Annotated in this window: 49 protein-coding genes (2 of these 49 only partly in view); 19 read left to right on the plus strand and 30 right to left on the minus strand. The window is 56.0% G+C overall.

The genetic code is table 11. The annotated features are described in order from the left end of the window. Positions 1–1,249, plus strand: the 3' portion of a protein-coding gene (locus ACFO1S_RS08815) for a response regulator (RefSeq protein ID WP_204602727.1). 359 nt of this gene lie to the left of the window's left edge; only the last 1,249 of its 1,608 coding nucleotides appear in the window; its start codon lies beyond the left edge, outside the window; it ends in the stop codon at positions 1,247–1,249. Between the two features lie 14 nt (positions 1,250–1,263). Here ACFO1S_RS08815 and ACFO1S_RS08820 read toward each other — a convergent pair whose 3' ends face one another. Next, entirely contained in the window at positions 1,264–2,187 is a 924-nt protein-coding gene (locus ACFO1S_RS08820; protein WP_204602726.1) for a helix-turn-helix domain-containing protein, read from the minus strand. Positions 2,188–2,308: 121 nt separating this feature from the next. Here ACFO1S_RS08820 and ACFO1S_RS08825 point away from each other — a divergent pair, with 121 nt between their 5' ends. After that, positions 2,309–3,655: a glycoside hydrolase family 30 protein gene (locus tag ACFO1S_RS08825; RefSeq protein ID WP_204602725.1), complete on the plus strand. Its 1,347-nt coding sequence runs from the start codon at positions 2,309–2,311 to the stop codon at positions 3,653–3,655. 35 nt (positions 3,656–3,690) lie between these two features. Next, entirely contained in the window at positions 3,691–5,694 is a 2,004-nt protein-coding gene (locus tag ACFO1S_RS08830) for a beta-galactosidase (protein WP_204602724.1), read from the plus strand. Positions 5,695–5,784: 90 nt separating this feature from the next. Here ACFO1S_RS08830 and cyoD read toward each other — a convergent pair whose 3' ends face one another. The 6 genes from cyoD to ACFO1S_RS08860 form a co-directional block, all read right to left on the minus strand. Further along, on the minus strand, positions 5,785–6,132 hold the full coding sequence (cyoD, locus tag ACFO1S_RS08835) for a cytochrome o ubiquinol oxidase subunit IV (RefSeq protein ID WP_204602723.1): 348 nt from the start codon (positions 6,130–6,132) through the stop codon (positions 5,785–5,787). 1 nt (position 6,133) lies between these two features. After that, positions 6,134–6,763, minus strand: a complete 630-nt coding sequence (gene cyoC, locus ACFO1S_RS08840; protein ID WP_204602722.1) for a cytochrome o ubiquinol oxidase subunit III — start codon at positions 6,761–6,763, stop codon at positions 6,134–6,136. Continuing rightward, positions 6,763–8,733 (minus strand): cbb3-type cytochrome c oxidase subunit I, encoded by a 1,971-nt coding sequence (locus tag ACFO1S_RS08845; RefSeq protein ID WP_204602721.1) that lies wholly within the window; start codon positions 8,731–8,733, stop codon positions 6,763–6,765. The genes cyoC and ACFO1S_RS08845 overlap by 1 nt, the downstream gene beginning before the upstream one ends. A 34-nt stretch (positions 8,734–8,767) precedes the next feature. Continuing rightward, positions 8,768–9,664, minus strand: a complete 897-nt coding sequence (cyoA, locus tag ACFO1S_RS08850) for a ubiquinol oxidase subunit II (RefSeq protein ID WP_204602720.1) — start codon at positions 9,662–9,664, stop codon at positions 8,768–8,770. A gap of 329 nt (positions 9,665–9,993) precedes the next feature. Beyond that, positions 9,994–10,230, minus strand: a complete 237-nt coding sequence (locus tag ACFO1S_RS08855) for a hypothetical protein (protein ID WP_204602719.1) — start codon at positions 10,228–10,230, stop codon at positions 9,994–9,996. A 117-nt stretch (positions 10,231–10,347) separates the two neighbouring features. Further along, entirely contained in the window at positions 10,348–11,790 is a 1,443-nt protein-coding gene (locus ACFO1S_RS08860; protein WP_204602718.1) for an ABC transporter substrate-binding protein, read from the minus strand. A gap of 339 nt (positions 11,791–12,129) precedes the next feature. On the opposite strand from ACFO1S_RS08860, the gene ACFO1S_RS08865 reads away from it, so the two are divergent. The 3 genes from ACFO1S_RS08865 to ACFO1S_RS08875 all read left to right on the plus strand — a co-directional run bounded on the left by ACFO1S_RS08865 (position 12,130) and on the right by ACFO1S_RS08875 (position 14,231). Then, positions 12,130–12,693, plus strand: coding sequence for a DUF1700 domain-containing protein (locus tag ACFO1S_RS08865; protein ID WP_204602717.1), 564 nt, complete (start codon positions 12,130–12,132; stop codon positions 12,691–12,693). After that, the gene (locus ACFO1S_RS08870; RefSeq protein WP_204602716.1) at positions 12,690–13,559 is read left to right on the plus strand and encodes a DUF4097 family beta strand repeat-containing protein; all 870 of its coding nucleotides are present in this window, start codon (positions 12,690–12,692) and stop codon (positions 13,557–13,559) included. Before ACFO1S_RS08865 ends, ACFO1S_RS08870 begins: the two co-directional genes overlap by 4 nt. A 90-nt stretch (positions 13,560–13,649) precedes the next feature. Then, positions 13,650–14,231, plus strand: coding sequence for a hypothetical protein (locus tag ACFO1S_RS08875; protein ID WP_204602715.1), 582 nt, complete (start codon positions 13,650–13,652; stop codon positions 14,229–14,231). 24 nt (positions 14,232–14,255) lie between these two features. Here ACFO1S_RS08875 and ACFO1S_RS08880 read toward each other — a convergent pair whose 3' ends face one another. Further along, entirely contained in the window at positions 14,256–15,131 is an 876-nt protein-coding gene (locus tag ACFO1S_RS08880; protein WP_204602714.1) for an SDR family oxidoreductase, read from the minus strand. Between the two features lie 126 nt (positions 15,132–15,257). On the opposite strand from ACFO1S_RS08880, the gene ACFO1S_RS08885 reads away from it, so the two are divergent. After that, entirely contained in the window at positions 15,258–15,776 is a 519-nt protein-coding gene (locus ACFO1S_RS08885) for a helix-turn-helix transcriptional regulator (protein WP_204602713.1), read from the plus strand. A 123-nt stretch (positions 15,777–15,899) separates the two neighbouring features. Here the strand turns inward: ACFO1S_RS08885 and ACFO1S_RS08890 are convergent, their stop codons facing one another. Then, positions 15,900–18,932: an EAL domain-containing protein gene (locus tag ACFO1S_RS08890; RefSeq protein ID WP_204602712.1), complete on the minus strand. Its 3,033-nt coding sequence runs from the start codon at positions 18,930–18,932 to the stop codon at positions 15,900–15,902. A 223-nt stretch (positions 18,933–19,155) separates the two neighbouring features. On the opposite strand from ACFO1S_RS08890, the gene ACFO1S_RS08895 reads away from it, so the two are divergent. From ACFO1S_RS08895 to ACFO1S_RS08905, 3 genes are read left to right on the plus strand one after another with little or no spacing between them, the layout of a single operon-like run. Further along, a complete protein-coding gene (locus ACFO1S_RS08895) occupies positions 19,156–20,496 on the plus strand; it encodes a hypothetical protein (protein ID WP_378126621.1) in 1,341 nt (446 codons plus the stop codon). After that, on the plus strand, positions 20,426–21,160 hold the full coding sequence (locus tag ACFO1S_RS08900; protein WP_378126623.1) for a glycosyltransferase: 735 nt from the start codon (positions 20,426–20,428) through the stop codon (positions 21,158–21,160). Before ACFO1S_RS08895 ends, ACFO1S_RS08900 begins: the two co-directional genes overlap by 71 nt. Positions 21,161–21,164: 4 nt before the next feature. Further along, positions 21,165–22,295: a glycosyltransferase family 4 protein gene (locus ACFO1S_RS08905; RefSeq protein WP_204602710.1), complete on the plus strand. Its 1,131-nt coding sequence runs from the start codon at positions 21,165–21,167 to the stop codon at positions 22,293–22,295. Positions 22,296–22,323: 28 nt separating this feature from the next. On the opposite strand, the gene ACFO1S_RS08910 is transcribed toward ACFO1S_RS08905, so the two are convergent. From ACFO1S_RS08910 to ACFO1S_RS08935, 6 genes are all read right to left on the minus strand, one after another. Then, the gene (locus ACFO1S_RS08910) at positions 22,324–23,445 is read right to left on the minus strand and encodes a glycosyltransferase (protein WP_204602709.1); all 1,122 of its coding nucleotides are present in this window, start codon (positions 23,443–23,445) and stop codon (positions 22,324–22,326) included. 44 nt (positions 23,446–23,489) lie between these two features. After that, the gene (locus ACFO1S_RS08915) at positions 23,490–25,244 is read right to left on the minus strand and encodes a tetratricopeptide repeat-containing glycosyltransferase family 2 protein (protein WP_204602708.1); all 1,755 of its coding nucleotides are present in this window, start codon (positions 25,242–25,244) and stop codon (positions 23,490–23,492) included. Continuing rightward, positions 25,237–27,264, minus strand: coding sequence for a glycosyltransferase (locus tag ACFO1S_RS08920; RefSeq protein WP_204602707.1), 2,028 nt, complete (start codon positions 27,262–27,264; stop codon positions 25,237–25,239). The genes ACFO1S_RS08915 and ACFO1S_RS08920 overlap by 8 nt, the downstream gene beginning before the upstream one ends. Before the next feature lie 98 nt (positions 27,265–27,362). Beyond that, entirely contained in the window at positions 27,363–27,839 is a 477-nt protein-coding gene (locus ACFO1S_RS08925) for a CcdC protein domain-containing protein (protein WP_204602706.1), read from the minus strand. Positions 27,840–27,995: 156 nt separating this feature from the next. Further along, positions 27,996–28,976 (minus strand): DUF6385 domain-containing protein, encoded by a 981-nt coding sequence (locus ACFO1S_RS08930; RefSeq protein ID WP_204602705.1) that lies wholly within the window; start codon positions 28,974–28,976, stop codon positions 27,996–27,998. 16 nt (positions 28,977–28,992) lie between these two features. Then, a complete protein-coding gene (locus ACFO1S_RS08935; RefSeq protein ID WP_378126666.1) occupies positions 28,993–29,247 on the minus strand; it encodes a DUF6385 domain-containing protein in 255 nt (84 codons plus the stop codon). A gap of 362 nt (positions 29,248–29,609) precedes the next feature. Between ACFO1S_RS08935 and ACFO1S_RS08940 the strand changes: the two genes are divergently transcribed. Next, positions 29,610–30,143: a hypothetical protein gene (locus ACFO1S_RS08940; RefSeq protein ID WP_204602703.1), complete on the plus strand. Its 534-nt coding sequence runs from the start codon at positions 29,610–29,612 to the stop codon at positions 30,141–30,143. 17 nt (positions 30,144–30,160) lie between these two features. Then, a complete protein-coding gene (locus tag ACFO1S_RS08945; protein WP_204602702.1) occupies positions 30,161–30,742 on the plus strand; it encodes a hypothetical protein in 582 nt (193 codons plus the stop codon). A gap of 11 nt (positions 30,743–30,753) precedes the next feature. Here the strand turns inward: ACFO1S_RS08945 and ACFO1S_RS08950 are convergent, their stop codons facing one another. The 7 genes from ACFO1S_RS08950 to ACFO1S_RS08980 form a co-directional block, all read right to left on the minus strand. Continuing rightward, positions 30,754–32,379 carry a glycerol-3-phosphate dehydrogenase/oxidase gene (locus tag ACFO1S_RS08950; protein ID WP_378126627.1) on the minus strand — a complete coding sequence of 542 codons (1,626 nt, stop codon included), beginning with the start codon at positions 32,377–32,379 and terminating at the stop codon, positions 30,754–30,756. A gap of 174 nt (positions 32,380–32,553) precedes the next feature. Then, positions 32,554–34,044 carry a glycerol kinase GlpK gene (gene glpK, locus ACFO1S_RS08955; protein WP_204602700.1) on the minus strand — a complete coding sequence of 497 codons (1,491 nt, stop codon included), beginning with the start codon at positions 34,042–34,044 and terminating at the stop codon, positions 32,554–32,556. Positions 34,045–34,067: 23 nt separating this feature from the next. Continuing rightward, positions 34,068–34,625, minus strand: a complete 558-nt coding sequence (locus ACFO1S_RS08960; RefSeq protein WP_378126629.1) for a glycerol-3-phosphate responsive antiterminator — start codon at positions 34,623–34,625, stop codon at positions 34,068–34,070. A 247-nt stretch (positions 34,626–34,872) separates the two neighbouring features. Next, on the minus strand, positions 34,873–35,217 hold the full coding sequence (locus ACFO1S_RS08965; protein ID WP_204602699.1) for a hypothetical protein: 345 nt from the start codon (positions 35,215–35,217) through the stop codon (positions 34,873–34,875). A 98-nt stretch (positions 35,218–35,315) separates the two neighbouring features. Further along, positions 35,316–40,415: an S-layer homology domain-containing protein gene (locus ACFO1S_RS08970; RefSeq protein WP_204602698.1), complete on the minus strand. Its 5,100-nt coding sequence runs from the start codon at positions 40,413–40,415 to the stop codon at positions 35,316–35,318. Positions 40,416–40,616: 201 nt separating this feature from the next. Further along, complete coding sequence (locus ACFO1S_RS08975; protein WP_204602697.1) at positions 40,617–42,917, minus strand: alpha/beta hydrolase; 2,301 nt, start codon at positions 42,915–42,917, stop codon at positions 40,617–40,619. 163 nt (positions 42,918–43,080) lie between these two features. Continuing rightward, positions 43,081–44,241: a DUF3900 domain-containing protein gene (locus tag ACFO1S_RS08980; RefSeq protein WP_204602696.1), complete on the minus strand. Its 1,161-nt coding sequence runs from the start codon at positions 44,239–44,241 to the stop codon at positions 43,081–43,083. A 166-nt stretch (positions 44,242–44,407) separates the two neighbouring features. On the opposite strand from ACFO1S_RS08980, the gene ACFO1S_RS08985 reads away from it, so the two are divergent. Next, complete coding sequence (locus ACFO1S_RS08985; RefSeq protein ID WP_204602695.1) at positions 44,408–44,551, plus strand: DUF4023 family protein; 144 nt, start codon at positions 44,408–44,410, stop codon at positions 44,549–44,551. A 131-nt stretch (positions 44,552–44,682) separates the two neighbouring features. Here the strand turns inward: ACFO1S_RS08985 and ACFO1S_RS08990 are convergent, their stop codons facing one another. Both ACFO1S_RS08990 and ACFO1S_RS08995 read right to left on the minus strand, forming a co-directional pair. Then, positions 44,683–45,522 (minus strand): DUF4362 domain-containing protein, encoded by an 840-nt coding sequence (locus ACFO1S_RS08990; RefSeq protein WP_204602694.1) that lies wholly within the window; start codon positions 45,520–45,522, stop codon positions 44,683–44,685. A 113-nt stretch (positions 45,523–45,635) separates the two neighbouring features. Then, positions 45,636–45,986 (minus strand): DUF3243 domain-containing protein, encoded by a 351-nt coding sequence (locus tag ACFO1S_RS08995; RefSeq protein WP_204602693.1) that lies wholly within the window; start codon positions 45,984–45,986, stop codon positions 45,636–45,638. Positions 45,987–46,171: 185 nt separating this feature from the next. Here ACFO1S_RS08995 and ACFO1S_RS09000 point away from each other — a divergent pair, with 185 nt between their 5' ends. Genes ACFO1S_RS09000 through ACFO1S_RS09010 form a run of 3 tightly spaced genes read left to right on the plus strand, consistent with a single transcriptional unit; the run spans position 46,172 to position 49,768 of the window. After that, positions 46,172–46,909: a hypothetical protein gene (locus tag ACFO1S_RS09000; protein WP_204602692.1), complete on the plus strand. Its 738-nt coding sequence runs from the start codon at positions 46,172–46,174 to the stop codon at positions 46,907–46,909. Between the two features lie 12 nt (positions 46,910–46,921). Next, positions 46,922–48,610, plus strand: a complete 1,689-nt coding sequence (locus ACFO1S_RS09005; RefSeq protein WP_204602691.1) for a vWA domain-containing protein — start codon at positions 46,922–46,924, stop codon at positions 48,608–48,610. Positions 48,611–48,628: 18 nt separating this feature from the next. Beyond that, positions 48,629–49,768: a toxic anion resistance protein gene (locus tag ACFO1S_RS09010; protein WP_204602690.1), complete on the plus strand. Its 1,140-nt coding sequence runs from the start codon at positions 48,629–48,631 to the stop codon at positions 49,766–49,768. Between the two features lie 76 nt (positions 49,769–49,844). Here ACFO1S_RS09010 and ACFO1S_RS09015 read toward each other — a convergent pair whose 3' ends face one another. The 5 genes from ACFO1S_RS09015 to ACFO1S_RS09035 form a co-directional block, all read right to left on the minus strand. Continuing rightward, entirely contained in the window at positions 49,845–50,210 is a 366-nt protein-coding gene (locus ACFO1S_RS09015) for a response regulator (protein WP_204602689.1), read from the minus strand. An 18-nt stretch (positions 50,211–50,228) separates the two neighbouring features. Then, complete coding sequence (locus ACFO1S_RS09020) at positions 50,229–50,726, minus strand: chemotaxis protein CheX (protein ID WP_204602688.1); 498 nt, start codon at positions 50,724–50,726, stop codon at positions 50,229–50,231. After that, entirely contained in the window at positions 50,713–53,298 is a 2,586-nt protein-coding gene (locus ACFO1S_RS09025) for an ATP-binding protein (protein WP_378126632.1), read from the minus strand. The genes ACFO1S_RS09020 and ACFO1S_RS09025 overlap by 14 nt, the downstream gene beginning before the upstream one ends. 82 nt (positions 53,299–53,380) lie before the next feature. Further along, complete coding sequence (gene def, locus ACFO1S_RS09030) at positions 53,381–53,896, minus strand: peptide deformylase (protein ID WP_204602686.1); 516 nt, start codon at positions 53,894–53,896, stop codon at positions 53,381–53,383. A gap of 6 nt (positions 53,897–53,902) precedes the next feature. Continuing rightward, complete coding sequence (locus tag ACFO1S_RS09035) at positions 53,903–54,145, minus strand: helix-turn-helix domain-containing protein (RefSeq protein ID WP_204602685.1); 243 nt, start codon at positions 54,143–54,145, stop codon at positions 53,903–53,905. Between the two features lie 222 nt (positions 54,146–54,367). On the opposite strand from ACFO1S_RS09035, the gene ACFO1S_RS09040 reads away from it, so the two are divergent. Next, a complete protein-coding gene (locus tag ACFO1S_RS09040; protein ID WP_204602684.1) occupies positions 54,368–54,583 on the plus strand; it encodes a hypothetical protein in 216 nt (71 codons plus the stop codon). Positions 54,584–54,663: 80 nt separating this feature from the next. On the opposite strand, the gene ACFO1S_RS09045 is transcribed toward ACFO1S_RS09040, so the two are convergent. Beyond that, complete coding sequence (locus ACFO1S_RS09045) at positions 54,664–55,863, minus strand: helix-turn-helix domain-containing protein (RefSeq protein WP_204602683.1); 1,200 nt, start codon at positions 55,861–55,863, stop codon at positions 54,664–54,666. A 252-nt stretch (positions 55,864–56,115) separates the two neighbouring features. On the opposite strand from ACFO1S_RS09045, the gene ACFO1S_RS09050 reads away from it, so the two are divergent. Together ACFO1S_RS09050 and ssuD are read left to right on the plus strand one after the other, a co-directional pair. Beyond that, positions 56,116–57,141, plus strand: coding sequence for a sulfonate ABC transporter substrate-binding protein (locus ACFO1S_RS09050; RefSeq protein ID WP_204602682.1), 1,026 nt, complete (start codon positions 56,116–56,118; stop codon positions 57,139–57,141). Positions 57,142–57,154: 13 nt separating this feature from the next. Further along, positions 57,155–57,671, plus strand: partial view of an FMNH2-dependent alkanesulfonate monooxygenase gene (gene ssuD / locus ACFO1S_RS09055; RefSeq protein ID WP_204602681.1) — the 5' portion only. 665 nt of this gene lie beyond the right edge of the window; the window shows 517 of its 1,182 coding nt (coding positions 1–517); the start codon lies at positions 57,155–57,157; the stop codon falls past the right edge of the window.

Consider the following 57,671-nt stretch of genomic DNA (forward strand, 5'->3'; position numbering starts at 1 on the left):
CGAAGAGATCGAGAAGGAGCGAAGGAAATCCCGGAAGCTGGAGCAGCTGAAGGAAGGATTTCATCAGAGCTTTCCTTTGCTTAAGGAGAATACGCTTAATCGGCTTGTCCTGTCCGAGAATCCTCCCTACGCCCGACTGCTCGCCAATCTGAAAATGAATGACATGACGCTGCCTCACCGTTTTTTTGGCATCATGGTCATTCGAATGGATAATTTTCATTCCTTCCAGAAGCGGATAAGCAGCGAGGATATCGAGCTCTATAAATACGGCCTGAAAAACATTTCCGAGGAGATTATGAGCCCTCTCGGCCAGTGCGCGGCATTCGAGCGCAATGACGAGCTGATCCTGCTTCTGAATACAGAGGAATGGCTCTCCCGCGAATCCCTTGCAAGCTGCGCGGAGAGCATTCAGCAAAATGCCGGAAGCTACCTCAAATTCACGGTCAGCGTCGGTATCGGAAGCATGGGAACGGAAGTCAGCCATCTGCGCCTCTCCTACCAGGAGGCCGTCCGCGCCCTGAATGCCGCCTTCTATATCGGCGAAGAGAAGATCGTGGACTACATGGAGGCCGTGGAAGGGGAATCGGAGCACACCTCCTACCCGTTAGGGGTGGAAAAGACGGTCCTTCAAGCCGTCATCCATGGGGAAGAGCCTGCGATTCGGGAGCGATTAAGCGCCTTTCTGCAAGCCCTACATCCTGAAAACGCATCGAAGGATCATGTGCTAAATTCGATCTTCTCCCTGTTCTTCGCTCTGTATCGGCTTTGCATCGAGAAAAACGTCAACGTGCAGGAGGTATTCGGCCAGAACCTGACGAGCATTACGCACATGCTGGAGAGATCGAGCATGGATAGCATCATGAGCGCCTTGACCGATACGGCCCTCGCCGTCGGGCAACAGCTGAATTCGCGGAAAAACGGGAACAAGCTCTTCGAGGCCGTGCTTTCTTACATTCAGCAGAATTCCCATAAGGATATTAGCCGGGAAACGGTCGCTCGCGAGGTGTATATTACGCCGGGCTACGTCAGCTTGCTTTTTAAGCAGCAGATGCAGACGAGCTTTCTCGATTACCTCCATCGCATTCGTATCGATCGGGCCTGCCAGCTGTTCAAGGACAGAGGCTTGCGGATTGCGGATGTCGCGCATGATGTCGGCTACCAGGACGAGAAGTATTTCTTCCAGGTATTCAAGAAGTACACCGGAATGACCCCGAACCAATATCGGAATCAGCCCCCCGACCTCTCCTAAGGCTGAAGCCTTGATCAGGAGCGATCCGAATGTCCGCTTTGACGCCGATACTGAAGCGGACTCATGCCGGTCCAACGCTTGAACTGCCTGCTGAAATGGGACAGATGCGCGTAGCCTAACCGGGCAGCCGCTTCTCCTAGCGAGATTCGGGGCTGCTGGATCAGCACCTTGGCTTCATGGAGCTTAAGCTCGGACAAATACTGCCTCGGCGACAAGCCGTACACCTTCCGAAAGATTTCTGAAGCATAGCCCTGTGTAATGCCGAGGGAAGCGGCAATCTCCTCGACGCGCACAGCCGTCCCTCCCTCTCCTTCCTCTGCCGCAAGCGTCTTCACGCCAGCCTTCAAAGCCTCCTCAATCGCTTTGGCATAGTGAAGCGATGAAGGCGGCCTGAGCGTTTCCTGCCGCTGTTCCTTCTCCTGCATCACCATCCTGACCAGATGCCTGAACAGCTCGAACAGCAGCATCTGGATGTGGAAGCGATCCTCGGTTGTAAAGACCGTTTTCGCGCGAAGCAAATCCAACCATTGATCGACGACGGGACGAAGCGCGGCATTGCCGTTGCTTCCCTTCGGATAAACGACCTGACCATGTTTGACCATTAACTGCCGGAAAATCGGCTCGTCTACATTAAAGTGAGCGCAGAAGTAGCTCATGCCTTCGCGCGAGGTGCAGCGAATGACATGGTGAAAGCCGGCGGGCACCAGCAGTATATCGCCGGCGTTAAGCGCGTATCGATTATGCTCGATTGTCGTCTCCTGGGAGCCCTCCAGGATCAGATTGATCTCGAAGCCGATATGCGCCTCTGCCGGCACGCTCCAGCCATATGGCACTTGCTGCTCGTGTGCGCCGTAAAACTTGACGTTCCAGTCCATCGCTGGAAGCCATCGCACCTTATGATGCCATTCGGCATAAGGAGTCGGCTTAAGCTCCTTCATCTCATCAACCACCCTCGATTTGGGTAAATCTTGCGTGATTTGGACAATCTACACGCATATGAGATCACTATATACTTAGAGCACATAGAAATCAATTACACTGCTGGAGGTTGAATGCCCGATGACAAAGGCGTTATTCCGCTGGATATCCAGTACGGAGGAGAAGGGCTGGATAGAGAGACAGCCGCAACATCGCGAAGGGGATGGCCCCGTCGAATTGACCGTAACCGGCGAGCTTCTGCAAAATGTGGAGGGCTTTGGCGGCTGCTTCAATGAGCTGGGTTGGGAAGCGCTTCGGCACTTGTCCCGCGAGGATCGCGCCAGCCTTCTCCATGCCCTGTTCCATCCGGAGGGCGAACTGAAGTTCAGTATTTGCCGGCTTCCGATTGGAGCGAGCGATTACGCATCCGACTGGTACAGCCTGAACGAGACGGACGGCGATCTTGCCATGGAGCACTTCTCGATCGAGCGGGACAAAAAGCAATTGATCCCCTATATCAAGGAGGCGCTGGCGCTGAATCCGAGCCTCAAGCTGTTCGCGTCGCCATGGAGTCCGCCTACGTGGATGAAATACCCGAAAGCCTATAATTACGGCACCTTGCGTTGGGAGAAGGATATTCTCGAAGCTTACGCGCTATATCTCGTCAAGTTCGTGCTGGCTTATCGGAACGAGGGCATCGCCATTCACCAACTGCATGTCCAGAACGAAGTCGTGGCGGATCAGAAATTCCCGTCCTGCCGATGGACCGGCCATCAATTAAGAGAATTCATCGCCGATTATCTCGGCCCCGCATTCGAGAAGCACGGGATTACCGCAGAAATCTGGCTGGGAACCCTGAATGCGCCCGAGCCTTGGGATGAATGGATGAAGAAAACCGCGCAAGACCACGATGCCTACGCGCACACCGTACTCAGCGACCCGAAGGCTTACAGATATGTGAAGGGCGTCGGCTATCAATGGGCGGGCAAGTACGGCATCCAACGAACGGTCATGAGCTATCCCGAGCTGCGTTATATGCAGACGGAGAACGAATGCGGCGATGGAGAGAACACCTGGTTTTACGCAAAATATGTGTTTAATCTGTTTCAGCATTATTTTACTAACGGCGTCAACGCTTATATCTATTGGAACATGGCGCTTGAGCCGAAGGGCAGAAGCACTTGGGGGTGGGAGCAGAACGCGATGGTAACCGTTCATCCCGAAGCCCGCACGATGGTCTTCAATCCGGAATTTTTCGTGATGAAGCATTTCTCGCATTTCGTCGTACCCGGCTCGCGTCGCCTTGGCGTGCGCGGGCACTGGACAGGCAACTCTGCGGCCTTCCTTACGCCTTTCGGAGACCGGGTTGTGGTCATCGCCAATCCGTTCGCCGAGGCTCGGACCGTTACCATCTCGTTCGGAGAAGAAGCCGCAGCCTTCGAACTGGCTCCCGAATCGTTTAACACCATCGTTTGCTCCCGACCTTGATTCTATTCCAACCCTCGAAGGGGGATTTCATCGACATGCAAAAACTATTGTACGGAGTTGCCTATTACGACGAATACATGCCCTATGAACGTCTCGAAGAAGACATACGCATGATGAAGGAAGCCGGCATCAACGTCGTTCGCATCGCGGAGTCCACCTGGAGCACGCATGAACCGCAAAACGGCGTATTCGACTTCACCTCCGTGGACCGGGTTCTCGATGCCATGCATCAAGCGGGAATCCAGGTGATCGTCGGCACGCCCACCTACGCTGTCCCTACCTGGATGGTGAAGGAGCATCCGGAGGTTCTGGCCGAAACCGCCAAAGGACCTGGACGTTACGGCGCTCGCCAGATCATGGACATCACCAATAAAACGTACCTCTTCTACGCCGAGCGGATTATCCGGAAGCTGATCGGACATGTGAAGGATCATCCCGCTATTATCGGATACCAAACCGATAATGAAACGAAGCATTACGATACCGCGGGAGCGAACGTTCAGTTTCAATTCGTCAAGTACATGCGCGATCGGTTCCAGACGCTGGACGAGGTGAACCGGAAGTTCGGCTTGGATTACTGGAGCAATCGGATCAACAGCTGGGAAGACTTCCCGTCCGTCGTAGGAACGATCAACGGCAGTCTGGGGGCGGAGTTTGCCAAATTCCAGCGCGGGCTCGTAACCCGATTCCTGGCCTGGCAAGCAGACCTTGTCCGCGAATACAAGAAACCCGAGCAATTCGTTACCCAGAACTTCGACTTCGAATGGCGGGGCTACTCTTACGGAATCCAACCTTCGGTAGATCATTTTCGTGCGGCGGAAGCCTTCGATATCGCAGGGGTCGACATCTATCACCCTTCGCAGGACAAGCTGACCGGCATTGAAATATCGTTCGGCGGGGATATCGCCCGTTCGCTGAAGGGCCGCAACTATTTGGTGCTGGAAACCCAGGCTCAGGCTTTCCCGGATTGGACGCCGTACCCGGGCCAACTGCGTCAGCTCGCCTTCAGTCATCTGGCTTCAGGCGCTAACATGGTTGCCTATTGGCACTGGCATTCCATTCACAATTCCTTCGAGACCTACTGGAAAGGCCTGCTCAGCCACGATTTCCTGCCCAACCCGATATACAATGAGGCGAAGACGATCGGAAAGAGCTTCGAAGAGCTTGGCGAGCATCTGATCGATCTTCACAAGCGCAATGACGTCGCCATTATGATCAGCAATGAAGCGCTCACCGCGATGGAATGGTTCAAGCTCCCCGGCGGCAAGAGCTACAACGATGTTGTTCGCTGGATATACGACGAGCTGTACAAGCTGAACGTCGCATGCGACTTTGTCCCGGATGGAAGGGAAAACCTGAACGACTATCGATTGATTATCGTTCCGGCTCTGTACGCGGCTTCGGACGAAACCCTTGAACGGTTGAATGAGTTTGTTCAGAGCGGCGGGCATGTCCTGTATACCTTCAAATCCGGCTTCGCGGACGAGCACGTCAAGGTTCGCACGACCGTGCAGCCCGGAATCCTGCATGAGGCTGCCGGAATCACATACAGCGTGTTCGTGGAGCCCTCCAACGTACAGCTTCGCGGCAGTCCGTCATTCGATGCAAGCGCCGACGATCCGCAAGTTCATACGTGGATGGAGCTGGTTTCGCCAACTACCGCGGAGGTGGTTGCGTATTACAACCATCCGCATTGGGGGCAATACGCGGCCATTACCAGCAACACCTATGGCAAGGGCAAGGCAACCTATGTCGCCTGTATGACATCGGCCAAGATTATCAATCGCGTATTGGAGAGGACGGTCCGGGAAGCCGGGCTCTGGGGAATCGATCAGCAGGCGGCCTTCCCGCTGATCGTGAAGTCGGGAATCAACAAGCAGGGCCGCTCCGTCCGTTATTATTTCAACTATTCCAACGAGCCGACGACGCTCCTCTACTCGCACGGACCTGCCCGGGAGCTGTTGCATGACGAGCCGGTCGATGCCGGACAGGAGCTTGCGCTCGAACCGTGGGGCGTCAGAATCGTGCTGGAAGCCTGATTCTCGCCGCATCCCGCCGATTCGGCAAAAAAGGAGCTGCCCTTTGCGGGACAGCTCCTTTGTCGGTTCAGGCAGCCCTTGCAGCTACCCTTAAGCCACTTTATTGTAGGTCATAATCCAGATCGATCCCGCCACGATGGTGAGGACGATAATCAATCCAAGAATAAGCACCATCAGGTTGTATCTTGGCTTGCCTTCTTCCTTAAGGTGCATGAAGTAGAACAACTGAACGACGAATTGCAGAACCGCAGAGCCGAGCAGCACGACCTTGGCGGCATTCCCTTCCAGCACATCGTTCAGAACGACGATCAAAGGAATCGCCGTCAGCACGAGAGACAGAACGAATCCGATGACATAAGATTTAAGCGATCCGTGCGATTCATGCGAGCCATGATCGTCATGCGCGCCGTGCGATCCGTGATTCGTATGCTGCGCCATCTTACATCACCCCCATCAGATAGACGATCGTGAAGACGAAGATCCACACCACATCAAGAAAGTGCCAGTACAGGCTGATGATGTTTACCTTGCGGCGCGTGACGGAGTTGATGCCGTGGCGGCCCAACTGAATCATAATCGCCAGCATCCATACAAGACCGATGGATACGTGAAGACCGTGCGTTCCGACCAAGGTAAAGAACGCGGACCAGGAAGCGCTTGTCGAGATTGTCGCCCCTTCGTGCACCAGCGTCACGAACTCCGACACTTCAAGCGCGATGAACGACGCTCCGAGCGCGACGGTAACGGCAAGCCAGAGAATCAATCCTTTGCGATCTCCCTTGTTCATAGCCAGCACGGCGAGGCCGCTCGTAAAGCTGCTCGTCAACAGGATGAACGTCTCCGCAATGATGCCCGGCATCTCGAACAGCTCGGCCCCGGTCGGACCGCCGGCGGTATTGCCGCTTAGCACCACATACGTCGCAAACAACGTACCGAACAAAATACAGTCGGTAATCAGGAAAATCCAGAAGCCCATCATACGCATGCCTTCAAGGTCGTGATGCCCCTCGTGAGCGTGCCCGCCGTCATGCGCCGGAGCAGAGGTACTATGCTTTGAAGTCTTAGCCATTAGACGCTCCTCCCCGCCGCAGCTTCCGTGCGCTTGATTTCATCAACCGGAATATAATAATCCGTATTGTAGTTAAAGGAATGGACAAGCATGCAGACGCCTACGCCGATGAATCCCGGAATCGCCATCCACAGCCAATCGAAGACAAGCCCGAATCCGACGAAGAAGAAAAATCCCGACATGATGACAGGGATGCCCGAGTTCTTGGGCATATGAATCGGCTCCAGCTTGGGCTTAGGCCTTGGCGCTTGGCCTTCCTGAAGACGAAGCTTCTGTTCCCACCAATCGTCCTTCTCCTCGACGCGAGGAAGCGTCGCAAAGTTGTAGGCTGGCGCAGGCGAAGGAATGGACCATTCCAGCGTCCGGCCGTCCCACGGATCTCCAGTCGTATCCTTCTCCATGAACTTGATGCTGTGCAGAATTTGCCACACCTGGAACAGGAAGCCGATTCCCATCAGGAAGCCGCCGATCGTCGAGGTCAAGTTCAGCTCGTACCAGCCTTTGTCCCAGCCGTAGCTGCTGACGCGCCGCGTCATCCCCATCAAGCCGAGGACGTATTGCGGCATGAAACATACATAGAAGCCGATATTCCACAGCCAGAATGCCCATTTGCCGATTTTCTCATTCAGCTTGAAGCCGAACACCTTCGGCCACCAGTAGTAGAGGCCCGCGAAATAACCGAACGCAACGCCGCCGATCAGCACTTGGTGGAAGTGGGCGATCAGGAAGTAGCTGTTATGGAACTGGAAGTCCGCAGGCGCCACGGAAAGCAGTACGCCCGTCATTCCGCCCACGACGAAGCAAGGAATAAAACCGATCATCCAGAGCATTGGAGTCGGGAATGACAATCGCCCTCGATACATGGTGAACAGCCAGTTGAACACCTTTACGCCCGTCGGGATGGCGATGATCATCGTCGTCACCGCAAAGAACGCATTTACGTTGGCTCCCGAGCCCATCGTGAAGAAGTGATGCGCCCAAGTAAAGAACGACGCCACGCTGATGCTCATGAGCGCGAATACCATCGATTTGTAGCCGAACAGCCGTTTTTTCGAGAAGGTCGCCACAACCTCGGAGAAGATCCCGAACGCAGGCAGAATAACAATGTAAACCTCCGGATGTCCCCACATCCAGATGAGGTTGATATACATCATTGGGTTGCCGCCGCCGTCAAGCGTGAAGAAGTGCGCCCCGAAATAACGGTCGATGAAGAGCAGCGCGAGCGTAACCGTCAGAATCGGGAACGCCAGAATGATGGTCAAGCAGCTCGACAGCACCGACCAAGAGAACATCGGCATCTTCATCAGCTTCATTCCTGGCGCCCGCATCTTCAGAATGGTTACGATAAAGTTGATACCCGTCATCAAGCTTCCGATCCCGGAAATCTGAATCCCCCAGATATAGAAGTCTTGTCCGACACCCGGACTATGAGACAGCTCCGACAATGGCGGATAGGCCAGCCATCCTGCGTCCGGAGAGCCCCCGATAACGAAGGACAGGTTGAACAGCATCGCTCCCGACAGGAACAGCCAGAAGCTGAGCGAGTTCAGGAACGGATACGCCACGTCTCTGGCCCCGATCTGAAGCGGAATAACTAGGTTGAACAAGCCGAACATAAGCGGCATGGCCATGAATAAAATCATGATGACCCCGTGGGTCGTGAAAATCTGGTTATAGTGCTCCGGAGTCAGGAAATCCATATCCGGGACCGCCAGTTGCGTCCGCATGAGCAGCGCATCGACACCGCCGCGGAACAGCATCAACAGCGACGCGATGACATACATAATTCCAATTCTTTTGTGGTCGACTGTCGTCAGCCATTCCTTCCACAGCCAGCCCCACTTTTTGAAATACGTGAGCGCGGTCACGACCGCGACGAGCGTCAGTACGATAGCTACGTCCGCCCCGTAGATAAGGGGATCGCCCGTAACGAAAAATTCGGAGGAGAACTCTTTAATCTTGTCCCACATCCCGGCACCTTCCTTCCTCTTGAGTCATGGCTCGTTAGTCTTCTTGATTGCTGGCGTTCTCGGTCTCCTTGGAGCCATGGTTATGTCCGCCGTATTTGGTCACGATTCTCTCGAACAAGCCTTCCGGAATCGAGGAGAAGGTTTGCACCTCGGATACGCCCGGCTCAGCCAGCTGTTCGTAGCCCTCCGTCGTTAACGCGGGAGAGGATTTCTTGACTTCCTCGACCCACTGATCGAATTCCTCTTGGCTGGTCGCCTTGGCGATAAATTGCATCTTGCCGAAATCGCGGCCGCTGAAGTTCGCGCCCATGCCCATGTAGGAGCCCGGCTCGTCCGCAATCAGATGAAGCTTCATCGCCATTCCGGACATCGTGTAAATCTGTCCTCCGAGCTGCGGAATCCAGAACGAGTTCATCGGCGCGTCCGAGGTCAGGCGAAACTCGACCGGAACATTTTCCGGGAATTCGATATAGTTCACCGTAGCGATATCCTGCTCCGGATATTGGAACAGCCACTTCCAATCCAGCGAGGTGACTTGGATGACAATCGGCTTGGCTTCATGCTTAAGAGGCTTGGACGGTTCCAGCATATACGTATACCTGATCGTAATGAAGCCGAGAATCGCGATAATCACGATCGGCACGCCCCACCAGATCGCCTCCAGCTTCGTGCTGTGCTCCCAGGTCGGATCGTACTTGGCATCCTTGCCCGGCTTGTGGCGATATTTCCATACCAAATAGAACGTAAGGATCAGAACGGGCACAATGACTACCAGACAGAGCACCGTTGAGATCACAATCAAATCCAACTGATGCTTGCCGATCTCGCCCTTCGGATTAAGCACGATCATCTTCTCGGTACAGCCGGTCATCAGAATCGTCATCGCGATGAGCGATAGGACGGCCGTTAGGCGCCGCAACCCCTTCATCATTACCATCTCCCCTATCTTCTGGCTGCTTGCCAGCGCCCGGAGCCTCCGCCCTCAAGCGCAATATTGCCGAGGTTCGCCGAACACGGCATCCCTCATCTGCTAACAACATATCAGAAATCGCCGCGAAGTTCTCCCCAGTTAACAAAGGAGACAACTAAACGTTGAAATTTTGACACGAGTTTGTTCACCATTTTGTCACTTTGTGATTTTTATTACATACTCCCTGTTTGGACGGACCCGCATTGCGCCGCGATTTCGTAGGAATAGCATGAGAAAAAAGGCTTGAACGGAACTCAAAGTTCCGCTCAAGCCTTTCTGTGCTTGAAGCTTTAGGCAAGCTCCTCCTTAGTTGGAGCAGGTGGAGCTTCTTGGTTTTTTTGCATCAGTGGCGCAATGACGCCGAACATCATAATTTGAACGCCGCCGATGAGAAATCCGATCCCGACCATCAAGCCCAGGTTACGATCATTGAATTGTGCCAGGTTCATGAGGCAGCAGACGACGCCCACCGCGATCACAATCGCAGATACCCACTTCAGCATGCGAGACATTTCTTTATTCTTCATGAGGAAGCCCTCCTTCTGTGTAAGCGCTATATGTGACTATTTTAGCACAAAGATGTGACGAATTAAAGTCACAATTCACAAGTTGGACAAAAATAGGCTTTCCTCACGAAGGAGAACTTATTCCGCAGCGGCGCCTGAGGCTTGCGGGGCCTGTTCCACGGCCGGTGTACCGTCGGCAGCCTTCTTCTTCTTCTCCGCTTCCGCTTCTTCCGTCAGCAGCTTCTGCCCCTTGGCCTGCAGGTTATCGAGCGCTTCCGCTACCCCAAGCTTGCCGTCCGAGACCTTTTGGAATTCCTCCTGCGTCAACGGGTCGAACTTCATATAGAATTGCTGCGGGATTTTATCGAAGCCCTTGTATTGGCTATTTTCCATCGGCTTCAAGCTATAGAAGGCCTCCATATGAATGCCGAAGCTGTTGTCGATGTATTTCGTACGGGTGGAGAAGCCCCCATTCTGCAGCTTGGAGGTCACTCGGGCGAACTCGTCGCCGTTGATGTAGCTAAGAAATTTCCAGGCCGCATCGGCGTTGGCCGTATTCGCGTCGATCGCGAAAATCTGGCCGATGGACATTCCCGTGCTTTCCTCGGGATTTTGCGGGTTCACGGGCACCGTTACGACGTCCCAATTCTGAATGCCCTTATCCTTCAGTCTGGTTTTCGCTTCCTTAATCTGCTCCATCAGATAATTGCCTTCCATCGTCATCGCGACCTTGCCCCCGATGAACGGATCTCTCAGCAAGTAATCCTCATAGGAGGAGGAAGACGTCATGCTTGCGTTCGGGTCCTCCGAGTAGAGAGAGCCCGATTTGATCGCTTTGTCCGCCATCTCGTAGACCGATTTCCAGGAGTCCGAATTAATCATCATCTGCATGGACGTCGGATTGATATAAGACAAGCCCTGGGAGGAGCCGATCGCCATTCCCAAGTAATAGAGATTGGTTTGGTAGCCTGCCTTCAAGCCATAGACGCGATCCGCGCCCGTACCGTCCGTCGGGAATCTGGCCGCGAGCTGCAGCAGCTTCTCCCAGGTCATGCGATCCTCCGGCAGGTCGATTCCGTACTTGTTGAACATATCCTTGTTATAGTAGATGGCCTGGCTATAGAAGCTCGGAACAAGTCCGAAGAGGTTGCCTCCGCTTCGTTGCTTAATATAATCGATAATTCCCGGCGCAATGCCCTCGAGATCAAAGTTATCCTTCTTAATGAAGGAATCCAGGTTGTAAAGCTTGCCTTCTCCGGCCATGCTCTCGTATTCCTGTTCGCCAATCATTAGCACATCCGGCTTCTGCTCCGCGATGAAATCCTTCATCGCCTTCTCCATATCCTTGCCTTCCTCGTATATGACGCTTGAAGTGGACACCACTTCAATCTCAACCTCCGGGTGAACGGCAGAGAACAGCATTCCATACTGCTGATAGAAGCTTCTTTCGTCATAATGCATAACCTTAAGAGTCGATTTGGTCTCGCTCTCCTTGTCGCCTTTGTTCCCGCTGCAGCCCGCAAGCGCTCCTGCAAACAACAGCACGCCCATCGTTAACGCCATTTTTTTGCCGAAAAGCATTTATACACGTCCTTTTTTTTGATTGTGCTTATAGTGATCGCCGACAGTACTCCGCTCTCCCCCTCTTTCAATCCTTTTTACATATTATACCTTACAAAGCAGCATTCCTAGTTAAAATTTTGGTAAACGGTCGGAAAGTCCTACGAAATAAAGAAGAGCCGCCGCGAAGGAGCAAGTGACCAAAATCCCCGCCCTGACTGCATTTCCGGCCCTCCTTCCAGATGATGCGAGCTGGTGAACCCCAACTTGAGTCTGGGTTTGCCATCTACCTTCGTCTGATGCCACATCAATCTCGCTGCGCTATAATAAGCTCAGGCATACGGAAAGGAAGATTATCCCATGAACAAACAGTACTTTATGGAGACGCTTCGCTACTCTCTCTCGGCGATGCCCGAGAAGGAGCGAAACGATCTGTTGCAGGATTACGAAGCTCATTTCACATATGGCAGAGAATGCGGGCGCACTGAAGAAGAAGTTGTACACATGCTGGGAAATCCCGTTCTTGTCGCTCAGGAAGCGATGGGGCGCTGGTTTCCGACTCCGGCTCCGGCTTACCCGGCTCAGCCGCCTTCGTCCAAGAGCATTCCCCGAACGATCGGCATGATGCTTGCGCTTTTCTTCAAAAGTTTGTTTGCGATTCCGGTGTTCGCGGCGTTATGGGCGTTTCTCGTTGCCGCAATCGGAGTTGCCACCGTCGGGGTATTGGCCCCGGGCGCGCTGGCGCTGGAGCATTTTCTGTACGACGGATATGCGACCTATAAGGTCTATCTGGCAATCGGCTATGTCGGGGTCGGCATGCTGATGTTCGCCGTATCTCTTCATTACGGGAAGTGGCTGATGCGCGTATCCAGAAGCTATATCGGCTGGAACGGCAAGAAGGAAAGAGGGAGAATTCGAGCATGAGAACATTTTGGTATTTCACCGCATTCTGCCTCATCATTATCGGAGGCGTAGGCGCATTGAATTATGACTGGCAATCGGAGAAAACCGATCTGCCTTCCTTCGAAAAGGAATGGTCCTTCTCGGCCGACGAATTGCGCAGCTTGCACATCAAAAGCGATTATAACGTTAAGCTGACCTTCGCCAAGAGCCCGGACGGCCGCAATAGCGTATTTCTGAAAGGCCAGGGAACGGAGAAGATGATCGAAGAGACGAACGCCACGGTCATCTCGAACGGCACTCTCCAGCTCGATCTTGTCCGCAAGCCCAAGAAGTTCATCAACTTCTTCGATTTCAATTTTACAAGCACCAAAGAAGAGATTGTCGTCTCCCTCGCAGACGGCGCCAAGCTCGACGCTTTGAGCATGAAGCTCGATTCCGGGAATCTCGATCTGGTCGATGCGGCGCTGCTGCCCATCAAGAAAGTCGAATTGTCCAGCGATTCCGGCAACGTTACGCTGAACAACTTCAAGAGCGACACGCTGTCCCTCAAGGTGGACTCCGGGAATATCAAGAGCGACCGTATCGAAACCGCGCTTACCGCTTCCGTGGACACAGGTAACATTACCCTGGAGAATGTCGTCGGCGCCGCCGACATATCGGTGGACTCCGGGAACGTCAAGCTCTACAAGCAGGATTTTTCTATTGTCGAGATTTCTAGCGATGTCGGAAACGTGTTTGTTCAGGTGCCTTCCGGATTTACGGGATTTTACGATTTGAAGACCGATACAGGCAGAGTCCAATCTCCTGAATCTCTGCGTCAGACATCTGACTATATTAAGGTCAGAACGGATACCGGCAATATCACCGTAGAGGAAGCCGCTCCCTGAGAGGTTACGTTCTCCCCCGTTCGCGGTTAGTAATAGAAGGAATGTACTCTATCATTGATAACTCTGAGGATTGCAGAGGAGGTTGTCCGATTGTTCTCTTTTCTGACCACCGTGATTTACGGAAGCGCGCTGCTCCTGACGCTTCTCTCGTGGATCGCAGGCCGCAAAGCATCCAGATTGCTCTACGGAGGATCGGCGGAAAGGCTGAACCGCAAAATTCGCAAGCAAATGGTATGGGTCGCTTATCTGACCGTTCCCGCTCTTGTCGTCGTAGCCGCCACGTTGACCATGGCCTCGTATATGGATTCCGCCTTCTGGAAGGAGCGCGTGCTGCTTCATTTGCCGCTGACCCTTATTCCGCTTCTGGCAATGTGGGCCTTGTCCATGCCCCGCCTGATGAAGCTGTGGAAGATGACACGCACGATGACGGGAGCGCCGCTGCCGCTTGATATCCGCCGGCAAGTGGCGCATCCGCTCGCCATCGTTCCCTTCCAGATGTCGGCGCTGGGCGCGGGAGCGACACTGTATTTTCTATTCGTCACATCCGTATCGCTCCAATTGACCCGCACTCTCATACCGATTCTGCTGCTGGCCGTCGTCACCGGGATTCTCTGGATCGCCTACGACCGCCGGAGCGACAAAGCCGGTCAGCCGGAGGCCGTTGCTTCCTAAAGCGGAAAGAGAAGGATCAAGACATCATATCCCCTCCCGCTCCGCATGCCTCCCCCAATGGGGACGCCTTCCGTCTACGTCTTCGATGCCGTATTCGTCGGACAGTCCCCAGGATGTGAACGCTTTGCCCGACTTGCTCATGAGATCGGAGTCGGCCGCCAATGCAACTACTCCTCGCCCGAGGAAAAACGGGGTTTCCGATTGCAGAAAATGGCGATCCTGAAGCCCCGCCTCGCGCCAATTCTCCTCCGTTACTCCGAAATAATCCAGCATTTCCTCCGATCTGAGAAAACCCGGCGTCACAGATACGGCCGCCACGCGATGCGGCCGGAGCTCCGCAGCAAGCGCCTCCGCCAGATGAACGACGGAAATCTTCGCCAGACTGTACGGCAAATTACCGCGATAGCGGTAATCGTAGCCGTCCGTCACCTCGATCACGAGCCCCTGCTTCCTGCCCACGAGAAGCGGAGCGCCGTAATAGCTCGTAATCATATGAGAATGGACCGCCCTTCTCTGCATGAGAAGCGCCTTGTCCAGCGAAGCTTCCCAGAACGGAGTGCCCCATTCGGTCAGCTTCTCGCCGCCCCACACATCGTTCACTAGAATGTCCAGTTGGCCGTCCTGCTCCTCTCTCACTTGCTCGAACAGCCGCCGAACCTCCTTTTCCTCGGTATGATCCACCCGGACACTAATGCCTCTTCCCCCTTGGTCATTGACCATTTGCGCGGTTTCCTCGATCGTCTCTTGCCTGCCGATATCCGACGGGGCTCCTTTGACGCTTCTTCCCGTGACGTACACCGTGGCTCCCGCCGCTCCGAGCATCATGGCGATCGCCCTGCCCGCTCCCCTTGTCGCCCCCGCTACAAGCGCAACCTTGCCTTCCAGCGTCCTCTTCTCCATTGCGGTTATCCTCCTTGAATGACCTATAGTTTGTTCCTGCTCTGCCAGCATAGCCTTCCATTATGACAGCTATTGTCATATATATCGGGTATACTGAAACCAGCATTCCGAAAAGGAGGCTCATGCATGAGAGCCGACCGTCTGTTAACCATTCTCGCGCTGCTTCAGGCTCACGGAAGATTGACGACTCGCGATATCGCCGGACGACTGGAAGTGTCCGAGCGCACCGTTCATCGCGATATGGAGGCGCTGACGACAGCGGGTATCCCCGTGTATGCGGAACGCGGGTCATCGGGAGGCTGGTCGTTATCCGAAGGCTATCGCCATCGCATCACGGGCATGACAAGCGGGGAGATCCGTTCCCTGCTTCTTGTTCACGATTCCAGCGTCGTCAAGGATTTGGGGCTGAACGAACAAGCCGACACCGCGTTCGACAAGCTGCTTTCGGCCCTGCCGGAAGCCGTCCGCAAGGATGCCGAATACGTCAGGAATCGCATCCACGTAGACGGTGCGGGCTGGCATTCGGCTCCAGCGCGCGAATCGCATCTGAAGCTCGTTCAGGAAGCGGTATGGGCCCAGCGCAAGCTGCGCATAAGCTATCGAGGCTGGGACGCAAGCGAGGATACCGAGCGTATAATAGAATAATATACCATTTCAACGGGGACTTTCCCGATCCTGCCGCACAAGGCAACTTCCCGTCAAAAAAAGCCGCAGGAGAACGTCCCGGCGTCCTCCTGCGGCTCCCCACGCTATTCCTCCTGCTCGCTCCTACCAATTCGCGATTTCCTTGAAATACGCAATAAATTGCTCCGAGGTCATCGGGCGACCGGTAAAAAAGCCCTGAATTCGATCGCATTGCAATTGCTGCAGTCTCTGCAGCTGCTCCTCCGTCTCGACGCCTTCCGCCGTAACGGAAAGCCCGAGACTGTGGGACATATCGATAACGGCCTTGGCAATGGCCAAATCGTCGGAATCCTCGATCATATTCAGAATGAAGGACGGATCTATTTTAACGATATGAACGGGCAGCTTCTTCAGCCACAAGAGCGAGGATTGACCGATGCCGAAGTCGTCTATCGCAATCTTCACCCCGATGCTGACAAGCTCCCCCAGCATTCGGATGCTGTGCTCCATGTCCTGCACCGCCGTATGCTCGGTAATTTCCAGGCACAGGTTAAACGGCTCGATTCCGGTCTCCTCCAGCACCTTGCGCACGATCTCGGGAAAATCGTCCTGCTGGAACTGCAGCGCGGAGATATTCACCGAAATGACCAACGACGGCATTCCCGCCCTTATCCAACGCTTGCATTCCCGGCAGGCCCTCTCCAGCACCCACTGCCCGATCGGAACAATCAGCCCGGTCTCCTCCGCCAGAGGAATGAAGTCTCCGGGCTGGATCGTCTTCCCGTCGGAGGAATTCCATCGGATTAGCGTCTCGGCGCCGTACACCTTGCCCGTAGCCAGCGCCACCTGAGGTTGAAAATTAAGCGTTAGCTCCCCCCGTTCCAGCGCGTATCTAAGCGCCGATTCCATATTAAAGCGCTCCACCCTCTTCGAGCTAAGAGCGGGAGTGTACACCTTCAATTGATTGCCGCCGCTGTCCTTCGAGTAATACATGGCCAGATCGGCGAACCGGATCAGCGCGTCGACATCCTCGCCATCGCAAGGATAGACGCAAGCGCCAATGCTTGCCGACAAATAAAACTCCTGCCCCTCCAGCACAAAGGGCTTCTTAAGCAGCTCAAGCATGCGATTGGCGACGTGATGGATTTCTTCCGCGCCTTCGATTCTGGACAGCAGCACAATAAATTCATCGCCGCCCAAGCGGGCTACGACATCCTGCTCCCCAACGCACTCCCGCAGCATCCCGGACGCGTGCTGAAGCAGCAAATCCCCCATGTGATGACCCATCGTATCGTTCACGATCTTGAAGCGATCCAGGTCGATCATCATGACAGCCAGCTTCAGCCTGTCATGCTCCCGGTCAGCCATCGCCGCAAGCACCTGCTCCTTGAACATCAGCCGGTTGGGAAGTCCCGTGAGCGCATCCCGGTACGCCATTTGCGTAATCCGCGCTTCATTGATCTTCTTCTCGGTAATATCGGCCAAGGAGCCGATAAGCCGGGTTGGCGTACCTGACGCATCCCGTACGATATCCCCTGCGAGATAGACCCATAGCCACTGGCCCTCGGCGCCCTGAATGCGGAACTCCAGCTGGATGGGCTGAATGCTCAGACCGGAGAGCGTGAATGCAAAGCCTACTCGTCTCCGATCCTCCGGATGAACCAGCTTCAGCAGCGAACGCGGTTGACTCGTCAGCTTCGAGGCCGACATATTCAGAATCTTGTGCGCGCGAATGTTCCATTCAATCTTGCCCGTGGTCAGATCCCAATCCCAGATTCCGTCGTTGGTCGTCCGCGATACAATCTCCAGCTTCTCGGCAATCGATCGAACCTGCTCGAACAGCAGCTCCCGATCCAGCGCGACGGCAAGAATCGTAAAGGTATGACGCGAAAGATCGTTCGCAACGAAATTGTTGAGCGGATCGAGCGGGCCGGCCAGCGCGATGTAACCCCAATTTTTCAGTTCGGAGGTTACAGGATGCAGAATGACGATATCCTCTCCGCCCGGACGCGCTCCGTAAGGCAAATAATCAAGCGGGGGAAAGCTTTGCAGATCGTACTTCCGGCCCTCCGGGGGCACCTGCTCGCCGCGTTTGCTGAACGTCTGCCGCACGGCCAAGTGACGCCGCCCTTCCTCATCCTCCTCCCACAGCGCCAGACATCCCCAGTGTGCGAGGTTCCAGAACAGCTTGGAGATATCGATCCTCTCATCCTTTGTTGCATTGATCAGACTCTTCGTCATCTGATAGTTATTCAGAGTAATGCTGTGAAGGGAGCTCCGCAGTTGAGACAGATTAAGCAGATAACGGTCGAAATCGTCCGATGTCGTGAATTGGCTTCTCTCGGAGCATGCGCAGGACGACCTGACGATCAGCTCCGCGGGGACGAAGATCGCCCGTTCGTTGTCAGAAGCACGCCCTTCCATGAGTTCGAACGCTCTGCGGACTGCCGCGTTCGCCATCTGCTCGAAGGGCTGGCGAACGGTGGTCAGGGACGGATAATTGATCGCCGCTTGATGGATGTCGTCAAATCCCGTCACCGCGTAATCGCGCGGAACCTGATAGCCTTTGCCGGCCAGGCAATCGATAGCGCCCAGAGCGTTCAAATCGGCCCCTGCCGCGATCGCGGTAAAAGGCGCGCTCCGATGAAAGAGCTCCTCCGTCGCGAGGCTGCCGCCTTCAAGCAGGTTATCCTTGGTCTTGACGACCCATCTCTCGTCGAAGGGAATTTCGCCCTCCTCCAGCGCATCCCGATAACCCTTGTAACGCTCTTGGAGATCGTACTGGTCCAGATTGCCGATAAAAGCGATCTCGCGATGACCGTGATCGATAAGGTGCTTCACCGCCGCTTTCATGCTCGAACGATTCTCCACAAGGACGGAATGCCCGTTCGGAAAGGGCGACTGAAAGCCCACACATACGAATGGCTTCCCGCTCTCGCTCAGCAGCTCCAGGAAAGAAGCGCTTGCAGAAGGAAGAATCACAATCCATGCATCGATCAGTTGAAGGGCAAGTGGTTCTACCAGCGCAGTGATGCCCAAGTAGTCGTCTGCAACCTGTATGGCGAATAGCTGAGATTGTCTCTTCCGAACGGCCTGGTGAATATGAGGAAGCAGCCTTCCGTAATATTCGCCGTCCAAGTGCGGCGCGATTACGCCGATCCGGTATTCTTGAACCATGGTGCTCCCTGCCTTCTTTCGTAAGTCGCGTGCAATACAATTCATTATACTGACAAGTTTCAACATCATCCCGCAAAATTCCTCTTATCCGATCGTTTATTCCCCAAATAATCTCCCGAAATGTTACCAATCGCCTCAGACACCCTTTGCCTTCCGCTGCCATAAAATGCTCCCATACGCTCCCGGTCCGCCGGAGAGCATGCACGGGGAGGCGCTGCAAGAGATGGCAATCGCGATTTTCCCCCACGTTCCTTGGTCGCGGTTCCCTTATGCGCGAGCTTTAGCCGCCTTGCGCAATCGGAGAGCCGTCTATTACGTCACGGAGGATACTCGCACGGAGGGTTACCCGGATTGGCTTGCCCCTCTCAATCCCGAAGAAGCCCGAGCGCGGCTGAAGCGTCCGGAGCTTGCTGTCGTTACGCATCCCTATTGGATCGGAGATGCCGCCGCCCTTCGCGCGGAGCGGCTTCTTGTTCTACTGCCGGAGGGCATTCCGGAGGAGGGCGAGGCGCGTTGGCGCGATCGGCTGCGCCAATGCGCCGCCCTCGCCGATCTGTTCGCCGCCGAGTCCGAGGCGCTTTATCTGGAACAATCGCTGAAGAAGGAGGCCGCGCTGCTGCTTAGAGATTCCCGTGAGCTGGCGGGAATCGGAGAAGACCGGTCAAACCAAGCGACAGACCCTCCTCCCGACTGGGAAACTTTCCTGGAGAGGGCCATAGCGAGCTTGCTTGCGGGCGAATCCGCTCCAATCAAGGCGGTAACGGAACAGCGGCAGTTGCTGGCGCACGGTTACGAAGACTTGCGGCAACGGATCGGGCCGCACGAAACCGTATCGTTCCTGCTGGCCGTCTATGACTATTTGCTCATGCGCCCCGAAGCTCCTTCCCTTCTGCTGGAAGCGTTCCTGCACGCCGTTCGCCTTGGACGCGCGGACAGTCTGCAGACGCATTACCGTTTTCTGTCCGCGATCTTGGCAAGGCAAGGAAGCTTTCCCGAAGCGCTGGATGCTTACGGCGTGTCGGCACTGGCTGAGGAAGACCGCTTGCGCTACGAGGAGCTGTGCCGACTGGCTGAGGCGGGACTCGCAACGCTTGCGCAGGCGCAATTGCTTAGATACAACGATGACTGGAACGGCGCTCTCGCCCTTCTGGCCGAGGACGCTTCGCCCGCAGCTGCGGCCATTCGGCTTCGCATTCTGCTCGACGCGGGCCGCTGGGAAGAGGCCCTGTCCATCCTTACCCCCGAGCGCCTGATTCAACCCGGCGACCGGAGGGATTATCTAGTGCTGCGGGGCCGGGTTGGCGTGCTGCGAGGAGATCGGCATGGAGGCATCGGCGATCTGCTTGCCGCAGTCGAGATGGATCGCGACGCTCTGGCTTATATCCAGGAAATCAGAGCTGGAGATGAAGCTTTGTCTCGTCTGCGATCGCGATTGCGCACGGAAAGCGAAGGACGCGGCAGCAGCCGTTCGACGACGGAAGGGGGAACAACTGGTGGAAGCAGCGCGGAGGGTGCGGAAGAAATCCGGGAACAAGCTGACTGCCATGATGCAGGTTCGCAATGAAAGCGGGCAATATCTGACCGAGGTGCTTGAGCGGCTTGTCTCCTTCGTGGACGAGATTGTCATCGTCGATGATGCCAGCGAGGATGATACCGCGGAAATCTGCCGGAGATGCCCTAAAGTCGTTCGGCTCGTCGAGCTCCCCCAGCCCTTGTTCCAGCAAGAATGGCGGCTGAGAACGCTGCTCTGGCAAGCGGCGATGACCACGGACCCGGATTGGCTGCTGGCGGTCGATGCCGATGAGCTGTATGAAGCAAGGGCCTGCTCGGAGATCCGATCGCTGATCGATCAGGATCAGTATGATTGGGTTGCCTTTCGTTTCTACGATCTCTGGAATGGCCGCACGCAATACCGCGATGACGAATGGTGGGGAATTCACCGTCGGCATACGATGGCGCTCGTTCGTTATTTGCCGGGCTTTCCTTGCCTATATCCGCAGCAGGATCATCATGTGCCGCGTCTCCCTATCACCTACACGGCCTTGCCGGGCAAGCTGAGCGATCTAAGGGTGCAGCATCTGGGCTGGTCCGGCGATTGGGAATCCAAGCTCCGCAAGTACCACAGGTACAAAGCGCTTGACCCCGAGGGCCGCTGGGGAAACCCCGCTCAATACGAATCCATCCTTGATCTGAATCCCGCGCTGACGGAATGGAAGGAGGAAATTTGAAGCTATGGGCACGGTAAGCCTGCTAACGCACAGCTTCCTGGACGGATACAATCAAAATTTCGGACGGGTGTTCGGCGGGGGGCTGGAAAGATATTTGGACGAGCTGTGCGGCGTCATTCGAGAGCTTGGAGAGGAGCCGGAGATTCATCAGCTCTCCTACTTCGAAGCCTTCGAGCGGGAATGGGAGGGAATCAAGGTCTACGGCCACCCTTATGACTTTGACCGCATTCCCGCAGCCTTCGAAGCCATGGCCGAGCGGGCGTCGGGCTCCTTGATCTATGCCAGCTGCATTTGGCACCCGATTCGTTATCGGCCGGGCAGCTTGGGCATTTGTCACGGCATCAACTGGGATATGCATCAGTTTCCCCGGGACATGAAGAACGAAGTGGCCGACGCCATACAGCTCGCCCTGGACAATCTGTCGGTTGTCGTTTCCGTCGATTCGCATTTTCTGACCTATTGCCGCTCCGTATGCCGATTCTCCGGCTCGGGACATATCAAAGTGATCCCCAATAGCGTAGACACCGCGTTCTTCGTCCCCCGCTCCAACGACGGGGGCGCCGGCAACGCGGCGCGGCGCAAGCTGCGCCTTCTGTATCCCCGGAGACTGAGCATGGAACGCGGGCTTGTCCCCATGATGCGTCTGACGGATCATCTGTTGGCGAAGTATCCCGATCTTCTCGAAGTCGAATTCGCCGGCGAGCTCGTCCGGGGCAGCCCTCCGGGGGATGCCTTCGAGCTCTGGCATGAAGCCCATCCGGAGCGCGCATCGATCCTGCAGCAGACCTACGATTTTGCATCGATACGGAATGCCTATGACGCAGCGGACATCGCGATCATTCCGACCGTATTCTCGGAGGGCACTTCGTTCTCCTGTCTGGAAGCGATGAGTTGCGGCCTACCCGTCGTCGCTACCAACGTCGGCGGCCTAAATGATCTCATCATCGACGGACATAACGGCCTGCTGGTCGAGCCTGCGACCGAGGCTCTGATTCCGGCGGTAGAGCGCCTCGTGTGCGACGCGGAATTGCGCCGGAGCCTGGGACAGCAAGCTCGCCGCTCTGCCCTCGCCTTCGACAAGTCCTTGTGGCGGCAACGATGGAAGCAGGTATTGAAGGACTATCTGGCTCGATAGGACGAAGACGGTCCCAGGCAAGACAAGATCACTTCAGGACCGCCAGACGCGCTTTCGCGGCAGCGAAGGCGGGATGGAGAAGAAGCGCGCTTCGGTAGGCTTCCCGCGCCTCCTCGATGCGCCCCGCCCGTTCCAGAACGAAGCCCTTCCAATACAAGGTTCGGTAGGTGCCCGCTCCCGAGCTGCTGGAATAGCGTTTGGAGCAATCTCCCGCCGCCAGCGCGTCGGAGAGATAAGCCAAAGCCGCTTCTTCCTCTCCCTCATCGGAAGCCAGCAGCGCGCGCAATTCCAGCAGATCGGGAAAATCGGGCCATTCCCGAAGCGCCTCGTCCGCCAGCCTTGTCGCTTCCGGGCGCCTTCCCGTCTCCCTAAGGGAAAATACCCGCTTCAGAAAGTAATCGGACAGATACCCCGCATCCGACGGGACCAGCCGGCGCATATGCTCGAACGCCGCCAGCGCCTTCCCGTACTCTCCCCGCTGAAAATGCTCCGTCCCCAGCGCATACAGCCAATAAGGCTCCTCCGGCTCCTTCCTCATGATCGCCTCCAGAAGAGAGCGATTGCGCTCGTGCTTACGCTTGGCGGCGATAATCCGATCCAAATAGCCGTAGTGGCGAATCAGCGCGAGATCGCCCGCATCCGCCATGCCTGTGGGGGACGCGCGAAGGATCGCGGAAGTCACCTCCTCGTGAATCGCTCCCGAGAAGCGGATGCGAGGATCATTGCGAAACAGCCGGCACACGGAGTCCGTGACGAATTCCTCTCCCTCCCCGACATAGCTCTGCACACGCAGCTGGTAACCGAAGACCCCTCGACTCTCCGCATCTCGAATCAAGCCTCGCAGCCCCGTCCAAGGCAGGGAGCCGGCCAAATCCTGCGCAAGCAGCTCCTCATCCGCGTCCAGAATGAGTATCCACGGCTGAGAGGCGAGGGAGACCGCAATATTCCGCGCCTCGGCAAAGCTCTCCCGCCAGGGAACGGAAACGACCATCGCTCCGTAAGAACGGGCAATCTCCCGAGTACGGTCGACCGAGCCGGTATCCACGACAACCTTCTCGCAGACGGCTCCCGTTACCGAAGAGAGAGACCGGTTCAGCATCTCCTCTTCATCTCTGACAACCATGCACAACGATATCCCGATTTCGGACAAGCGCTCCCCTCCTTTGCCGCACCGCTCCGAATGATCCCGCCCTTTCACAGGCCGTCCTCCGTCGGGAGCCTGAGCCTCGTTGCCGCCAGCGCCTCATCCCGCATCCCGCCCTCCGCTCCGACGACTGCCCCCAGATGGCGATCGGCAAGCGCAGACAAGCGCAGCGCCAATGCATCCGCCCCTTCCGGCCTGCTGTCCGGCTGCTCCAGAAGCTGAAGCCACAGCTCCGTTATGCGGTCGAACGCCTCTCTCTTTCCGCCGGCTGCGCTCCCGGCAAGCAGCCGGCCCAGTTGCGGCCAGATCATTGGAGCAGCCATACGATTTTCCGCATCCGTATCTCCTGCCAACGCTCTAGCGACCGGCTCCCGCCAGGGCCCGCTTCCGCCGCTTAGCCAGCGCAGTTGCTCGGCGAACGCCCCCAGTTGAAGCTTGGCTTTATCCTCCCTGACCTTGCCAAAGGACGCCGTCAGCTTATGCCGCGCAGACCTGGAATCCCCCCTCAGAAGCTCGACTTCCGCCAGCGCCATTCGGCGCATCGCCTCGGGCAGCCGCCGTCCCCGCTTGTGATGCAGCAGGTCTGCCGCCGCTCTGGCGCAGCCGCATTGCAGCAAAATCGCGACAATCTTGGCCCACGCTCCGTCGGAGGTTAGCCGGAAATCCTCGGCCAGCCGGCGTGGAATATCCCCTTCGCGGCCGGTTACGCGGAGGAGATGAAAGATCCGGTATAACGGCGGAGTCAAGCTGGCGCAGGAATTAACCGCTTCCTTGTACCACAGCAGCGCTTCTTCATAATCCCCTTGCTCCTCTGCAACCTCGCCGAGCAAGTAAGCCGTCTGATAGGTCCCGATGCCTTCCTCGGTATGGTACGAAGGCGGAGGGGCTCCCCGTTTCATCGCCTCCAGCAAGGAAGCAACGGCTTCTCCCGGCCTGCTCAGCGCTCTCTCGCATTGGGCTCGGACATGCCATAGATCGGTGTAATCCGGGAACAGGCTTAACGCTTGCCGAGCCAGCTCCAGCGCTTCCTCCCACTGTCCCAGGGCCTGCTTGCAGCGAATCTCGTATTTGGCCAGCAGATGGGCATAGCTGACGGCCAGCGGATCAATCGCCGAAGAAGCCTTGCGGAAGTGCAGGAACGCTTGCTCCGGCTGTCCGGAGCGCAAATACTCGACGCCAAGATTGTATCGGTAGAAGGGATCGTCGGGCTCCGCTGCGACAGCCTCCTGCAGCAGCGTCATGTTTCGATTCACTTTATCCTTCGCTTCGACATAAGCCTGCTGATAGCCGTAATGGTGAATGACGATCTCCGTCAGGTGAAAGGGCGCACCGGGACTACGCTTGACGATGGAAGCCGCGATCTGCTCGTGAATCCGGCCTTGAAAGCGATGCTCCGGCCGGTTGCGAAAAAGCCGGAGAATCGGATTCACCGTCGCCCCTTGCTCGCCATTGCCCACGTAATTGCGAACCTGGAGGAAGAAGCCTTCGTATTCCTCCAAAGCCGCCCATTGACGAAGCTCCGAGCGATGGGTAGATTCCAGCGCCTCATCCGCATCCAGGAACAGAATCCACTTTCCCTTCGCCGCTTCCAGCCCCTTGTTCCGGGCCGCCGCAAAGTCGCCGTTCCACGGCTCATGAAGCACCTCTGCCGCGAAGGCCCGGGCGATGGCCACCGTCTCGTCCGTGGAGCCCGTATCGACGATCACAATCTCGTCCGCTGCACCTTGCACGCTTTCCAGGCAACGGGATAGCGTATCCGCCTCGTCCTTGACGATCATGCACAGAGAGATCAACGGCTCAACCATTCGCATGGCCCCTTTCCGCCCCGGTCCATCGAATCTGCCAAGGCAGTCCCCTCATGAGGCGCAGGCTCTCGTTCAGCCGCTGCCGCTGTTTGGTCAGACGCGGATGCCCCGGGTGCCGCCGCAAGCCGTTCTCCGCCACGGCAAGGGCCATCCGCGCGTAACACTCGGCCGCTCCCAGGCGTGCATCCTGATAAGCGGAATCTTGCTCAAGCGCACGCTCGAACAAGGAAGCCGCCGTTGCATAATGCTCTCTCAAGAATAAAATCTGTCCGAGACTGGCTAACCCCTCCGCATTCAGGCGATCCTCCTGCAGCAAACGCAACAGGCGATCGGCCGCACGCAGGACGTAACCCCTGCGAAACAGCCGCAATGCCAGCGTCTCTGCCGATTCCCCCCTCGCAGCCGACAACGTCTCCCCCAGATCGGCCAATCCGGTCGCCAGCGCTTTTTCGCTTAACCGCTCCGCCGCTTCCAGGAAAGCCTTATCCTCCGGCGCGTCATCTCCGGTATTCCCTCTTTGTGCTGGCGCTCCCTTCAACTGGAGCCGCTCCCACAAGCGCTTCAAGCCCGCCGCCTCCTTATCGCCAAGGGCGGCAGCCAGCCAGTCCGGCAACGCGGTCCCCCGGTTCATGACAGCCAGTATGGCGTAATCAAGCGTTTCCGGCTGGACTCCCTCTGTCTCGTCCATGTCCTGATGAACGACTTGCTCCACTTCGGAAAATGCCCCCAAGGCCGTCAGACAGCGGCATTCCAGCTCCGAATGGCGAATACCGCTATCCTTCAATAAGGCCAGCGCCTCCCGATGGCCCCCGATGCCAGCTAGTGCCTTAGCCGCCATTAGACTCGTTCGACTGTGCTCCCGGATTCCTGGATAAAGACTGTAGAACCGCTGACTTACATCGTCCGATGAGCCTCCCGCTTCTGCCAACGCTTCTGCCCATCCATGCCAGGCAGCTTCATAACCCGGCTCCGAGGCTAAAGCACCCTGGTAAAGCCTGTCCGCCAATGTCCATTCTCCGCTTGATCGGGCGATCTCCGCCAGTGCCGTCCATGGTCGGAAGGAATGCGATCCATGCAGGCAAATGTAAGAACTCCTCGCCTCCTCGCCGCAATTCGCTGCAGCTTCGTAAGCCTGACAGGCCGCCTCCAGCCGTCCTTGAGCCTGAAGGCACTGCCCCCGCAGCCAATGCAGATCGGCATAGCCGGGGTAATGCTTCGTTTCCTCTGTCAGCAGTTGAGCCGTTGCCGCCCGTTTATCCAATGCAGTCAGAAGCAGGGCATAATCCCGGACCAGCGTCGGGCGATATGCAGCAGCCCCAGGCGCGAGGGCCAGCGCCTCCTCGAACAGATGAGCGGCCTCCTCCAGTCTGCCAAGCTGGCAGCTCGCCACGCCAAGATTGTATCGTAAGAAGGCATCGCCAGGACTGTCGTCCAGCATCTGCTCCAGCAGCCGCAGATTGCGGAGCGCCGTGCCTTTCCTTGCCAGTTGCTCCGGCATATAACCGTCATGAATCAGCTTAATCGGACTAACGGATGCGCCGGTCGCCGGTCTCCCGTCATCAAGCACAAGCTGCTCATGGACACGACCTTCGTAACGAAAGCCGCAGCCGTTGCGGAACAGGCGAATCGCCCGGCTCGTCAGCTCGTCTTCCGGCCGCTCTCCGATTCTGTGACGAAGAGCGACCTCGCAGCAGTCCTCTCCAACCGACTCCAGATAGGCAGACAGAGCCTCTGCTCCTTCACTTACCGCCTCATCCGCGTCCAGCACCAGAATCCATTCCGTCGACGCATGCGTTAATCCTGCGTTGCGCGCGGCGGCAAAATCGTCGGACCATGGCCAATCCACCACTTGCGCGCCAAGTCCGCTTGCGATCCTCGCCGTTCCGTCCGTCGAGCCCGTATCTACAACGACAATCTGCCGAGCCCATGTTCGAACGCTGTCCAGGCAGCGTCCAAGCAAATCTTCCTCGTCTCTGACAATGAGCTGAACGCCAATGGTAGGCGTCTTTCCCGATGCCATCGCCTTCCCCCCGTAACAAAAAAAACATGAAACCTAATTAAAGGCTTCATGTATCGATATGTCGGAGCAAACAGGGATGTGCTTTGTTGCCGGCCGGATTAGGCCGCAGACTTCGGAGCGCTCAAATATACTTTGCGGAATTTGAAGTAGGAGGCAACTCTCCACGGGACAATGTACGCGATGAGCAAGGTCATGAACAGAGAGGACATCGTTTCCGGATCAATGCCGTCCAGGAAATCGCGCAGAACAAACCGAATGGCGATTATGCCCAGGAAGGAAATGAAAAATCCCATATTCTTGACGGTGTAGATTTGTTGGTCCTCTCTACGCTCGTAGTTGGTTGTATAGATCAGAGGCAGCGACAGCAGACCGCCGATTCCGATTGCCGCAAGCCACTCCCATGCCGGACCGTGCACTTTCGGATTGAGAATCAAAAACAGAGAGGGCAGAAAAAAAAGCAACGGACGGATCAGGCGCGTCCCGTTTCCTTGTATTGGCCGGAACATGCTGCGGCTTCTGCGCCAAATGACCAGTCCCGCTATCAGGATTGCAATCGGGAAAAAAGAATACTCCATATCGAATCACCTCATGTATGTCTTGATTTAAGCATACATGATCCTGAGCAAATCCGTTAGTGACGATAGTCATTTTTCCACCCTTCCGTCTGTCTTCGCTGAATGCAGAAGAGCACGCAGCCTGGAGGAGGCCGCATGCTCTCGATATCCTTGTGACTATGTGCCCTGCGCGTTAAACAGCACATCTATTGTCGTCGAATTTCCGGTAGCGCTCGATTTGTATGACAGCCGCGTATATTTCAAAAACCGCTGCGGAACGAGAACGTCTACCGAGCCGACCGCAATGCCCGTGACGGTATCGACGTCGTCGAACCAGTTCGTCCCGTTCGCGCTGACCTCGACCCGCGCATCCACTTTGTTCGCTCCCGGCCCTCTGTTGTACACGAAAAACGAATACGTGCCCAGCACGCTTGTCGTAACCGCCGCAAGCGCCGTAAAAGCATCGGCCGTAGCGACGTTCAGATTCTGGCTCTCAATGAAGCTCTTCTGCGAGATGGAAGTGACGCTGCTCAGCGTTCCCGCCGTAATCGTCGCTCCCAGCACGCTTGTGATCGTACCGTTCAACAGGTTCGTCAGCGTTCCCGCCGTAATCGTCGCTCCCATTACGCTTGTGATCGTACCGTTCAACAGGTCCGTCAGCGTTCCCGCCGTAATCGTCGCTCCCAGCACGCTTGTAATCGTACCGTTCAACAGGTTCGTCAGCGTTCCCGCCGTAATCGTCGCTCCCAGCACGCTTGTAATCGTACCGTTCAGCAGATTGTTCAACGTTCCCGCCGTAATCGTCGCTCCCAGCACGCTTGTAATCGTACCGTTCAGCAGATTGTTCAACGTTCCCGCCGTAATCGTCGCTCCCAGCACGCTTGTGATCGTACCGTTCAGCAGGTTGTTCAACGTTCCCGCCGTAATCGTCGCTCCCATTACGCTTGTGATCGTACCGTTCAGCAGGTTCGTCAGCGTTCCGCCTGTAATCGTAGCCGCCGAGACGGTAATATTGCTAATCGTGCCGTCCATGATGACGCTCAGCAGATTTCCGCTAGTATCCGTAGTTAGCGGCTTGGACACTCCGGCGGCATCTTGACCGAAAATCAAAGTGCGCAAATGATCCGGATTCGTATTAAATACCGTAAAATTGGGCAACTGCCGTCCTCCTCCCTCAAATCACCGATTGAGCCTGATAATACACATCAACGATCGATTTCCGTCCCGGTTCTAGCGCGCGCAAGGCTACCCTCGCGTAACGAAGGAATCTCGCGGGAACAAGTGCCGCCGTTTTTCCTGCCGCGACAATCTCCTCCGCGTCCTCGGCAAAGTGTTTGCCGTCGGGGCTGATCTGGATACGGGCGACGATAGAATCTTCACCCCGATTAACAATGCCGAAGGAATAAGTAGTCTGACGGGACGTATCCATAACAGGCAAATATCGCTCCTCCCCGGTAGCGGAGATGGACAATGCCTCTGTCTGGGTATATCCAGGGCAATACGCGGGGGGCCTTTGCTTGCGGCAGGGCCGCGGCTTCAGCCGCCGCCTCTTCCTTGGCTTGCTCCGTTTCGCAGCGGAGCATCCTGTCGTTTTCCCCACGGTATCACCCCCTGATCTCTCCTAAAATATGAATCAAGCCGCCGTTTGGAAACGGCATGCGCCTTTTCCTTGACCGCCCGGATATTCACACACCCTTGTACCATCGCTTGCACATACACTGTCCCAGCGAGACCTATCGGCTTGCGCAATTGCAGGGCTGCTTCCGGCAGCCGGCAAAGGGGACGAGACCTTTGACTAACAATTCCGTGTTTAACCAATCGAATAGTCCTTTATATACGCAATCCACCAATACCTATCTGGTTCCGGGAATTGGGAACGGCCCGGCAGGAGACGCCGCCAAATCCGGCGCTTTCTATATATTATCTTCAGGGAGCGTCAGCGTGGGGGCCGGGGCTAGCCTGCTGATTCAGGTTGCAAATCCGTCAGGAAGCGGCAAAACGTTGTATATGAACAGTCTTTTGGGGGGAGTAACGGGCGCGGCAACTGTGAACGTGCTCAAGGGGGGAACCATTCCGGCAGGAACGACTCCGACACCCTTTAACGCCAATTTCGGCAGCTCCAATACCAGCGTCGCGACGGCTCGGCAGAACACCGGAACGTTGACGGGAACCTCAACCGGCTTCTTGGCGATCCCTTTGACGGCGGGAATGTATTTCATCGAGTTCGGCGGAGGCATTGTCGTGCCGGCTAACCAAACGCTGTCCGTTACGGTGGGAACAGGCGCCTTGACGGCCTCGGCCGTGCTGTCCTGGTGGGAATACTAGAGAAGGAGCGCTTCATCATGCCTAACGATTCCTTGTTTGATTCGTCGGCTCACCCCCTCTACACGAGGTCTATAAATACCTATGCGTCTCCCGGAACAGTCGCGGCTCCCGATATCGGAGCGGCTCAGACCGGCAGTGAATACAATGCAACGGCGACAAACTCCGCCTCCCTGGGGGGGCTGGGAGGCTCGGTAATCATCGCCTTGCAGCTTGCCAACCCGGCCGGCAGCGGCAAAACCTTGTATGTGTCCCTGATCGCAGGAGGCACCTCAATCGCACTCAGCCTGTTATCCAGCTTCTCGGCTACGTTGACCGTCGCGAAAAACGCAACCCTCGCCTCTCCGGCAACCGTTACCCCAACGAACAGCAATTTTGCCAGCGCGAAAACAAGCGCAATGACCGCAAGCTCCTCCACCTCGGCTCCTTCCGGAGGCACCTCGGTTCTGTCCCTGCCCCTTGTCGCCGGACAGGTGGAGATCGTCCAGCGCGGCAATCTGGTCGTACCGCCGAATAATTCGATCACCGTCACGCTCAGCGCTTCCTTGTCGGTTCTTGGCGTGCTTGGGGCAACCGCGAATCTGATGTGGTGGGAAGGATGATCCCGCTCCGGTTACGGCCCCTCCACCGGGGTAACCGCATCGCGGAGGCCTTCTTCGAGCTCGGCCGCATACGCCGCCGAGCTCTCGTCGGTCCAGCCCAGCATATCCTTCATTAGTGCGACGACACCGGCTTTGCAGCGGCGCACCCCATCGATATCGAAGAACATTGCGCCGGTACGGCGAACGAAGAAGTCGACCGGCTTCAGCGCCATCTCCTCTTCAACCGCATATTTCACCCGTACGAACACATCCAGCGGAAGACCGTAACGCTGCGCTTCGTCCCGCGCCTCCGCGCCGTAACGGTATACGCAATCCGCATTGGACCCGTAGAACTTTGCCAACCTCAGGCTGGCCTCCGCCGATAATCCGACGGCCTCGCCCTGCTTCGCCCTGCTTGCGGCATAGGATGCGAAGCGCTCTGAGCCTCCTACGTCTCCGCCGGATATCGCCATTCCCTTCGTCAAGCAAGGCTTTGCTTGCACCTGGCCCTGCAGCCTTCTCGCTACAAGATCCATCGTATCCTCGGCCATCTTGCGATAGCCTGTCAGCTTGCCTCCGGCAATCGTAATCAGCCCGGAAGCCGACTCCCAGATTTCGTCCTTGCGGGAAATCTCGGACGGATTTTTCCCCTCTTCATAGATTAACGGGCGGATGCCTGCCCAGCTGGATTCCACATCCTGTACGGTAATGCGGGTTTCAGGAAACATGAGGTTGATGGCATCGATGATGTACTGCCTGTCTGCTTCCGTCATGCCCGGATGAGCCTTATCCCCGTCATAGAACGTATCCGTAGTTCCGACATAGGTCTTGCCGTCGCGCGGGATGGCAAACATCATGCGCTTGTCGTCCGTATCGAAGTAGACGGCTTGCCGCAGTGGAAACCGTTCCCGATCGACCACCAGGTGGACGCCCTTGGACAGCCGAAGCTTCTTTCCCCGTTTAGAGCGATCCATCTCCCGCAGCGTATCGACCCAGGGGCCTGTGGCGTTGACGACCATTCTGGCCCGTACGTCTCCCGCGGTTCCCGTCAGCAAGTCCTTGACGGTCGCGCCGCTTACGCGTCCGTCCTCATAAGCGAGCTTCTCTACTTTGACGTAATTCAATGCCGTCGCTCCGTATTCAACCGCACGCTTCATGACTTCGATCGTTAAGCGCGCGTCATCGGTACGGTATTCCACGTAATATCCGCCTCCCCGCAAGCCGTTCTTCCGAAGCAGGGGCTCTTTTTGCAAGGTAGCCTCGGCCTTAAGCATCTTCCGCCTTTCGCTCCGTTTGACGCCGGCCAAATAATCGTAGACACGCAGCCCGACCGAGGTTGTAAACGAACCGAACGTCCCTCCCTGGTAAATCGGCAGAAGCATCCACTCCGGCGTCGTGACATGGGGGCCGTTCTCATAGACGATGGCCCTCTCCTTGCCTACTTCGGCCACCATCTTCACCTCGAATTGCTTCAAATAACGAAGACCGCCATGCACCAGCTTCGTAGATCGGCTGGACGTTCCCGCAGCGAAATCCTGCATTTCCACCAAGGCCGTGCGCAACCCCCGGCTTGCGGCATCCAGGGCGATCCCGGCTCCCGTAATGCCGCCTCCTACCACCAGCAAGTCATAATGCTCATTCAACATTGTCTCTAGCATTGCCGATCTATTTTTTCCCGAGAAGGTACCCATCTCCATCCCAAGCTCCCCGCTTTCTGTGCAAATATAAAGAGACCGCAAACTCATCATACGCCAAAGCGTACAATGCGAAGCGGTCTCTCAGCATCTCAAACCCTGATTATTTACTTGTTTTCACTGTACCACAGCGAGCGTTTATTTGAAAGCCATAGCCGCCCTCACCGCTTTGCCCCATCCTTCATAAAGAAGCTGCGCATCCGAGCTAGCCATCGACGGAGAGAAGGAACGTTCCATGCTCCACTGCCTAGCGATCTCCTTGTCGCTTTCCCAGAATCCGACGGCAAGACCGGCGAGATACGCAGCGCCCAGCGCAGTCGTCTCGTTCACGACGGGGCGTTCAACCGGAACGCCCAGCAGATCGCTCTGGAACTGCATCAGAAAATCGTTCTTCACCGCACCCCCGTCAACACGCAGCGTATGCAGATGGATGCCGGATTCGGCCTCCATGGCCGTCAGCACGTCTCTCGTCTGATAGGCAAGCGATTCCAGCGTGGCCCGAATGAAATGCTCCTTGGTCGTTCCCCGCGTGAGGCCGAAGACCGCTCCGCGAACGTCGCTGTCCCAGTACGGCGTGCCCAAGCCGACAAAGGCCGGCACGACGTAAACCCCTTCGGTAGAAGCAACCCGAGCCGCATACCGCTCGCTATCCTTGGCGTCGGCGAACATGCGGAGCCCGTCGCGCAGCCACTGAATGGCCGATCCGGCGACGAAGATGCTTCCCTCCAATGCGTAGACGACCTTGCCCCCGACGCCCCAGGCGATTGTCGTGAGCAGGCCGTGCTCGGATGCGACCGCCTTCTCTCCCGTATTCATGAGCATGAAACAGCCGGTTCCATACGTGTTCTTCGCCATTCCGCTTTCGAAGCACGCCTGGCCGAACATCGCCGCCTGCTGGTCTCCGGCAATGCCTGCAATCGGCACCTCATACCCGAAGAAATGGTGCGGATCGGTCAGACCATAGATTTCCGACGAAGGCTTTACTTCCGGCAGCATCGCTTCGGGCACCTGCAAAATATCCAGGAGCTCAGAGTCCCAGCAAAGCTCGTGAATGTTGTACATTAGCGTGCGGGACGCGTTGGAGTAGTCAGTCACATGGATTTGGCCCCGGGACAATCTCCAAACCAGCCAGGTATCGATCGTGCCGAACAGCAGCTCGCCGCGTTCCGCCCTTTCCCTTGCCCCCTCCGCATGATCGAGAATCCACTTGACCTTCGTCCCGGAGAAATAGGCGTCGATTAGCAGCCCGCTCTTGCTCCTGAACGTATCCTCATGGCCTGCCAGCTTCAGCTCTTCGCAGATTTCCGCCGTCTGGCGCGACTGCCACACGATGGCGTTATGAACGGGAACCCCCGTCTCCTTATCCCATACGACCGCAGTTTCCCTCTGGTTCGTAATCCCGATTCCCGCAATCTGCAACGGCTTAATGCCGGATTCGGACAGCACCGTCGCGATGACGGCCAGAATCGAGCCCCAGATTTCATTCGGGTTATGCTCCACCCAGCCCGGCTGGGGATAGTATTGCTTGAATTCCTGCTGCGCGATGCGTACGATTTTTCCCTCATGATCGAATAACACCGCTCGCGAGCTTGTCGTGCCTTGATCCAAGGCCAAAATATATTTATCCACCGATTATCCTCCCAAGCGCTTGTTTAAGGCTCATAGCTCCACATTTTTGCATTGCTTGTCGATACTGCAATCGCGCCTGCCCCGAACAGCGTCGGCAAGTCCTCCAGACCGTCAATAAAGCCGCCCAGAATGATGTTGACCCCGGTTTCCCTTGCGATCAGGCCAATCTTGGGATGGGAGTAGCTTGGCAGAATCTCAATATAGTCCGGTTGAATATGCTTTGCGGAATTGATGATGGTTTTCACGGAATGGGAATCGATGAGAAACCCCCGCTGTATCGCCATCAATCCGTACTTCTTGGCATGGTTAAGGGAAGAGGTTCGCGTGCTGATGACTCCGTCGATCTTGACCGCCTTGGCCAGAAAATGGAGCGATGCCTCGTCGTCCTTGATCCCCTTCACCATGTCGAGATGGAGGAATATCTTTTTCCCCGCCCGCTTGGCGCTGGCCACGATGCCCTGCAGCTGGATCAGCTCGCCCTCAAGCAAGAAGATGACCTCCTGCGGCGAGGCGAGCGCTTGCTCGAATTCCTTCATATTGCGAACAGCCGGTATAACCGAGCGCATGGTCAACAAGCCCATGTCCCTCCACCTTTCCATTGCTGCGGACTTTGTCCGGTATAGACCCCGCCCAAACGTCAAAAACAGCTGCCGAATCGGACACGGACTCGGGGAGCTCGCACCTCTCTGGCAGCTGTTCTCATCGTTCTCACAGCGATCGGATTTACTTGTAGGGTTCATTATAATTCATTTTGCAGCCTTTTGGAATATTCCTCTCCCTAAACCTTAGCCGGAAGAAATCGCCGTCTGAATGCCTAGCGGGCCTGCTTTATTGTATCCGATGCTCCGTGCTGTCCACCGTAAAGCCGACTCTCTCGGACACCTCGATCGTTAATGCGGCATTATCCGGCTCATAAGAGAGCTGGGGACAGCCCACGTCGCTCAGCCACCATTTTCTATGCTCGTCCCGCTCAGGATCGTCCTCATAGTAGAAGAAGTGGATCTCTTGAACCAACGCATTTAGTTCAGTCGCCATGTCCATGTCCACCTTGCCGATACGCAGTCTCCAGCCTCGCTCGCAAGGCTCAAGCGTAAAGGGAAAGTCCTGCTTGGACGTGTCGAATAAGGCTCGGCCAACGCCGCTCTTTGCAACCAGCTTTCTGTTCAATACCACGGCTTCTGCTCCTTTCCTTGTCGCATTCATCATAGCATAAAGGCCGGCATGGGGGATGGAGAAAAACAAAGAGGGCATCGAATGCCCCCCTTGAACGCTTATTGCGCGATTTTGTTCAACAGATTAGAGATGACTTGCACAGCCTCGGCGCGCGTCGCCTGCGTCTTCGGGGAGAAGAGGCTTCCGCTCCTCCCCTTCAGCAGGCCGTTGGACGCGGCTTCCATGACCGCTTCTTGCGCCCATCCGCTAATCTGCTTCCCATCCTTAAACACCGGATGTTCGCCAGACTCCGCCGTCAAACCTGCGCTTCTTAACGCCTTGCTCACCATAACGGCCATTTCTTCACGGGTGATCTGCTGAAGCGGCGCGAAGCTGCTTCCTCCTACCCCTTGAATGATGCCCCTCTCATATACCGCAGCCACCCCGCCGGCGTACCATGCCTGCGAAGGCACGTCGTCAAAATTCATCGAGGTCTGCGAAGTTAGCCGCAATGCTTTGGCGATCATGACCGCGAACTCCGCGCGAGTTACGTTATTCTCCGGAGCGAAGGTCTTATCGGCTACGCCGTTGATGATTTGCTTGGCAGCCAGCTCTTGAATGACGGCCAAAGCCCAATGCTTGTCCCCGATGTCCGAGAACTGCTTCTTGATCTCAAACACGCCGTACTTGCTGAAGTGGGGTACAGAAGCAACCAACTCATCGCCTTCCCACTTCCCGCCTGCATAAGTCAACCGCCCCTCATCGGAAATGAAATATATGCCCGTTAAGCGACGATCCACTCTCGCGTCCACCTTAAAGCGCAGGGAAACCGGGGTGCTGAATTGCTCCAGCTTCACCGTCGTGCCGTCCTGGGCTTTCAGAACCAATTGCAGCTCATACACCGGCCCTGCCGAACGGATGCCCTCGTTAGAGCCTTCAGTTACGCTTGGAACATTTGCCTCGCTTAATTCAACGGCCGACAACACGATATTCATGGCAGAAAGCCGCTTCGGTTCCACCAGGCTGGACAGTTGCTCGACCACTTCCGGCGGGACGGTGACAACCGCTTGGCCCAGCTTCACTTCCAACCGATTGCCTCCCAGCAAGGATGTGAGGCCGGACGGCAAGATAACGGTTTGGTGATCCGTTGCATCAATTTTTACTATCCCGTTGGCAGCCGCAGGAATATCCTTTTTCAGGACTGTAAGCGTATCTGTATCTTGGGCAGGACCTCCTCCCCCACCGCCTCCTCCTAAGCCCCCGACTGCGGGCAGAGTCGTCTTGACGGACAATACCGAGCTGGCAGGGGAGAGATTTCCCTTAGCATCGATCGCTTTGACCGTGAATGCATAGGTCGTATCGGCCGCCAGACCGGTTACCGAAGTGGAGGTCGCTCCCGTTGTGCTGCTAACCAGCACGTTCCCGCTATAAATTCTGTAGCCGACCACGCCTACATTATCCGAGGATGGCATCCAGGATAACGTCATGCTCTTGTCGGTAATCGAAGCTGCAGACAACCCCGCAGGAGCGGTAGGCGGAACGCTGTCTTCCTCGTTTCCGACCACGAATGCTTTAGTCAGCCTGATTTCCTTGTTCGGTCCGACGGGCAAGCTGAAGATAAGCGTATACGTACCTGCGGCTAATTGCTTCTCAATGAGAGTTCCACCATTCCAGGCCATATTCTCGTCCGTATACAAGGTTTGATTTTGGCTGTTTTTGATCGTTACTTTGCCGGCTGGATAATAGGTCGAGCCGTTAACGATATTACTTACGCTGATAAGCTTCATTTCACCGTTGACCAATTCCACCATCACATTCAACCGCGTATTTCCGTTGACTGTGCCTTGTTCCAGCTTCAAGCTAGACTTTGCCGCATCGATTTCGCCACCAAAATCGATCACGCGGTCGCCTTGCACGTTAATCGGCTCCAGGGTTTCCCATGTGTAGAGCCATGGCGTTTCGCGCGGGGGCGTTTCATACGTGACCAAAACGATCGTTTGCAAGCCTTCAGAGAGAAATAGTTGATTAAGCATCCGTTTGTCATCGAGACTATAACCGACCCCTCCCCATGAAAGATACTCCGCATGAGAAATCGAGAAACTTAGGAACGGATACCTATCTTTGAGCTGCACTTGGTGCATGTTTAGTTCAGACACCGTCACCTTGCCTGTAGATGGATGTACGGACAGTCTTTTATAGATATTAAACCCCGACACCGCGATGTCATACCCCGATAACTGTGCCACAAACTCCCCCGGGGATGTGAGTAATTGAATTTCTTGGGGATACGCGGAATAGATTTGGAATGGCGTACTGTAGCCGGCCACCGGCATAAGGTAGAACAGGTTGATATTCCAGACTGCGAATGGCATCTCAGCAAACGAAGGGGCAACACTCACTAAATCAGAAGCTACAGGCACACTATTCAGGTTAATCAGCTCGCTGCCCGTCATGCGGACTTGATGATAATAAATCCGGTTCGGCCTACCTGTTGCGACTTCTTTCAGTCTTATGGCCATCAGAATCACGTATTCAGCAGTCGGCTCGATTGCATCGGTGTCCTCGATAATCAGCTTACCTTCATGAGAGATAGCGGCACCTAGAAATTGAGTCTCGCCTGCAGCATGGGTCCTGATCTCGACATTATTCCAATAGTTCTGAGTGTCAAAGTCATACCCCGCCGGAAACGCGATAGGAATAACCCTCTGGTTGTTCGGCTCCCCGGGCAGCACCTGAACGGCTATTGCTCCCGACAACTGGACAACCTCCTCGGGGAAGTGCTGCTGGACAAGCTTAAGAACGTAATCCCCCGGTTCGACCGAAGCGCTCCATTCGAACGGCGGCAATTGCTCCGTAATCAACCGGTTGCCTACCGGAAGATTTTGCCCGTCATATAGCTGGTATTCTAGTAAAGGCGAAGACACGCCCCCAATGAAATTCAACCCGAGAGAAGCTTCCGATCGGCTCAATTCGCGATAGACGATGCCTTCCCCAGTGTTTTCAACCGTCATGAGCGACTTGCCATCAGTCTCCTGGACCTCAAAGGACATCACAGGTGAGGCAAAGCCTTCGTTCGATAATCCTTGAGGCTCATGGGACACGCCAACAAGCCGGTTGGAGTCTTCGTCCATAAAGGCTTGCAAGACACGCTGTCCCGATACCCCCGCTAGAAGCTGCTGAGATGTATCACCTCGAAGGGCTCTCTGAAAGGACAATCGCTGGTTCGTCAAGCTATTCAAGGTCTTATGGAAGGAATATCTATATCCATCCTTAAGAACGGAATACTCCGTTTGTACCGACTGACCTTTCGTCACGTAATAACTAGGCTTGGGTAGCCCCCCATTAACGGATACTCTAGAATCCTCATACCCTCGGGGCGCTGTCACCTTAACCAGCTCATCCATCAAGTCTATCGTTTCTCCCGATGCCGTGCCTAGCCGTTCACTCTGCAGATAGTAACCGACATCGCCTGCCGGGTACAAATAGGCGGAGGCAAGCACCGTCTCATCCGTCTGAACAAATACAGATGCCCGTTGCTGATTGTCAAAAGGGATCGAGACCGGCCAGGTCAAGTTGTATTGCCCTTGCCTGATGAACATATGCAGATAACTGCCCGGTTGAGCAAGCTCTGCCTGATAATTCAATTGCTTCAGGGAGTTCCTGGTCAATTTTAATTCGGTCTGCGCCGAGTCAACGGACTGATGATAGACGACCCCTCCCGACTGCCCGCCGGAACTTCTCCCCGTCACGACAACCTCGTAATCCTTGCCCGCCAGCAAATATCCGCTAGGGATAAACAATTCTCCTTGCGAAGTCGCGTCCGCTTGGTATTTGAGCGACGGAAAGTACACTCCTGTCGCAGGCTCGGGGTCGTTAGCATTAAAAAATGTGTTCTCATAAAGGAAGACTTGCGCATCGCGGAGCGGATTTCCGGCATCGTCCTCCGCTTCTATCGTTATTCCGTTCGTATTCGGTTCATCCGCGTAGCGAATAAGAAAGGTTTGAGCCCCCTTGATCGGAGCGGCTTCATTCGAATAGCTGTACGAAGCTTCGATGCTGTATTGCCCGGGCTTCAAGACCGGGGCGATCTCTTCTGAAGTTCCCCAAAAGCTGCCTGAAAATTGCTTAACCGTTTCTCCCCGCCCATTCTTGATTGTGAATAAGACTGAAGGTCCCGTACCCGGGCTTGGACCATAGTCATGGACGAGATTAAAGTCGCCCCTCTTGATCGAGATGCTCGTACTTATTCGGTCCTCTCTAACGTATAAAGAATTGAACACTAATTCGGGCGCTCCGAAGTCAAGCGACTTCGCGGCAGAAACCTCCAATTGCTGACTCCAAAACAGCGTGCTTGAGCCTTCTTCTTGCTCGATTGAAATCTGGTAAAACCCCTTGGATAGTCTTAACTGATTTACCCCGGAAAGCTCTATTCCTTCAATCTGCAGTTTTCCTGACTCCGAGGGTAGCGCAATGGGAATTGCAGACGTAAGGTCGGCCTCTTCGATAGCGATACTCGTCGCTTGCTGAATAGAAATCGGCTTCCGAATCACATATCCCGTATTGTTTTTCTTGCCGAAAAACTGGATGTCGGCCAGTCCGGGCTTTACAAGCAGCGTAAACTGTCCTTGACCGTGCGCATCCTGACCCAGCAGCATAGAGTAAGTGATCATACCTGCGGGCTGCAAGCGTAGGGTTGGATTCGAATACTCTTCGAATGCTGATAAATCCGCATTAACCTGTACCGCATCTGCAGAAATCGGCCACTCTTCCTTAACCAGCCACTCCTCGCCGCTGAGCACAATTTGATCTGCATACGAAATAAAGTGATTAGACCCATCAAGAGACACATATTTTGCGTTTAGTTCTATGGAATATTGCGAGCCTGAACGAATTGGCGCCTGGTTCAAGTCTATTTGACCTTGGGACAAGGTTATCACGAATATTCCTGCGCTCTGCTCCGACACTTCCCTGAGCAAGGCATGTCCGTACATGAATTGGTACCCAGAGATTTCCCCCAAAGGAATGACTCCGGCTTGCATCCGCGCGCTGCCGGAAGGTAGCTCCAGAGGCGAGGCCGGCAAATTCTCCGCAGTCGACTCCGTGATAAGTTGCGTTTCATTCGTTTCGGGAGCGACGCTTTCCTCGGCCCCTGCCATCGGCGAGAATAATCCGAATAACATGCCCACCGCCATAATTACCGCTAACAGCCTTGTTTTCATTGCTTCATCCTCCAGCTTGTATGTTGCAAATAGATAGATCTCCATTAGTTCCAGAATTACCCAAACAAAACCCGTGACTATTGTACCACATCCCCGCCTAATTAACGCCGCTTTTACAAAAATACAATAAAATAAGAGACAGCGCCGTTCACGGCAGATTACCGCCGCAATTCGTCGTTGTCTCTTCCTCTTCACGCTCTCTTATCCTCCTGCTATCCATCCCAGACTGTCCAGCATCACCTTGCCCGGTCCTTCACGGAAATAGAAAGTCAGGCTCGCCCATCGGGACGGATCGAATCCGGGATTGGCTGCGCGGAACTCTTCCAGCGGCAGCTCGTAGGTCTGATAGACCGGCTCTTCTGCATCCTTAAACTTCCCTTTGGCTACAATCTCCTCGATTCCCGGCAACCAAGTGAACCTGGTCTCAACCTGAGGCTCCGCCTCCATAAATTCGTCCAGAGGCAGCCGGGCAAAGTTCCCGGAATCATCCCTCAGCTCGATCTCAATCGCCAGCGGCGTCTCCATAGCCGACTCCAGCGCCTCAATCTCCTCCGGCTCCTCCTCGTTCTCGATTTGCTCCTCCAGGTCTCGTGACATATTGGCCAACGAAAACATGAGAATGCTCTCTTCGTCCGCATCGGCAAGACGGACGGAAGCATCGTCCAGCTTAATCGTATACGAGCCCTCGTCCTGCCATTCCAGCAAGACGCCTCTGTCCGACTTGGCCTCTCCTTGACGATTCAGGGCATTCACATGCCGCCAGTCGCTCAGGTCGGTCGCCTGCGCGGTTGCCCCCGGTGACGGAACCTCGCGATCCGCTCCGCTGAAGTCCGCAAGCAAGCGGAAATCCCCATTCTCGTATTGATTATAATATCGGGTATCGGGAAGATAGCCCCCCGCCGTCCGATAATCTCTGAATAGCGGCTCGTAGGCAGCCTCATCCAGCAGCACCGTCTCCGCGAAAGCGGCCACGTAGACTTCGGCGATCATACGCTGGTCCTCCGCGGGGAGCAACGCTTGCGGCCGAATGAACAGCCCTGCCGGCAGCGCATTGTCCGACCGCCCCCAGGACGTGTTGAACTGGCTATGGTTGGCGTCCTCGATATAGAGCGATGCTTTGAAGGCTGAGTCATGGCTAGGGAAGGATACCCGGCCGTACTGACGATCCCCGTAAAAGTTGACCAGATCGGCGTCCTTGGCGCCTTGCAGCGTCAAGTACGAAATATCCCGAAGCTCCGGCCGTTTGCCGTCCACCTCGGTATCCGTCGGCGCGAGCGCAATCACCGCCTGAATCGCATAGCTATCGGATGGGGGCAGGCCGGCGTCGCCGGTAAACCAGCGGCTCGCATCCGCCGCCATGGCCGCGGCTTGACCTCCCCGGGAATGGCCGAGCAGCGCAATCCGTCGGAAATCGATACGCCCATAGAAGGGAGACGTCTCCTGCAGGGCATAGGCTTGAAGCTGTTCAATATGCTTCATCATTAGCCAGGCTCTGGGCTTCATATCTTCATCCGGGATACCCGACCAGACGGAATAATTCAGGAAATTCTCGTCTATCGATACCGCTGCAATGCCTTTGCTGGCCAGCAGCCTCCCGAGATAACCGTAACCGTCGTCGGAGAAATTCTCCATCAGATGATTGCCGTGAACCATCAGCACGATCGGAAACGGCCCCTCGCCCTCGGGCATCCACACCCTTCCGTTCAGGGGAAGCCCGGCTTCGTCGAAGCCCCAAAACTGCTTTCTTAGCCACGCCCAGTTGTTAATATAGGCCGATGCGTCGACGGAAGCGGACACCAGATCGGCTTGTCTGCCGAACTCCTCGCGATGCTTGTCCTTGCCGCTGGCATACGTAAATTCGCGATAAGCAAAGCTTCCCGGTTCGGATGGATCGGAGAAAAGCGGAGGCTCTTCCCTCTGATCGCCCTCGGCCGTCCTTTGCGCGGCATCGTCAACCCCCGCTCCTCCCGGCATGAAGCGCTGCGGCAACCCGGACCATAGCAACGCCGCTACAAACGCGAGCACCGCCGCCAGTCCGAGCGCGCGCCGAAGTCCCCGCCTGTCCAATCGTGCCATGGCGCCTGCCAGCAAGCCCGCTCCCGCTGCAGCCAGCGCACACGCCGCAGAGTACAGCAGGGAAGCCTTCCACCCCAGCTCGGAGAAGAACAAAACAACGTACAGGAGCACTCCCGTATACAGCAGGCTTCCGACCGTCAGTCGGGGGACCCTGCATCCGCAGATCGCCAGCAAAGCGGCTATGAGCCATGAAGCGACAGCCATGCCCATCGTGTTAAGCGCTATGCCTGCTGTCACATCGAATGGCTTTCCTAGTCCCGTAGGCATTCCCATCGCCGCCGCAGCGACGGCTGCGCAGGTCAGCAGCCAGAGGGCCGCGATAGCGCCCTTCCATACGCCGCTATCTCTTAGGTGCAATCCGGCAAGTCGGTTCCTGAGCCGGCTCGTTATTCTCTTGGATTCGGTAATCTCATATTCAAGGTTCATAGCTCCGCCTCGTTAAGACTGTTCTATCCCGATTATACTCGGATTTCCGACGGTTCACGAACTCCAAATCCTGCTTTCCGGCTCCGCAACCAAGTAAAAAGCCGTGATCGCGAACGCGTAATCTGCGATTCGCTCCATCAACGGCTTCCTCATAGGCTCTTGTTCAGTCCAGGGACGGCGCTTCGCCGCTGCCTCTTCTCCGCACGCCGTTGCCTACGCGTTGCAGAACCTCCTGCATCTCCTCCGGGTGCAGCAGCTCGATCGGGGACACGCCCTTCTCGAATTGGAAGGAGTCTCCTTCGATGACGACGACATAGCGACCGTTCATGCTTGCGATATGGATATTATTTCCGTAATCGTCCATATGCCCTTTAATCAAGATGTCGTCCAGCTTGAACTTCAGCTCCAAATCCGGCTGCAGCTCAACGATCTGCTTCGTTGCTTCCATGACATGCTCATGGGACCATTTTTGCTGAAGCTCGCGTTTCTCCCCGGCCGCCCAGATGTCGAACTGCTGCTTCTCCTGCCTCAATGCCGCAGCCTCTTCGGTATCCGCCGCGGCAGGCTCTACGCTCTCGTCCCCGCTTTCGTAGTACGGGATGTCCGCCGCCTGCCATTTGGTCTCGATATACTGCTGAACCATGCCCATGACCTGGTCCGCAACGATCTCCGGCTTTGACTTCTCGTAGCTGACATATTTCAGGAAGTCCTCGAAATATCTCGCATGGGACGCTTGATGAATTTTCAACTCCCACTCCTCCAGCATTCCTTCCTCTGGCATGTGCGGGTATTGAATCGATTTGATATTTTTCGCGTTAATGGCCATCTCGACCTGGGAGATCAAGCTGCGTTCGTCGGATACCCGCGCGATCTTCGACTCGAAGTCGCACTTGAACAGAAACAGAAACGGGTCGTCGTAAAGCTCGTTCAGCTTGGCCGTCGCCAGCACGAACGCGCCGCCTCTGACCGAATTCGTATCCATATACAATCGAAGCACATCATCGCTGCAGTAATGAAATTCGTTCTTGTCCGCCGCGGTTCTAAGCCGCTGGAACAAATTATAATTCGGATTGCTGGTCAGGTCGTGGCCCGGCTCCACCACGAATCGCCCAATCTTGGTCGGCACGTTCTCGGAAGCTGCGTTCACCTCCGCCTTTCGCTTCGCGATCCGCTTGAATTCTCCGTCCAGGAACGCCTTCAGCTCGCTATCCTGATACTCTTCGTGCGACAGCGTCTGGTAATGCTTATATTTCTTGGGACCGTCCGGATCGGACCCTTCGTTCTGTATGACGAAGAAAGATAAATACTGCACGGCGAATTTCATGTCGGACTCCCTGTCGTGAATGAATTAATAAAGCCTATCCGAATCTTATCAGTTTACATTCGCCCTCGGCAAGGGATCAAAGATCGTAAATATTCATAATTAGATTTGGCTTTGCGTGGAACCCTATACAGGTAAATCCGATGATCAAGGGGGACCTGCACTACGCATGGACAACACGCATGAGTTCGTAGAACAAGTGAAAGCCACCCAGGACAAAGACAAGCGCAACCGCAGCCGGCAGAGACAGGGCGATTCCAGCGAGAAATCGAGCAAGAAGCTGCCCGGCAAGCAGCACGGCACCAACAAATAAGGCGCTGCATCGGCGGCAAAACAGGTTAAGCCCCTGCGCGCCTCTTGGGCGCAGGGGCTTGCTCTTCTCCGGCTATTCCTCCGTCAGGGACCAATGTCTCGCCTCCATGCCGCTTGCATACCGATGCGCTCTTATTCCTCGGTCTCCGCTGTCGAGAACCGAAACTCCAAGCCTTCGCTGTCGCACTTCGACAAGCTGAACTCCGTCCCCTCTTGATCGAGCGCCTTGCAATAAGTCGTGACGCGCGTCGGGGTGCCGAAGCTATCCATTCTGTTGTCGTAAGTATAGCGAATCGCTTGTCCGTCATAAATCAAATCCCTGAAGATCGGCTGTCCTTCAATGGTGTATTCGGTAATATGGGCTTCGCCGGACGCGCCGCCTTCCTGCACGCTCTCCACGAATTGTTTCCATCGATCCAGGTTGGACTTCCGACCGAGCCCCGCCACGATATCCCCGTTCGCTATCGCTTGCTCCCGCGTATAGGCAAGGGAGCGAATCTTCTCCCGGAGTCGGTCGGTATGCTCGGCAGACAAGGTATAGCCCGTTCCGGTCGCGTTGACGTAAGTATATAGGCCCGTACTGCCGGGACGGTCTCCCAGCCAAAGATGAAATCCCCTTTGTCCTTCTTCATCTGCGAAAGAGAGGTCGTACTCCGGTATGCCGATATCCAACATCCCCGTCATTTTCTCCGCAGACCGGAACGCCTCCCGGAACAATGCCAGATCCTCGGCATTGACGAACGAGCCGAGCGCCGCGGGGTAGACCTCCCCTATGCTCTGCGAACGGCTTACCGTAACCTGGCTTATCTCCGCCTCCTCCCAATCGAGAGGTTGGAACGTATCGTCGCCATAATGCTTGGGAACCTCGTTGGACACCGTGCTTGGCTTCGGCTCTTCCGTCCGTTGCACAGCGCCGCAGCCTGTTGCCGCAAGGAGACAAGCCAGAACTCCAATCCACATCGCTCTCTTCATCTCTTCAGCACCTCCTGGTCTTAAGACGGTACAAACCGGCTGCAGGTTACAGTCGAATCCAAAAAAAGAAGCCTCGTTCGCAGTGGAACGCGGCTTCTTCGCTTCAGCACGGATTAATGGGAACGCTCTCCCTGAGCCAGCCTTACGAGCATGTGGGCCAGCATATGCCGCTCCTCTTTCGTTCCGAGCTTCCACAGCTCCTGCAGCAGCAGCTCTTCGTTGTTGCGCGGTTCCTCGTGTCCGGCCAGATAATCGGCCACCTTCTGGGCGATGATCGCCATTTGCTCCTCGCTCAAGCCGATGCTCTCCGCCATCCGAATCCTCCGGTTAAGGTAACCTTTGAATTCCTCGAAATTTCTCAGAATCCGTTCCTTCTCCGTAGGGTCTATTCTCGCGATCGCAGCTCCTACCTTGCTCGGGTCGATGCTGCCGTCCTTGTCCACGACATGGTTGTCCTCGGCCATCCGAATCCCTCCTTGGCGAATGTGACGTGCTTTATCATTTTACCCCTAACCCTGCCGCTTGAACCCTGGAAGCTGCCATTCGCCACCTCGCCGGACAATGGAAGCTTGGTTCATTTGCCGCCGAGTGGCAAGCCGAGAGGAACGTCCGCATAAGTATAGAGGAGGACGGGAGGGGGGAGCATCGATTGGGCATCGCCAAATACATAAAGCTCGCGGGATTGCTTATCGCGGTCGCCGCCGCGAATATCGTCGTGCTCTCTCCCGGATTTATCGGGCTTCGGCTCGACGGGACTCCTCTCTCCGCCGCGCTCGGGGTCGCCCTGCTGCTGGCCAGCTCGCTCATTCTCGCTTACGGGTGCTACTCGCTGCTGTTCCAGCCTCCGATCGCCCTGCCTTTGAAGCGGATAGAGACACACGAAGACTACGCCGAGGCTTTATCGCATTTTCGCAGAGTAAAGGCGCTGGAGAGCGATATCGCGCTTGCTCTGGACCAGCTTGACCGAATTCGCAAGAGGCTGGGCACGCTGCTGACCGTCGTGAATCAAAGGTTCGACGCCGGCGAATTAAGTCATCGGAAATTCTCGTCGGTGATCCTGGAAGTAGAGAAGCTGTTCTATCTGAATATCCGAAGCCTTCTGAACAGGCTGAGCGTATTTGACGAATCGGAGTTCGAGCGCGTCATGGGGCGCAATTCCGGCCGCTTCCCCCCGAAGCTCCTGCAAGAAAAGCGGAATGTGTACAACGATTATTTGTCCTTCGTCAAATCCTCCCTCGGCGCGAACGAGGAAATTCTGCTGAAGCTCGACAAGCTGCTGTTGGAAATCTCCCGCCTGGACAGCTTCGAATTCCAGGACATTGAAGGGATGCCTTGCATGCAGGAGATCGATTCGTTGATCAGGCAGACCAAATATTACAAGCCTTGAGAGGTGAGCAGCATGCACAACAGAGCCCGTTTTTTTCTCGTCGCAGGCGGTCTGATCGCGATTGTCTTCCTGCTTGTCTATGCGGGAGTGAGCCTAACCTCCAATCTGGGCAAGTCCAAAGCGCAGGTAAGCGCCGAAGATTCGGTCAAACGGCTTCTCAAGCTGTATTCCCGCATCGAGGTGACGACCGAGGCTCCGATTAAGGGACCTATCGATCTGAATCCGGCGAACGTAGCGGAATCGTTGCCGGATATCGCGAAATTCTCCGTCTCTGTGGACAACGCCACTCCCGATTTCGTAGAAATTTTCTCATCTACGGAAAAATCGGGAACGGGCGTGGATGGCTGGCTGAACAGCGTCGCGAACGATTTCAACCGGGCCGGCATTCAAATCGATGGCAGGCCCGTCTCGGTCAAGCTTCGCAATATCGCGTCCGGCACGGCAGCGGACTATATCCGTTCCGGCAAGTACATCCCCGACGCCTACACTCCGTCCAACGAGCTGTGGGGAGAAATGGTCAAAGCAAGCGGCGTCAAGGCCGAGCTGATCGCGAATCGGCTTGTCGGCAACGTGCCGGGCATCGTTCTGACCCGCAGCAAATACGATGAGCTGGTCGCTCAGTACGGAACGGTGAATGTCCGCGCCGTGATCGACGCCGTTGCAGGCAACGGGCTCGCCATGGGGTATACGGACCCCTTCGCCAGCTCCACCGGCCTTAATTTCCTCGTTGCCGCGCTGAATACCTTCGACGGCTCCAATCTGCTTGGAGACAAGGCCGTTCAAGGATTCGAGCAATTCCAGGCCAATGTCCCGTTCATTGCCTCCACCACGCTTCAAATGCGGGAAGCGGCGAAGTCCGGCATGCTCGACGGGTTCGTCCTGGAGTATCAAACCTATGTCAACGCCGCAGACTTCAAGAGCGGCTACGTATTCACTCCTTTCGGCTTCAGGCACGACAGCCCGCTGTATGCCCTTGGCGAATTGCCCCGAACAAAGCTGGACATCCTCCGCGAATTCGCCAGGTTCGTCGCGCAGGACCGCTACCAGCAGTCCGCGCGGGAAAGCGGCTTTAACGGGCTTGAGGATTACCGTTCCGAGCTCCCTCTCCCGGAAGGCGGTCTGCTGTCTTCCGCACAAAAGCTGTGGAAAGAAAAGAAGGACGGGAGCAAGCCGATTGCGGCGGTGTTCGTGGCCGACGTGTCCGGGAGCATGGCGGGCGAGCCTCTGAACCGTCTCAAAGAGTCCTTGCTTCAGGGCCAGAAGTTTCTGGGCAAGGACAACAGCATCGGGCTTGTATCCTATTCCCGCGATGTCTCTATCCGCTTGCCGATCGGGAAGTACGATACGAACCAGCAGTCCATGTTTGTCGGGGCGGTGAACAGCCTTCAGGCGGGCGGCGATACGGCGACGTTCGACGGCATCGTAGTCGCCTTGAAAATGCTTCAGGACGAAATCGCCGTTAATCCCTCGGTTAAGCCGCTCATTTTCGTTCTCAGCGACGGGGAGACGAATGCAGGCTATTCCCTGAAGGACATCAAGGAGCTGATCGAAGCCTACGGAGTTCCCGTCTATACGATCGGATACAATGCCAATATTCAAGCGCTCGAAAGTATCTCCCGCATTAACGAAGCCGCGAGCCTTAACGCGGATACCGATGATGTGGTCTACAAGATAGGCAATCTGTTTAACGTGCAAATGTGAATATTAAGGAGGGTTATCATGTCCTTTTCGATGGAGGTCGTCAAGCCGGAGGAAATCAAGGCGGCTATTGAACAGGAGGTTGCTCCTGTCCCCGAGGAGCTGACCAAGCTGAAGGAGACAGCCGAGTCCAACGTCGCCGCCATTATGGCGCTGGACATCGATTCGCTGGAGAAGCGGAGGGAAATTCTGCAATCGATCGATTCGTTCGGCTTGAGCACCTTGAGAATGTCGACAGGCAAAAACGCTTTGCTGCAAATTTCGGTCGGCAACCTGTCCAAGACGGGTGACGAAGGCGGACCGGTGGCCAAAGGGCTGACCGAGCTTCAGACGCAATTAAAGGATTTGGACCCCAGTATCGTCGACTTTGCGAGAAGAGGGTTTCTCGGCAAGCTGTTCAACCCGATTCGCGCTTATTTTCTCAAGTATCAGAAAGCCGATTCCGTCATTGCGGACATCGTCGTCTCTCTGGACAAAGGACGGGCGACCCTCCGAAACGACAATACGACGCTGGAGATCGAGCAGCAGGCGCTTCGCGACCTGACCAAAAGACTGCAGCAGGAAATCCGGCTGGGGATGATGATGGATGAGCCGATCGCGCAGCAGATCGAAGCCGCCAAGCTCCGCAATGAGGATCCCGACAAAATCCGCTTCATTACCGAAGAGGTGCTGTTCCCTCTCCGTCAGCGGATCATGGACATTCAGCAGATGCTGGTCGTCAACCAACAGGGAATTATGGCTATCGAAGTCGTCATTCGCAACAACAAAGAGCTGATTCGCGGGGTAGACCGGGCGAAAAATGTGACCCTGTCCGCCTTGAAAATATCCGTAACTGTCGCAAGCGCTCTCTACAATCAAAAAATCGTCCTCAAGAAGATCGAGCTGCTTAACCAGACGACCAACGATTTGATCGCCGCCACCTCGAAAATGCTAAAAAATCAAGGCGCGGAAATTCACCGGCAATCGCTTGAAGCGAGCGTCTCCGTAGATACCCTGAAACAAGCCTTCGCCGAAGTGCTGGAAGCGCTCGATTCGATCAGCGCCTACAAGCAGGAAGCGTTGCCGAAGATGCGCGAAACGATCGATCAGTTCAGGGCGCTGGCCGATGAGGGGGAGAAGCAGATTCACCGTATGGAAAAGGGGCACAAGCTCGGGCTCTGAATCGAACCCCGGTCTGTCTAGCTTCGCGGCAAATTGCATGAATAAGGCACCCTCGCAGGGTGCCTTGGCGGTAATGCTAATTTTGCAACTCTACCTTGTTCACGATGTCCAGGAAACGAGCCTTGTCGATAGGCTTGACTACGTAGGATTTGGCTCCCAGCTTGATGGCGTCCAGCACCTGCTGCTTATGTCCGATGGCGCTGACCATGACAACCTTGGCCGCAGGATACGACTTCAGCAGCAGCTCGAGCGCTTCAATCCCGCTCATCGTGCCCATGCTGATGTCCATCGTGACGATGTCCGGCTTGGAGTTGACGTAATTCACAAGCACCTCTCGCCCATCGGCGGCTTCCGACACGACCTCATGTCCTCCGCTCTCCAGAATCGAGCGGATATTTTTCCTCATTACGGCCGAGTCGTCGACAATCATGATTTTGGCCATATCGTCCCTCCATGTTGTTCAGTGTGAGTTGAGTATCGTCGCAAGCTCCGACTCCTGCTCCATCGGGATAAACATGATCTGAAAAGACCCCTTAGCCGTGTCGAAGAATTGCGTGTAAGGCTTGGCCGATCGGGTTCGAATCTCGGCCTGGCGCGCAACGAAAATAAGCGGGTTTCCCAGATAGATTGGCAAGGGTACGCGTTCCGTCAAAGCATTGCCGCAGATCACGTTGGAGAGCTCCGCCACCACTTCGACGGCATAGTTCTTCGCTTCCTCGTCCGTCACCGGATCGATCATGTAGCTTCGGGTCAGCTCCAAGGCCAAGCCCGCCTCGAACGTCACGATGACGCCCCCTTGCACCGCTCCGCTGATCTGAATAAATGCCGTATAATCGTCCAGATTGCGCTCGGGAATTGCCATGCGAGAAGTTCTCGCGACGGGAAACCCGAGCTTCGTTACATTATCGTCCGCAGATAAGGCCAATTCCGCAAAAAAATCCGCTTCACCTTGTCCCACCGGGTACATCCTCCTCTATAGATTCGTTTGCTTCGAGCGGAAGGCTGAACGTAAACGTCGTTCCCTCGCCGGGTACGGACGCAACCTCGACCGAGCCGCCCAGCTTCTCCGTCTCCTCTTGCACCGCCGACAAGCCGACGCCTCTTCCCGAAAGCTCCGATACCGATTCGGCCGTTGTCATCTCGTCCCGGAAGATGTATGCGATCAGCTCTTCGCTCGTCAAAAGGCGGGCGGCCGACTCGGCAATGATTCCTTTCTCCACAAGCCGTTCTCGCAAGCTCTCCGAGCGGATTCCTCTGCCGTCATCCGAGATGACGACGATAAGCCGATCGCCTTGGCGCCCGAATCGCAGCGCCACCGTCCCGCACGCTTCCTTGTTCTGCAGAAGCCGCTCCTCCGAGGGCTCTATCGCATGAACGACGATATTGCGAAACACATGGATCAGCGACTGCGCGAAAGGCCGAAAACGCTGGGGGTCGACCGTCACGTCCTCGCCTTCCAGAACGACCGGGTTCAGCGGTATTCCTTGCCGCTCCGCCGCGGTCTCCAGATAGTCCCGATAATGCTCCACCAGTCCGCGGAACGGCGTATTGCGCAGCTCCCTGAGCTCGGAGAGCAGTTCGCGATGCCCGGTAGGGGCCAGCGCCTCCGCCAGCTTGTTCTCCAAGCGTCTCCACGCCCCGCGCGGGATCGACAAGGTGCTCTCCTGATTGCGTTGATACAGCATCTCCTCGCCGAGAATGTCCGTTAACGCCTTCAGATCCTCGTCTACCCAAGTGTGCAGCTCCATGATCCGAAACTCGCGCAGGCTTTCCTCTACCGACTCGTAATCCGGACTCAGCCCGATTAAGCGGATTCGCGCTTGCAGCTCGGTCTCCAATGCGTGAAGCCGGGGGACGATAAGTGGAAATTGGAGCATCGAGAAGCTTCCCTTAAAGGTATGTATTCTTTTGTAAACCGAAAGCAGCCGCTGTTCCAGTGGCAGCGGGCTTCTCAAGGCATCGACGATGCCCATCTCGCAGAACCGCCTGTATTCGGTCAGAATCTGGTTCGTCTCCTCCAGATGCGTCACGACCTGTACGACCATCTGTTGGTTGGCCCGTTCTCTCGCTATCTGCTCCTCGATCATTCGCCGCTCGGTTATATCCGTAAGGATGACCATCAGCTCGGTCGAGCTCCCGTCCGTCCCTGAGATAATCTTGTACTCCGCGCTTATGACGAGCTCCTGAAGATTCAATTCCTCGGGAAGCAGCGAGACGACCATCTCGCGCTGGAGCTCGTCCTCCTGGACGAAGACCTCCGCAGCAATGTCGGCCAGCAGCTTCGCTTCCCGCTCGTTGTCCGGATAGATCAGCTCGGGGAAGCTCGCTCCGGCGATTTCCCGACCGAAGAAGCGGACACAAGGCAAGCTGTACTCGTCCCCGACCCGCAGATCGGAGTGAACGGTGAAGAAGCCCTGCTGAGAGTAATTCAATAGATTCTGAAGCGCAGCCGTACGCGTCTCTACCGTGAGCTTAAGCTGCTCGTTCAAGCTGCCGATTCGCCCGAAGGCTTGCAGCAGCTCTTTATCCGATTGCTCGACGTATTTCGGAATGTCGTCAACCTGCTTGCCCGCCGCAACCTGCTCCAGCATGGCCGTCAGGTGTCGAAGCGGACGAACGATTCGGTTCCGCAGCAGATAAGCGACCAGAACGAGCAGAAAGGCGAGGCCGAATGCGGAATACAGCGCGAGCTTATTCAAAGCGCTGACCGTTTCCATGGACGAGCCCGATTGGCTTTGCGTATAGAGTCTGCCGATCGTCCTTCCGGTCATGTCCTTAAACGGAACAGCGGACTGGGTCACGGACAAGCGGTCATGTTTGACGAGCTCTGCCGGCTCTCCTACCGGAAGCTTCCCGTAAATCTCGCGCAGGACTTCCAAAGTCAACATGTCCGTGGAGGACAGAAACTGGCCGGAAGCCAGCTCCAGCGCCAGCTGCGCCTGAAGCGTATCCTGCACGCGAGCCATATCCCGTTCGTTCAGATAATGTCCCGTTACGAGCAAACCCGCCGTGCCGTTCTCCCCGGTATCTCCCGTCACTTGCGATACGGCCACAACCGCCAAGCCTTTGGACGTATCAAGCAGACCGGAGAAGGTCTTCTCCTCTCCGAATCTTTCCAGCAGATGCGGAACCTCGATCCGGTTCTGAAACTGCTCCACGTCCCCGGCCTGGACGAGAATTCGCCCCTCCAGATCCGCTTCCGCGACGAAGTCGATATTCGGAACGACCCGGGGCATATCTCCAATATTCCGCTCCAGCCATTCCATGTCCCGGCTGAGCAGCGCCTGCCGATTGGCTTCCCAATAGCCATTCGTGATCGTTACGCCCAGGATCGTCTCTCCCAGCGACTCTATCGATCTCTGCGCTACGTAATTGGTCTGCAATTCTTTCTCGTAGGCCGACTCTTTCAGAGCGCCCGTAATCGTAATATAGAAATAGGCGGTCACGGAAATTCCGGGGAGGACGACAAGCAGGAAAATCCATATCATCATTTCGGAAGTTAAGGAACGCCGTTTAGAGCTGTGCCGCACGTGGAACTAGCCTCCTGCACGTTTGTCGAAACGCGTTGCTATTTTCCACATTATTGTAGCATAGGGTTCGGCCCGGTGGACATCACAAGCTTCTCGACAGCTTAAGAACTTCCAGAAGGCTGACCCGGCGCTGCGTTTGATCCTCGTACAGCCAAGGCTCGCGGATATGATCAATGAATAGGACGCCGTTCAGATGATCGATCTCATGCTGGATGCAGCGTGCCAGGAACCCCTCGCCCTCCAGCTCGATCCTCTCTCCGCTGCGGTTCAGAGTGGCGATCTTGACGTAATTCGCCCGTTTTACGAAGCCGTGATAGCCGGGATACGACAAGCAAGCCTCCGCTCCCTCTTGCTCTCCGCTCGCTTCCAGGATCTCCGGGTTGATCAGCTCGATCAAGCCTTCCCCGCAATCCATGACGATTACGCGTCTGAGTATGCCGACCTGAGGAGCGGCTAATCCGGCGCGACCATCGGAAGCATAGAGCGTTTCCGCCATATCGTCCAGCAGCTTGACGACCTTCGGCGTGATTTCGTCAACCTCTCTCGCTTTCTTGCGGAGAACAGCTTCCCCGAACGGCAATATCGTCAATACGGACATTATTCATCATGCCCCTTTCTTCTGAGTGGGAGAGGTATACACCCAAAGCTCGCCGGGCGAGCAGTCCAGCGCCGTGCACAGGGCATCCAGCGTATCGCCTTTCATCTGCTTAGGCTGACTGTTCATCAGCGCGCTGAGCGACGGAGCGGACAAGCGATAACCGGCTTTCTCCTGAAGCAGTCTGAGCAGCTCGGCTCCCGAGTCTATCCCCTTCTCCAGCATCACCTTGCGCAGCACCCATTCCAGCATTGCGGTTCCCCTCCATATTTTCCGATTAGGCGTAACCCTCATTATTTAGGCGTTACCTAATATAGCATGAAATCCGGCGCCTCACAATATCAACCAGAATCGCGCATGTCCCTCTCTATCCTTTGAAGACTTTAACAATTCTAATGATTTATTCTAGCTCGGATCTGGTTACATACATCTCAGCAACACATCATCAGCAACAACAGAGAGGGGAACACCCGCATGGAAAACCGTTCGACGAAAAAAAGAAGACTACCCTTGCTCCTGACCGCCACGATGGGCATCGCCCTGCTATTCGGCGCCACAGCCTGCAATAGCAGCAACAACAACGGGGGCTCCGATACGAACGTAGAGAGCAATTCCCCTGACGCCAGCGTGCCCGTTACAGGGACGGAAGCCCCGGAGGCTACTCCAAGCGCCTCGCCGAGCGCTCCCTGAGGAACGAAGAGGAGCGGCTGTCATAGCCCCGAACGCGCAGTCGTTGCCGTTCGGGGCTTTACGCGAAGCGGCGCCTAGGCCTAATAGAGCGACTCGGACGACCACGCGCCCGGCAGCGGCAAATCCGGCAGCGTTGGCAGCTTAAGCGCCGTTATCGCCTGCTGCAAATACGGCGGGGCATAGCGGAAGGGCTCTTCGCTCCCTACCGTTTCCCGCGGCAGTCCATCCAGATCGTCCCCCAACCGAAGCAACGTCTGGAGGTCGCGTCCGTACAAAGAAGCATCCCATCGAATGCGCGACAGGAGGTCGAAGACGACCGCGATCGGAACGCCGCTGGCGGCCGAGATCGTCTCCGATGCCCTGGAGGGCTCGTGCCGCATGTAGGCATGCGCTCGTAAATGCGCCTTCAAATAGGCAACCACGATATCCTCGTTATCCTCGGCCCAGCCTCTGTCCGCCATCAGGCCCGTCAAGTAATCCCCTCCGAACTCCTCAGACGCGACAGGCACCGCTCTCCCCGTCGCTTTCGCCCAGCTCAGGTAGGGCTCCCACATCATGCTCGCTCCCGCCTGCCCCGTTACGATTCCCTTGTAGCAGTCGCTCATGTTCCGATGAATAACCGGCGCGGAACCGATCTCGTTCGCCTTAAGCCAGTCCCGAAGTCTGCGGGAAGCGCTGGAATGTCCGACCGTCAGGATCGGAAGCCCCTGCCATTCCGTCTGCCTCCTACCCGAATGGCGGTTAGGCACGACTAAGGAAATGCCTTCTCCGTCGGTCGTTTTACCGTCGAATGCCAGGAACAGCGGCTGAAATCGCGGCAATATCCGGCCCAGAGCCATACCGGCCATCATTGGATAGTCCCCAATCGACGCAATGTGCGCCTGTCCCGAAATCAGATCCTCCACGAGCTCCATCCCATTCGGAGCGTTATACCAGAGCACCCGATACTCTCCCGAAGGTCCGAGCTTGCGCAGCTCCTCCTCGAAAAAACCGAGCTTGCGGATGATCAGCGGGCTCCATAACAAGGCTGCTCCGCTTTGATAACCCACCCGGATCGTCCGACCGGGGCCTGGAGCTTGTGAAGGGGGAGCGACCGGGCGAATTTGGGCATGCAGCCGCACCCAAGCGTGCAGTTGCTGTTTGTCGAACCAGACTTCCTTGCCGATTTTGATGTGGGGAAGCTGCTTGGCCTTGCGCCAACGATCGATGGTCGCCCGACTGATTCCCAGAATGTCCATCGCTTCCTGCAAGCTCAGAAGATCGAAGCGGTCGTCGCCCATGGATCTCTCCTCCTTATTCAATATACAACTAATTTAATAGGAATTATTGGATATTAAGATCATAAACGATATCCCTCAGGACTTCAATTAAAATGAACCCCCAATGCCAATTCCTCATTGTTCCTCATTGCTCCTCATCTTTCCTCAACGTATTGACACTCCACAACCCGGATGCTACCTTTTAACAAAACAAAGTAAATTAATTGGAATTATTGGATTTAAGCACTCAAAACTGAGAGGCAGGAAAAGAACATGAAAAACACCAGTCGCGTTACCGGAACAAGAACAAGAGGCAGAACGATTTTCTCGCTTATCCTGACAGCGGCTCTCGCGCTCTTATCCGCTTGCGGCTCCGGAGCATCCAATGCCGGCTCAGAAAGCGTAAATTCGACAAGCTCCTCCGGCCCCAAGGAATCGGCCGGCCAAACGATTCGAATCGGATACCAGAAATACGCTTCGGTGAATGTCCTGAAGGAAAAGGGAGGCCTGGAAGAGAAGCTGCAGGCCATTGGCTACAAGGTCGAATGGACGCAATTTCCCGGAGGCCCGCAGCTGCTGGAGGCGATGAACGTCGGCAGCATCGACTTCGGCAATGTCGGGGAAGCTCCGCCGATCTTCGCGCAAGCCGCCGGAACCCCGCTTGTGTATCTCGGCCACGCGCCCGCCAGTCCGAAGGCGGAAGCGATCCTGGTGCCGGAGAACTCTCCGATCAAGAGCGGAGCGGATTTGAAGGGCAAGAAGGTCGCTTTGAACAAGGGCTCCAACGTTCACTATCTGCTCGTGAAATATTTGGAGAGGGAAGGGCTGAAATACTCGGATATCGAAGTCGTGTTTCTTCCTCCCGCAGACGCGAGAGCCGCATTCGAGACAGGCAGCGTGGATGCGTGGGTCATCTGGGAGCCGTTCTATTCCGCAGCCCAGCTGGCCACGAAAGCCCGTGTGCTGGCGAACGGAGAAGGACTCGTCGATAACTACGAATATTATTTGACCACTCGTCAGTTCGCCGAGAACGGCAAGGCGGCGATCGAGGTTCTGCTTCAGCAATTGGAGGAATCCGACCAATGGGCCCAGGCTAACCCTTCGGAGGTGGCCCGCTTACTCGCTCCCGCGCTTGGGCTGGATATCCCTACCCTCGAGCAGGCGCTGTCCCATCGCGGCTTCGGCGTCCTGCCGATCACCGACGAGATCATCGCCGCGCAGCAGAAAATTGCGGATGTTTTTCTTGAATTGCAATTAATCCCTTCGGCCATCGACATTAAAGATGCGGTTCTGAGATAAGGAGGAACATTCGATGAACGTTTTCTGGTTCATTCCCTCGCACGGGGACGGCAGATATCTGGGAAGCGCGGAAGGCGCGCGCACGGTCGATCACGATTACATCCGGCAAATCGCCCAAGCCGCGGACCGGCTCGGCTACCATGGCGTCCTCGTCCCTACCGGCAAAGCCTGCGAAGACGCCTGGATCGCCGCAGCCTCTCTCATCCCGGTCACCCGGCGACTGAAATTTCTGGTCGCCGTTCGTCCCGGTCTGATGTCCCCGTCCGCGGCGGCCAGAATGGCCGCTACGTTCGACCGCTTCTCGGACGGCCGGCTGCTTGTCAACGTCGTCACGGGCGGCGATCCTCACGAGCTGGCCGGGGACGGAATCTTCCTTTCCCACGAGGAACGCTACGAACAGACCGACGAGTTCATGACGGTGTGGCGACGGCTGATGCAGGGGGAACAAGTCACTTACAACGGCAAGCATGTCAGGACGGAGGACAGCCAGCTTCTATTCCCTCCGCTTCAGAAGCCGTACCCTCCCGTTT

This window comes from Cohnella boryungensis (assembly GCF_042651945.1).
GTDB lineage: Bacteria > Bacillota > Bacilli > Paenibacillales > Paenibacillaceae > Cohnella > Cohnella boryungensis.

Bases quoted from the DNA above. Each gene is read 5' to 3' on its own strand.
- ACFO1S_RS09035 (WP_204602685.1), bottom strand. From the start codon at position 54,145: ATGCTGGAATGGGTGCTGCGCAAGGTGATGCTGGAGAAGGGGATAGAC.
- cyoC (WP_204602722.1), bottom strand. From the start codon at position 6,763: ATGGCTAAGACTTCAAAGCATAGTACCTCTGCTCCGGCGCATGACGGC.
- ACFO1S_RS08860 (WP_204602718.1), bottom strand. From the start codon at position 11,790: ATGCTTTTCGGCAAAAAAATGGCGTTAACGATGGGCGTGCTGTTGTTT.
- ACFO1S_RS09005 (WP_204602691.1), top strand. From the start codon at position 46,922: ATGCACAACAGAGCCCGTTTTTTTCTCGTCGCAGGCGGTCTGATCGCG.
- ACFO1S_RS08950 (WP_378126627.1), bottom strand. From the start codon at position 32,379: ATGCTAGAGACAATGTTGAATGAGCATTATGACTTGCTGGTGGTAGGA.
- ACFO1S_RS08830 (WP_204602724.1), top strand. From the start codon at position 3,691: ATGCAAAAACTATTGTACGGAGTTGCCTATTACGACGAATACATGCCC.
- ACFO1S_RS08990 (WP_204602694.1), bottom strand. From the start codon at position 45,522: ATGAAGAGAGCGATGTGGATTGGAGTTCTGGCTTGTCTCCTTGCGGCA.
- ACFO1S_RS08945 (WP_204602702.1), top strand. From the start codon at position 30,161: ATGCCTAACGATTCCTTGTTTGATTCGTCGGCTCACCCCCTCTACACG.
- ACFO1S_RS08970 (WP_204602698.1), bottom strand. From the start codon at position 40,415: ATGAAAACAAGGCTGTTAGCGGTAATTATGGCGGTGGGCATGTTATTC.
- ACFO1S_RS08925 (WP_204602706.1), bottom strand. From the start codon at position 27,839: ATGGAGTATTCTTTTTTCCCGATTGCAATCCTGATAGCGGGACTGGTC.
- ACFO1S_RS09045 (WP_204602683.1), bottom strand. From the start codon at position 55,863: ATGGGCGACGACCGCTTCGATCTTCTGAGCTTGCAGGAAGCGATGGAC.
- ACFO1S_RS08825 (WP_204602725.1), top strand. From the start codon at position 2,309: ATGACAAAGGCGTTATTCCGCTGGATATCCAGTACGGAGGAGAAGGGC.
- ACFO1S_RS08905 (WP_204602710.1), top strand. From the start codon at position 21,165: ATGGGCACGGTAAGCCTGCTAACGCACAGCTTCCTGGACGGATACAAT.
- cyoD (WP_204602723.1), bottom strand. From the start codon at position 6,132: ATGGCGCAGCATACGAATCACGGATCGCACGGCGCGCATGACGATCAT.
- ACFO1S_RS08855 (WP_204602719.1), bottom strand. From the start codon at position 10,230: ATGAAGAATAAAGAAATGTCTCGCATGCTGAAGTGGGTATCTGCGATT.
- ACFO1S_RS08975 (WP_204602697.1), bottom strand. From the start codon at position 42,917: ATGAACCTTGAATATGAGATTACCGAATCCAAGAGAATAACGAGCCGG.
- ACFO1S_RS08920 (WP_204602707.1), bottom strand. From the start codon at position 27,264: ATGGCATCGGGAAAGACGCCTACCATTGGCGTTCAGCTCATTGTCAGA.
- ACFO1S_RS08820 (WP_204602726.1), bottom strand. From the start codon at position 2,187: ATGAAGGAGCTTAAGCCGACTCCTTATGCCGAATGGCATCATAAGGTG.
- ACFO1S_RS08870 (WP_204602716.1), top strand. From the start codon at position 12,690: ATGAGAACATTTTGGTATTTCACCGCATTCTGCCTCATCATTATCGGA.
- ACFO1S_RS08880 (WP_204602714.1), bottom strand. From the start codon at position 15,131: ATGGAGAAGAGGACGCTGGAAGGCAAGGTTGCGCTTGTAGCGGGGGCG.
- ACFO1S_RS08885 (WP_204602713.1), top strand. From the start codon at position 15,258: ATGAGAGCCGACCGTCTGTTAACCATTCTCGCGCTGCTTCAGGCTCAC.
- ACFO1S_RS09010 (WP_204602690.1), top strand. From the start codon at position 48,629: ATGTCCTTTTCGATGGAGGTCGTCAAGCCGGAGGAAATCAAGGCGGCT.
- ACFO1S_RS08895 (WP_378126621.1), top strand. From the start codon at position 19,156: ATGGCAATCGCGATTTTCCCCCACGTTCCTTGGTCGCGGTTCCCTTAT.
- ACFO1S_RS09015 (WP_204602689.1), bottom strand. From the start codon at position 50,210: ATGGCCAAAATCATGATTGTCGACGACTCGGCCGTAATGAGGAAAAAT.
- ACFO1S_RS08915 (WP_204602708.1), bottom strand. From the start codon at position 25,244: ATGGTTGAGCCGTTGATCTCTCTGTGCATGATCGTCAAGGACGAGGCG.
- ACFO1S_RS08845 (WP_204602721.1), bottom strand. From the start codon at position 8,733: ATGTGGGACAAGATTAAAGAGTTCTCCTCCGAATTTTTCGTTACGGGC.
- ACFO1S_RS08985 (WP_204602695.1), top strand. From the start codon at position 44,408: ATGGACAACACGCATGAGTTCGTAGAACAAGTGAAAGCCACCCAGGAC.
- cyoA (WP_204602720.1), bottom strand. From the start codon at position 9,664: ATGATGAAGGGGTTGCGGCGCCTAACGGCCGTCCTATCGCTCATCGCG.
- def (WP_204602686.1), bottom strand. From the start codon at position 53,896: ATGTCCGTATTGACGATATTGCCGTTCGGGGAAGCTGTTCTCCGCAAG.
- ACFO1S_RS09040 (WP_204602684.1), top strand. From the start codon at position 54,368: ATGGAAAACCGTTCGACGAAAAAAAGAAGACTACCCTTGCTCCTGACC.
- ACFO1S_RS08935 (WP_378126666.1), bottom strand. From the start codon at position 29,247: ATGGATACGTCCCGTCAGACTACTTATTCCTTCGGCATTGTTAATCGG.
- ACFO1S_RS08980 (WP_204602696.1), bottom strand. From the start codon at position 44,241: ATGAAATTCGCCGTGCAGTATTTATCTTTCTTCGTCATACAGAACGAA.
- ACFO1S_RS09050 (WP_204602682.1), top strand. From the start codon at position 56,116: ATGAAAAACACCAGTCGCGTTACCGGAACAAGAACAAGAGGCAGAACG.
- ACFO1S_RS08995 (WP_204602693.1), bottom strand. From the start codon at position 45,986: ATGGCCGAGGACAACCATGTCGTGGACAAGGACGGCAGCATCGACCCG.
- ACFO1S_RS08865 (WP_204602717.1), top strand. From the start codon at position 12,130: ATGAACAAACAGTACTTTATGGAGACGCTTCGCTACTCTCTCTCGGCG.
- ACFO1S_RS08960 (WP_378126629.1), bottom strand. From the start codon at position 34,625: ATGGGCTTGTTGACCATGCGCTCGGTTATACCGGCTGTTCGCAATATG.
- ACFO1S_RS08890 (WP_204602712.1), bottom strand. From the start codon at position 18,932: ATGGTTCAAGAATACCGGATCGGCGTAATCGCGCCGCACTTGGACGGC.